This window comes from Morganella sp. Je.2.23, assembly GCF_051129855.1.
Taxonomy (GTDB): Bacteria; Pseudomonadota; Gammaproteobacteria; order Enterobacterales; family Enterobacteriaceae; genus Morganella; species Morganella sibonii.
The window spans coordinates 1-57,671 of record NZ_JBCPSQ010000006.1; the positions used below are offsets into that span (position 1 = coordinate 1).

The following is a 57,671-nucleotide window of genomic DNA, read 5'->3' on the forward strand; positions in this document are numbered from 1 at the left end:
TGGCGGCCGTAGCGCGGTGGTCCCACCTGACCCCATGCCGAACTCAGAAGTGAAACGCCGTAGCGCCGATGGTAGTGTGGGGTCTCCCCATGTGAGAGTAGGGAACCGCCAGGTTATTATTAAGTGAGGATGCAGAGAACTGCGTCAGTCACACAGAGATACGCGGAGCGGTAGTTCAGTTGGTTAGAATACCTGCCTGTCACGCAGGGGGTCGCGGGTTCGAGTCCCGTCCGTTCCGCCAACATTTAGGGGCGTAGTTCAATTGGTAGAGCACCGGTCTCCAAAACCGGGTGTTGGGAGTTCGAGCCTCTCCGCCCCTGCCATTTACTTGATAAGTAATAACTAAAGATCTTTATTTATTAATAGCCCGGTTCGTTATGAACTGGGTTTTTTATTATCTGAATTTTGCCTGTAAACCTCAAATCCTGCCAAATATCCTTCCTTTTAATTATTCCTGTTGTCTGATAATTACCGCATTACTGTCTTTTTAAATCACCAATGACCGGCGTTACACCGGTATTACGATCAATTGCCCGATAAGTCCCTGCTGATCACTGTTTTGCAACCAGACAGCGTACAGAGGCTTTGTAATCAGGTCATTATTCACTGGAGTCAGTTCAGGATATGTTTTCTTCCAGTGTGCGGGTAAATACGCTACTGATGATGTGACTGACAGTAATTGTTTGGCCTGAAAAGCAGACGATGTGCTTAGGATCGGTGACTGGCAGCGTGCAAAAACAGCCTCATCGTGCTGCTGAAAATCCGCACTCCATTCCAGGCGGATTAAGGACGGAGGATCCTCTGTCGTCAGCGGCTGTATATTGAATAACTGAAGTGTGATTTCGCCGATAATTTCACTTTTCAGTTCATCCATTTTGGGTTGTTCAGTCGAGATAAGTAAATCAAGTTCGCGTGCATGCAGTTGTTTTACCAGGGATTGCCGGGATGCGATCCGGGTTTCCAGCCGGAGGTCTGTGTGTAACTGATATGTCCGTCCCAGCCAGGGCGTCAGACAGGATTCCCACAATGATGCTGTTGCCCCGATGGACAGCGGATTGTGTGCAGAGGCCTGATTAATTTCTTGTTTTGCCAGTTGCCAGGTATTGATCAGTGCTTCGGCGTAAGGCACTAACCGCTCACCGGCTGCTGTCAGGCGGATATTATTACGGTGTCGGGTAAAAAGATTTGCCCCGAGATTCGTCTCTAACTGCCTGATTCTGAAGCTTACTGCTGATTGTGTCAGGTATAAGGATTCAGCCGCACGCCCGAAGTGACGGGTTTTACTGACTTCCAGAAAGGTTTTCAGTAACTCTGTATCCACTGGTATCTCCAAAAAAATTTGTCGTTATGATTTAAATATTTTGTTTTACAGAATCCTAATGCTATCTAATACTCCGCGCCATAAAGAGTATGTCAGTAGAGAATTAGGAGTGTGTCAGATGGCAGAAAGCTTTATCACGACTAATCGTTTTTTTGATAATAAACATTATCCTCGTGGTTTTTCACGCCATGGTCATTTCACCATAAAAGAAGCTCAGTTACTTGAGCGCCATGGTTTTGCTTTCAACGAACTGGATATGGGTAAACGCGCCCCCCAGACGGATGAAGAAAAGCAGTTTGTTTCTGTATGCCGTGGTGAGCGTATGCCGGAAACAGCAGAAGAAAAAGTGTGGATTAAGTATCTGGAGCGCATTCGCAAACCAAAACGCTTCCACACGCTGTCCGGTGGTAAACCTCAGATCGATCCGTCGGAAGACTATACCGACACAGATGATTAATATCATCAGAAATAATAAGTTAAAAGGGGCATTCGTGCCCCTTTCGCTTTTCAGGAAACCGCCTGCTGAAGTTTATGGATAAATCTGTCCATTACACGGTAACTGAGTGCCTCCAGTATATCGTTTCGTGATACCGCTCCCTCTTCATTCCGCAGATCGGCTATCGTTCTGCTGACACGCAGTATACGGTGCCATGCACGGACAGACAGATTAAGTTGTGTCAGTGCATCCTCAAGAAAACGGGCGTCCTGTGGTGATAACGCACAGACTTCTTCCGTTTCTTTTCCTGATAACGCTGCATTCAGTTTTTCCTGTTCGTTACGGCGGTACTGCTGCTCACGTGCGGATTGTACCCGCATTTTTACCCGGGCGTGAACCGGCGGATCTTTATCTGTCCGGCTCAGTGTTCCCGGCGGCAGCATAGGGACTTCAATGGATAAATCAAACCGATCCAGAAAAGGCCCTGATATACGGGAAAGATAACGCAGTAATTGCTGAGGACCGCTGCGGTTATGTATCCCCTGATAGTGCCCGGTCGGACTGGGATTCATGGCGGCAATGAGTTGTATCCGTGCGGGAAAGCATACTTTCGCTTTGGCTCTGGAAATGATTATTTCTCCTGATTCGAGCGGCTCACGCAGGGAATCCAGGGTTTTGCGGGAAAATTCGGGTAACTCATCAAGAAACAGAATACCGTGATGTGCCAGCGAGATTTCGCCTGGCCGCGGTATACTGCCGCCGCCGGTAAGTGCAGCAGAAGATGCGGTATGATGTGGTGCTCTGAACGGGCGCTGAGGCCATTTGTTTTGCTCTGATGAGGTTTGGGTCAGGCTCTGTATTATCGCCACGTCAAGAGCCTCCTGCGCGGTCAGCGGCGGGAGTAATGTTCCCAGCCGGCTGGCCAGCATTGTTTTTCCTGTGCCGGGCGGGCCGAGCAGGAGTAAATTATGTCCGCCGGCGGCACTGATCTCCAGAACCCGTTTGGCGTGTTGCTGGCCGGTAATATCATCAATAGTTGCAGTGCCGTTATTTTCTGCTTTTTCTGTCAGATGATTGTTTTCTGCCAGTACCTGCTGATGATGAAAAAAAGCCGCAATCTGTAATAAATTATCTGCCATCAGTGCCGAACCGGAAGGTAAAATACATAATTCAGCATCATGCTGTTTTGAAACCACAGCCTGTCTTCCTGACTGACGGGCGGCCAGTACTGCCGGTAATATTCCGCGGCAAAACCGCAGTTCTCCTGATAAGCCCAATTCCCCCGAAAACTCATAATTTTCTGTCAGTTTTGTATCGATTTGTCCCGATGCCGAGAGTATGGCAACAGCGATAGGAAGATCATAGCGGCCGCCTTCCTTGGGTAAATCTGCCGGTGCCAGATTGATAGTGACGCGCTTTGCAGGAAATTCAAATCCGCCGTTGATCAGGGCACTGCGAACTCTGTCCCTGGACTCTTTGACTGCTGTTTCCGGTAATCCCACCAGCGTTAATCCGGGCAGTCCGGCGCTGATATGAGCTTCGACAGTGACCAGCGGCGCATCTGTTCCGATCATGGCGCGGGTATAAACAATGGCAAATGACATCAGGTCACCCTGCAGTTATGTAAACGAATGATCATGATGCAGGCTTTTGACATCATTTCGCTGCATAATTCTGTTTTTTACGGTCTGAACTGACGAAATTCATGTCTGTTGCAAAAAGTGATGTTAATTTTGCGTGTTGTGCCGGAAAAACGACTGAGAGGGAATTAATTTCCGGATTTCAGAATAAAAAAATGCCACGCTTTTTATCGTGATCCCGGGAAATGATCTTCAGAGGAAAAGTAAATTGTACCGGAGAATGTCCGGTTTTTTTTGCGTTATTCCGGAAGCGGTAATTTTGGCAGAAGAGGATTCCGGTATATTGATAAACGACAGTAAAATATATTGGTGAGACTGGCAATTGACTGAATTATATGGATTTTTATTCTTGCTGTTAAAAAAAAGACAAATAGCCGTTGTCAGGAATTCGATAACATGATAACTCTAAAATAAAGAGATCAACTGAATACGGCAGACAGAAGAATTTATCCATGAATAAGATTGTCCGGGTTATCAGCCTAATTATCGTGAGCGTGGTGGTGATTATTATCCCACCGTGCGGGGCTGCACTCGGATACGAAAATGGCTGATACGAGCCAGGATCTCACGAGAACCCCGCACCGAAAGGCGCGGGGTTTTTTTTAGCCTTAAAATTATGTTTTTTCACTGAAAAAGAAAACGGCGACTAAGGAGTCACACATGAACGGGGCACAGTGGTTAGTGCAGGCACTACGGACACAGGGCGTTGACACTGTGTTCGGCTACCCGGGCGGGGCGATCATGCCGGTCTATGACGCGCTGTATGACGGTGGTGTGGAGCACGTGCTCTGCCGTCATGAACAGGGAGCGGTTATGGCGGCAATCGGCTATGCACGGGCAGGGCAGAAAACGGGAGTATGTATCGCAACATCAGGGCCGGGGGCGACAAATCTTATCACCGGACTGGCGGATGCACTGCTTGATTCAGTACCGGTTGTTGCTATCACCGGACAAGTAGGTTCATCACTGATTGGTACGGATGCCTTTCAGGAGATCGATGTGCTGGGGCTGTCTTTGTCGTGCACAAAACACAGCTTCCTGGTTGAATCAATTACTGATTTGCCGCGAATTATTACCGAGGCTTTTGCGATTGCCGCAGGCGGGCGTCCGGGGCCGGTACTCATTGATATCCCGAAAGACATTCAATTACAGATTGGTGAATTTACCCCGTATTTTCTGCCGGTGAATGATGCGGAGCCTCTGTCACAGACGGCGCTCTCCCGTGCCCGGCAACTGATGCGGGAGAGCCGGAAACCGGTACTGTATGCCGGCGGCGGTGTCGGTATGTCAGGTGCGGTCGCGCAACTGCGGGCATTTCTGAATGAAACCGGTATGCCGGCAGTGAGCACGCTGAAAGGGTTGGGTGCAGTATCTCCGGATTATCCTCAGTACCTCGGGATGCTCGGTATGCACGGCGCAAAAGCAGCAAATCTGGCGGTGCAGGAAGCGGATCTGCTGATTGCGGTCGGTGCCCGTTTTGATGACCGGGTGACCGGGAAGCTGAATGCATTTGCCCCGCATGCAAAGGTGATTCATGTGGATATCGACCCTGCCGAGCTGGATAAATTACGGCAGACACATGTATCGCTTGCCTGTGATGCAAAACAGGCTCTGCCGTTGCTGTCACAACCGCTGTCGTTAGCCGCCTGGCAGCACCATGTCAGGGCTCTGAAAGCGGAACACGCTCCGGATTATTCACATACCGGTGACAGTATTTTTGCTCTGTTGCTGTTATCTCAGGTATCTGCGGCCAAACCGGCGGATTGTGTGGTGACAACGGATGTCGGGCAGCACCAGATGTGGACGGCGCAGCATATGACGTTTGACGGTCCGGAGAATTTCCTGACATCCGGCGGCCTGGGAACAATGGGATTCGGTTTACCGGCAGCGATCGGGGCGCAGATTGCCCGCCCTGACGCGACGGTGCTGTGTGTTTCCGGTGACGGCTCTTTCATGATGAATGTGCAGGAGCTGACCACGGTTAAACGCAAGCGCCTGCCGGTCAAAATCCTGCTGCTGGATAATCAGCGCCTCGGCATGGTGCGCCAGTGGCAGGAACTGTTTTTCGATAAGCGTTACAGCGAGACGGTGCTTGATGACAATCCTGATTTTGTTGCCCTGGCGCGCTCGTTTGATATCCCCGGGCAGATGGTGACGGAGAAATCCGCACTGCCATCCGCAATTGAGACCCTGTTACACCATCAGGGCCCGTATTTATTACATGTCGCCATCCGTGAAGAAGATAACGTCTGGCCATTAGTACCGCCGGGTGCGGGTAACGAACATATGATGGAGAGCTCATTATGATGCAGCATCAGTTAGCAATTCAGGCACGTTCATGCCCGGAAATCCTGGAACGGGTTCTGCGGGTTGTGCGCCACCGCGGATTTAACGTCTGTGCTATGAAAATGGATCTGGCGAAAGGTTCCGAAGGTGATAATGTAAATATTGAGTTAACAGTTTCAAGCCTGCGGCCGCCGGCCCTGCTCTGTACACAGTTAGTTAAGCTGGCGGATGTGGCGGATGTCGAAGTCCTCACAAAAAATACACAAAATTATCAACATATTAGCTGTGCAGTATAAAGGAAAATTACAATGACAAAAAAAGCTGATTTTATTTGGTTCAATGGTGAGATGGTTCCATGGGCAGAGGCAAAGGTTCATGTTATGTGTCATGCCATGCACTACGGAACCTCTGTTTTTGAAGGGATTCGCTGCTATGAGTCTCATAAGGGCCCTGTCGTTTTCCGTCATCGCGAACATATGCAGCGCCTGCATGATTCTGCCAAAATCTATCGTATGCCGATGGAGTATTCCGTTGATGAATTAATGGAAGCCTGTCGTGCCACGCTGCGTAAAAATAACCTCACAAGTGGTTATATCCGCCCGCTGGTCTTTATCGGGGATGTCGGCATGGGAGTTAACCCGCCGCAGGGCTATAAAACCGATGTCATCATAGCGGCATTCCCGTGGGGAGCCTATCTGGGTGAGGAAGCACTGGATGCCGGGATTGATGCGATGGTGTCATCCTGGAACCGTGTGGCGCCGAATACCATCCCGACCGCAGCCAAAGCCGGCGGTAACTACCTGTCCTCGTTACTGGTCGGCAGTGAAGCCCGCCGTCACGGTTATCAGGAAGGGATTGCGCTGGATGTGCACGGTTATATCTCAGAGGGCGCAGGTGAAAACCTGTTTGAAGTGAAAAACAATATTATCTTCACGCCGCCGTTTACCTCTTCCGCGCTGCCGGGCATTACCCGTGATGCGATTCTGACGCTGGCAAAAGAGCTGGGTTATGAAATCCGTGAGCAGACACTATCCCGCGAATCACTTTATCTGGCGGATGAAGTCTTTATGACCGGCACCGCCGCGGAAGTCACACCGGTACGCAGTGTTGACGGCATTCAGGTCGGTATCGGCCGCTGTGGTCCTGTCACCAAAGAAATTCAGCAGGCATTCTTCGGATTGTTCACCGGTAAAACAGAAGACAAATGGGGCTGGTTAGATCCGGTAAATCCATAATAACGAAACAGATTTACAGGCGGGTCGTTCCCCGCCTGATTTTTGCAAACACGGGAGATTACAATGCCTCAGTACCGTTCGGCGACAACCACACATGGCCGTAATATGGCGGGTGCGCGCGCATTATGGCGTGCGACAGGAATGACAGATGCCGATTTCGGCAAACCGATTATCGCGGTTGTTAACTCATTCACACAATTTGTTCCGGGTCATGTTCACCTGCGGGATCTGGGTAAACTGGTGGCAGAGGAAATTGAGGCCGCCGGTGGCGTTGCCAAAGAATTCAACACGATTGCCGTGGATGACGGTATCGCGATGGGGCACGGCGGGATGCTGTATTCTCTGCCGTCGCGCGAGCTTATCGCCGATTCCGTGGAATACATGGTCAATGCGCACTGTGCGGATGCCATGGTGTGTATCTCCAACTGCGACAAAATCACCCCGGGGATGCTGATGGCGTCACTGCGCCTGAATATCCCGGTTATTTTTGTGTCCGGCGGCCCGATGGAAGCCGGTAAAACCAAATTATCTGATCAGATTATCAAACTGGATCTGGTGGATGCCATGATCCAGGGGGCAAATCCCGAGGTTTCCGATGCCGACAGTGAACAAATCGAACGCTCCGCCTGCCCGACCTGCGGCTCCTGTTCCGGTATGTTCACCGCTAACTCGATGAACTGCCTGACCGAAGCCCTGGGGTTATCTCAGCCGGGTAATGGTTCTCTGCTGGCGACGCACGCCGACCGTAAAAATCTGTTCCTCAATGCCGGGCGCCGGATTGTGGAAATCACCAAAAAATATTACGAACAGGATGATATCCGTTTTCTGCCGCGCAATATCGCCACCAAAGCCGCCTTTGAGAACGCGATGATACTGGATATCGCCATGGGCGGTTCAACCAACACAGTTCTGCATCTGCTGGCGGCAGCGCAGGAAGGGGAGGTTGATTTCACAATGGCGGATATTGATCGTCTCTCCCGTGCGGTGCCGCATTTATGCAAAGTCGCGCCGAGCACTCAGAAATACCACATGGAAGATGTGCATCGTGCCGGCGGGGTTATCGGTATTCTGGGTGAACTGGATCGTGCCGGGTTGCTGCACCGTGAAGTCAGCAATGTGCTGGGAATGACCCTGCCGGAATTGCTGGCGGCATATGATATTACACTGACGAAAGATGATGCGGTAAAACAGATGTATTCTGCCGGGCCTGCCGGTATCCGCACAACAAAAGCATTTTCCCAGGATTGCCGCTGGCCGTCTCTGGATGATGACCGTGAAAATGGCTGTATCCGCAGTAAAACGCATGCTTACAGTCAGGATGGCGGGCTGGCGGTACTGTCCGGCAATATTGCCGCAGATGGCTGTATTGTAAAAACAGCCGGGGTGGATGAGGGCAGCTTAACCTTCACCGGTCCGGCAAAAGTCTATGAAAGTCAGGATGATGCGGTAAAAGCGATTCTCGGCGGAGAGGTTGTGGCCGGCGATGTGGTGGTGATCCGCTACGAGGGGCCGAAAGGCGGGCCGGGGATGCAGGAAATGCTGTATCCGACAACCTATCTGAAATCCATGGGGCTGGGAAAAAGCTGTGCGCTTATCACTGACGGACGGTTCTCCGGCGGCACATCCGGGTTATCCATCGGCCACGTTTCGCCGGAAGCGGCTAACGGCGGTCTGATCGGACTGGTTAAAACCGGTGATACTATCGCGATTGATATTCCGTCACGGCAGATTTCCCTGAACGTGGATGAGCAGACACTGGCAGCACGCCGGGCAGCGGAAGAAGCCCGGGGTGAAAAAGCCTGGTCACCGCAGAACCGTGAACGGCAGGTCTCTTTTGCACTGCGTGCATACGCGCTGCTGGCGACCAGTGCGGATAAAGGTGCAGTACGGGATAAAAGTAAACTCGGAGGTTAAGGATGACCGCAAAACAACCATTATCTGCTCAGCCGTCAGCGGCTGAGTATGTGAGAGCGGCTTTCAGCGCCTCCGTTTATGATGTCGCTCAGGTCACGCCGCTGCAACTGATGCCGAAGCTGTCCGCGCGGCTCGGCAATACGATTTCCGTCAAGCGGGAAGACAGACAACCCGTCCACAGTTTTAAGCTGCGCGGTGCGTACGCCATGATTGCGGAACTGACGGAAGAACAAAAACTGCGGGGCGTGGTGACGGCATCAGCCGGAAACCATGCTCAGGGGGTGGCGCTGTCAGCCGGAAAAACCGGGGTGAAAGCCCTGATTGTGATGCCGGTGGCGACTGCTGATATCAAAGTGGATGCGGTTCGCGGGTTCGGCGGTGAAGTGGTTCTCCACGGCGCTAATTTTGATGAAGCAAAAGCGCATGCGCTTGAACTGGCAACCTCTCTCGGCATGACATTTATCCCGCCGTTCGATCATCCTTCGGTGATCGCCGGTCAGGCCACGATAGCCCTTGAACTGCTGCAACAGAATGCCCGTCTCGACAGGGTGTTTGTGCCGGTCGGCGGCGGCGGGCTGGCCGCCGGTGTGGCGGTGTTTATCAAACACCTGATGCCGGATATTAAAGTGATCGGGGTGGAGGCTGAAGAGGCGGCCTGTCTGAAAGCTGCACTGGACGCCGGACACCCGGTTGAATTACCGAAAGTCGGGCTGTTTGCCGAGGGAGTGGCCGTCAAACGGATTGGTGATGAGACGTTCCGTCTGTGTCAGCAGTATCTGGATGATGTGATCACCGTGGACAGTGATGCCATCTGCGCAGCCATGAAAGATCTGTTTGATGACGTACGGGCAGTGGCGGAGCCTTCCGGGGCACTGGCGCTGGCGGGAATGAAGAAATATATTCAGCAGCACAATATTCAGGGGGAAAATCTGGCGCATGTGCTGTCCGGTGCCAACGTGAATTTCCATGTGCTTCGTTATGTATCGGAGCGGTGTGAACTGGGAGAGCAGCGCGAAGGTGTGTTTGCGGTGACGATCCCCGAAGAGAAAGGCAGTTTCCTGCGGTTTTGTCAGGCGTTGGGCCCGCGAGTGGTAACGGAATTTAATTACCGTTACAGCGGTTCAGATGAGGCTTCAGTATTTGTCAGTGTCCGTGCGGATGAAGGCCCCGGTGCACGGAAAACCATTCTGGACGGTCTTACCACCGCCGGTTTCAGTGCGACAGATTTATCCGATGACGAAATGGCAAAACTGCATGTCCGCTACATGGTGGGCGGGCGTCCGTCTGTGCCGTTGCAGGAGCGGCTGTTCAGTTTTGAATTCCCGGAAGCGCCCGGCGCACTACTGAAATTCCTGGAAACACTCGGTACTCACTGGAATATCTCGCTTTTCCATTACCGCAGCCACGGTACGGATTATGGCCGCGTACTGGCGGCATTTGAAATACAGGAAGGGGATGTGCAGTTTGAGCAGCATCTGAATGCTCTCGGCTATGATTTCCGTGATGAAACCGGCAATGCCGCCTTTGCCCGTTTTCTTGCCCCGCAGTTATCCGGGGTGGCGCGGCAGTAGCTGCCAGAATGCTCTGATCAGCGGCTCATGCAGCCGCTTGTTCAGTGTGCAGACGCCGAGCTCAAACGGCGCGACCATCGAAATATTATCCAGTTGCAGAATACGGCTGCGGATAGCCTCAGGACTGTTTTCCACCACCACATTCGGGATCAGTGCGATACCGCAGCCCAGCGCCACCATGGACACAATAGCTTCATGGCCGGAAACCGTGGCATAAATCTGCGGCTCCTGAATCCGGTGTGTTTTGAACCATAAATCAATCCGTTTACGCGACGGGCCGTGCTCCGGAATGATAAACGGAATATTTTCCCAGTCAGGTTCCGGCTGTACTGCCTGCTGTCTGACCGGGCACGGCAGCGCGGGTGCGATCAGTGACAGCGGGATTTCGCCTATCTGATGAAAACGGACATTATCCGGCAGTTTTTCCGGTTTACCGGCGATACCGAGGTCGGCTTCCTGTGACTGTACTTTTTCCACCGCATCGGCGGCATCCCCGGTGGTCAGTTTGATTTCCACCTGCGGATGCTCTGCACGGAACTGATCCAGAATCTGCGGCAGATGGCTGTATGCGGCCGTTACAGAACAGAACAGACGTAATTCACCGGTCAGCGACGGGCTCTGGTGATTCAGGGCATGTTGCAGCTGCTGGTATTGCAGCACCGTTTCCTGTGCAAATTTTTTCAGTTGTTCACCGGCGGCTGTCAGCTGAACAGTGCGGTTATCCCGCAGAAATAACGGGTGCCCGAGAGACTCCTCAAGCCGCTGGATCTGCCGTGAAAGTGTTGACGGGCTGATGTACATGGCAGCAGCGGTTTTGCCGAAATGGCAGCTCTCCGCAAGATGTAAAAACAGTCTGAGTTCCCGGATATCCATCACAACCTCTCAGGGGATTATGTTTTAGTCAGTACGTTGCATAAATTGCATCACTATCTTGTGAATATATCAATTTAAGCAATGAAAATCATGACATATAGTCATTATAAATAAAGGGTGTTTATACCCTTATTCATTCAAACCGCAGGTTCGTTGGCTTCACTCAGCCAGCCGGGTCACATACTGATGTATGCTCCCCGTCTGTCTTCCCTTGCCGCCTGCCTGCACTTTGAATGACGTTGGGTATATCACCCCGGTAAATAACAAAATCAGTGCTGCAAAGACAGCAATCTGAGCAAACACAATACACGGAGTCACCATGGCGAATTATTTTAATACACTGAATTTGCGCCAGCAGCTGGCGCAGTTAGGCAAATGCCGGTTTATGGCGCGCGAAGAATTTGCGGACGAGGCAGGGTATCTCAAAGGTAAAAAAGTGGTGATTGTCGGCTGTGGTGCACAGGGGCTGAACCAGGGGCTGAACATGCGCGATTCCGGTCTGGATATCGCTTATGCACTGCGTCAGGAGGCGATTGATGAGAAACGTACGTCATGGCGCCGTGCCACCGAAAACGGTTTCACCGTCGGTACGTATGAAGAGCTGATCCCGCAGGCTGACCTGGTGGTTAACCTGACGCCGGACAAACAGCACTCTGCGGTGGTGAAAGCAGTTCAGCCACTGATGAAATCCGGTGCGGCACTGGGTTACTCACATGGCTTCAATATTGTCGAAGTCGGCGAAACCATCCGGCCTGATATCACGGTTGTGATGGTGGCACCGAAATGTCCGGGAACAGAAGTACGTGAAGAGTACAAACGCGGCTTTGGTGTACCGACGCTGATTGCGGTGCATCCGGAAAATGATGCCAAAGGCGAAGGCCTGGCGATTGCCAAAGCCTGGGCTGCGGCGACCGGTGGCCATCGTGCCGGTGTTCTGGAATCATCTTTTGTTGCGGAAGTTAAATCTGACCTGATGGGTGAGCAGACTATCCTCTGCGGTATGTTGCAGGCTGGTTCGCTGCTCTGTTATGACAAAATGGTTGCTGACGGTGCAGACCCGGCGTATGCGGGCAAACTGATCCAGTACGGCTGGGAAACCATTACCGAAGCACTGAAACAGGGTGGTATCACGCTGATGATGGACAGATTGTCCAATCCGGCAAAAATCCGTGCTTATCAGCTGTCTGAAACCCTGAAAGTACAGATGAAAACCCTGTTTGAAAAACATATGGATGACATCATTTCCGGTCATTTCTCCTCAGCGATGATGGCTGACTGGGCGAATGATGACAAAAACCTGCTGACATGGCGCGAAGAAACCGGCAAAACAGCGTTTGAAAATTACCCGGATTCTGAGCAGAAAATCAGTGAGCAGGAATACTTTGACCACGGTGTTGTCATGGTGGCAATGGTGAAAGCCGGTGTTGAGCTGGCCTTTGAAACCATGATTGATGCGGGGATCATTGCGGAATCCGCCTATTATGAATCACTGCATGAGTTGCCGCTGATCGCCAACACGATTGCCCGTAAGCGTCTGTATGAAATGAACGTGGTTATCTCGGATACTGCGGAATACGGTAACTACCTGTTCTCGTTTGCGGCAGTGCCGTTACTGAAAGATTTTATGGCATCACTGCAACCGGGTGACCTGGGCAAATCCGGCACGGACCACGGCACGGATAACGCGCAACTGCGTGATATCAATGAAGCGATCCGTCAGCATCCGATTGAAACCGTGGGTAAAACCCTGCGTGGTTATATGACTGATATGAAACGTATCGCAGTCGGCGGCTGATAACAGAATAATGATATTATCTCACGGCACCTTCGGGTGCCGTTTTCTGTTTTAATGAGCGGTGTCCGGTTACACTTCTGCTGTGCCTTTCTGCTACAATTCCCTCCTGTTCCAGTATTAAGTCGAGTTAACTGCGCGTATGAAATTAAATCCCGGTCAGCAGCAGGCGGTTGAGTATGTTCGGGGCCCCTGCCTCGTGCTTGCGGGCGCCGGCTCCGGCAAAACCCGTGTGATCACCAATAAAATTGCTCATCTTATCCGCAATACCGGCTATCAGCCGCGGCAGATTGCGGCGGTGACTTTTACCAATAAAGCCGCGCGGGAAATGAAAGAGCGTGTGGCTCAGACGCTGGGCCGTAAAGAGACCAAAGGGCTTATGATCTCGACATTCCATACGCTGGGGCTGGAAATCATCAAGCGGGAATACAAAGCGCTGGGAATGAAAAGTAATTTCTCTCTGTTCGACGATCAGGATCAGCTCGCACTGCTCAAAGAGCTGACGTTTGATCATCTGGAAGAAGACAAAGATTTGCTGAAACAACTGATCAGTCAGATCTCCAACTGGAAAAATGCCCTGCTGACGCCGGAACAGGCAAAAGGGCTGGCGCGATCAGAGCGCGAACATACATTTGCCGAGTGTTACCGCCGTTATGAGCTGCATCTGAGCAGTTGCAATGTGCTTGATTTCGATGATCTTATTACTAAACCGACGCTGTTGTTTGCCCGTGATGAGCAGGTGTGCGAACGCTGGCAGCAACGGATCCGTTATCTGCTGGTGGATGAGTATCAGGATACTAACACCAGTCAGTATCAGCTGGTGAAGCTGCTGGTCGGCAAACGTGCGAATTTTACTGTCGTGGGTGATGATGATCAGTCAATTTATTCATGGCGCGGCGCACAACCGAAAAACCTGGTGCAGCTGAGCAAAGATTTTCCGGAACTGCGGGTCATCAAGCTGGAGCAGAATTACCGCTCGTCCGGCTGTATTCTGAATGCGGCGAATATCCTGATCGCCAATAACCCGCATGTGTTTGAAAAACAGCTTTTTTCAAACCTCGGTTATGGTGATCCGATGAAGGTGATCACTGCAAATAATGAAGATCATGAAGCGGAGCGGGTGGTCGGAGAGCTGATTGCCCATCACTTTATCAATAAGACCGATTATAAAGATTACGCGATCTTATACCGCGGTAATCATCAGTCGCGGATCTTTGAAAAAATGCTGATGCAAAACCGGATCCCGTACCGGATTTCCGGCGGAACCTCTTTCTTCTCCCGTCCGGAAATCAAGGATCTGCTGGCGTATCTGCGGGTGCTGACCAACCCGAAAGATGACAGTGCTTTTCTGCGCATCGTGAACACACCGCGCCGGGGAATAGGACCGGCCACTATCCAGAAGTTGGGTGAGTGGGCCAATACGCGGGACAAAAGTTTGTATCAGGCCAGTTTTGATCTTGGTCTGGGGCAGACGCTTTCCGGTCAGGGACTGGCGGCACTGACGAATTTTACCGGCTGGCTGGCCGATGTGGAAAAATTGGTTGAGCGCGAGCCACTGATCGCAGTGCGTGATTTATTGCATGGTCTGGATTATCAGAGCTGGCTGTTTGAAACGTCTGCCAGCCCGAAAGCCGCTGAGATGCGGATGAAAAACGTCGATCAGCTGTTCAGCTGGATGGCGGAAATGCTGGAAGGCGATGATCTTAATGAGCCGATGACGCTGGCACAGGTTGTCACCCGCTTTACCCTGCGTGACATGATGGAACGTGGTGAAGAGGCGGAAGAGCTGGATCAGGTTCAGCTGATGACGCTGCATGCCTCAAAGGGGCTGGAATTTCCGTATGTTTTCCTGGTGGGAATGGAAGAGGGAATTCTGCCGCATCAGTCCAGTATCGATGAGGATAATGTGGATGAAGAGCGTCGTCTGGCTTATGTGGGGATTACCCGTGCGCAGAAATCCCTCTTTTTTACTCTGTGCCGTGAGCGCCGCCAGTACGGTGAACTGATCCGCCCGGAACCGAGCCGGTTTCTCTATGAACTGCCGCAGGATGATCTGCACTGGGACGACGGCAAAAAAGTGGTGAAAACCGCCGAGGAGAAACAACAGACCGGGCTGCGCGGTGTGGCCGGGCTGAAGGCGATGCTGGCAAAGAAAAAAGAAGAAAACGGATGAGGGCGTTACTCAGAGTAAAATAGTCACAGTATGTGACGATAATATACTGAGAAAAGATACATAAAATTAAAGCCCTGATAGTATCCGGAAACGGATAATCAGGGCTTATCTGTCAGCCAAGGGTAGATGGCTTCTGTTCTTCCAGCATCAGTGACCACTGCACATAACTCTGCCACTGAATTTCCTGCTGTAATGCTTCTGCGCGCAGCGGATGTGATTGCTGCCAGCCGACCGGCAGTGTGACAATCAGCCCTTCGGCAGATGCCCGGATGCGCAGCGACGGCAGGGTGTCATCACGGCGGCGGCTGGCAAAAATAATCGCCAGACGCAGCAGGCGACACAGGCAGCCGGCTTCACGAGGCGTCAGTGCATTTTGCTGATTGAGAGAATGGATATCTAACGGGCCACTCTGATTGCGCAGCAGCACCGCTAACAGCCGGCGCTGTGCCGGTGTGAAACCGGGTAAATCCAGATTACTGACCAGATAACCGGCATGTTCAGGGCCTTTGCGGAAATCAACACTCAGCCCGATTTCATGGATCAGCGCGGCGCTGCTGAGCAGTTCACGACAACGGATATCCAGTTGCCAGGCGGTTGCCACCTGCTGAAAAAAGTGATCCGCTAACTGACGGACCCGTTTGCCCTGATCCGCATCGATCTGAAAGCGTTTCTGAATATTTTTCAGTGTCCGGGTGCGGATGTCCTGCTCTACCGGCAATTCCAGCATACCGTAGACCAGCCCTTCCCGCAGTGCACCGCCGGCGAGGGTCATACCGTCAATGCCGAGTGTGTCGAAAATCGCGATAAGAATGGCCAGCCCGCTCGGAAACACAAGTGCCCGTTCCAGCGTCAGTCCTTCAATCTCCAGTTCTTCAAGTTTACCGCACTCAATCGCTTTGCGTTTCAGCTGTTGCAGCTTCGGCAGGGTGATTTGTTCATCCATGCCCTGAGCAATCATGATTTCCTGGAGTGCCTGGACGGTGCCGGATGCCCCGACACACACCTGCCAGCCCTGCGCCAGAAGGGCAGGAGCGACCGGTGCGATAATATCGCGGGCAGCCTGTTCGGCACCGGCGAAATTTTCTGTGGTCAGGGAACGATCGGTGAAATAGCGTTCCAGCCAGGTGACGCAGCCCATCTCAAGACTGAACAGTTCCGTGGTTTTGGTGCCGCTGCCGGTCACCAGTTCGGTACTGCCGCCGCCGATATCAACTACCAGACGTTTGTCTGACCCGCCGGTGGTATGAGCCACGCCCTGATAAATCAGGCGGGCTTCTTCCTCGCCCCGGATAACCGTGACCGGATGGCCGAGGATCTCCGCAGCTGTTTCCAGAAATTCACCGGCATTTTTGGCCAGACGCAGGGTCGCGGTTGCCACCACACGGATCTGGGAGTCCGGGATATCCTGCAGATGTTCTGAAAACAGGCGCAGGCACTGCCAGCCGCGGGCCATTGCTGCCGGTGACAGGATATTATCTTTATCCAGCCCGGCCGCGAGACGCACTTTGCGTTTTACCCGCGACAGTACCTGAATACTGCCCGCGATCTCCCGTACCACCAGCATATGAAAGCTGTTGGAACCCAGATCGATGGCAGCATAAAGCGAGGACGATCTCAGCATGTCAGCCTTCAGCGTTTGGTTCGGTTATTGTTATGACGCGGCCCGTTGCTGTTGCGGCGCGGCATATTGCGGCGGTTCTGACCACCTCCGGTGCGCGGCGGACGACGGCGGCGCTTCGGCACCGGCAGCTCAGTCAGCAGTGCATCGCTGTTGTATTTACTGACCGGAATCGGATGTCCGGTATATTCCTCGATTGCAGGCAGGTTCAGTGCGTACTCTTCACAGGCCAGGCTGATGGAGTGACCACTTTCCCCGGCACGTCCGGTACGGCCGATACGGTGAACGTAATCTTCACAGTCATCCGGCAGATCATAGTTAAAGACGTGCGTTACGGACGGGATATGCAGACCACGGGCCGCAACATCCGTTGCCACCAGAATATCCAGATTACCGTGAGTGAAATCTTCAAGAATACGCAGGCGTTTTTTCTGCGCCACATCGCCGGTCAGCAGGCCGACACGGTGACCGTCAGCGGCCAGGTGTGCCCAGATATCTTCACAGCGGTGCTTGGTATTGGCGAAAATAATGCAGCGATCCGGCCACTCTTCTTCCAGCAGTGTCTGGAGGAGGCGCATTTTTTCTTCATTGGACGGATAGAATAACTCTTCTTTGATCCGGTGACCGGTACGCTGTTCCGGTTCAATTTCAATGTATTCCGGGTTGTTCATCTGCTCAAACGCCAGCTCACGGACACGGTAAGAGAGTGTCGCGGAGAACAGCAGATTCATACGCTCGGCACATGGCGGCATATGACGGAACAGCCAGCGGATATCTTTGATAAAGCCGAGATCGTACATACGGTCTGCTTCATCGAGAACCACAACCTGAATGGCGCTCAGGTCAAGACGACCCTGTTTGGCGAAGTCGATTAAGCGCCCTGTGGTGCCGATAATCACATCGACGCCTTCATCCAGCACTTTGATTTGTTTGTCGTAGCCGTCACCGCCGTAAGCCAGGCCGGTTTTCAGCCCGGTAAGTTGTGACAGAGGCTCAGCATCTGAGTGGATCTGTACCGCGAGTTCGCGGGTCGGTGCCATAATCAGCGCACGCGGCTGATTGATTTTACGGCCTTCCGGTGCCGGATGAGTGAGTAGATGATGAAACGTTGACGTCAGAAATGCCAGCGTCTTCCCTGTTCCTGTTTGTGCCTGTCCTGCAACATCCCGGCCGTTGATCGTCAGGGGAAGTGTCAGCGCCTGAATAGGCGTGCAGTTATAAAAGCCCTTAGAATCAAGTGCTTCTACCACTTTAGTATGCAAGGCGAAGTCAGAAAACTTCTTGTCTGTTAAATGTGTTTTGCTCATATTTAGGTAGAATATCAGTTTAATGTTGCGTTACGGAAGTCTATCCGCTGAAATAGGTAAATCCTATCATTAATTAATGTTAGACTAACTGGGTATCGTACAAATTTTGGAGTGGAACAATGAGCGATAAAATTATTCACCTGACTGATTCCGTTTTCGAACAAAGCGTCTTAAAAGCAAACGGCCCTGTGCTCGTTGATTTTTGGGCAGCCTGGTGTGGCCCGTGTAAAATGATTGCCCCTATTCTAGACGAAATCGCCGATGAATATGCAGGTAAAATCACCATCGCAAAACTGAACATTGATGATAACCCGCAGACTGCGCCACAATACGGCATCCGCGGTATCCCGACATTGCTGCTGTTTAAAGACGGTGCGGTGAAGGCAACGCAGGTTGGTGCGGTATCCAAAACCCAGCTGAAAACGTTTATTGATAACAATATCTGATAGCCGGTTTCAGTCTGTATCGCTAAGATGTCCTGCGGGAACGTGAATTAATCCTTGTTCACCCGCTGGACGTCTTCTCTGAAGCATGATAAGTTAGCGCCAGCTGATCAGGTATCGCCCGAACTCTTCTGACAGCATAGCATACTGACAACTCTGTAGTGTCTGAAAGTCTGTTATCTCCGGATACATCAAGGTATCCGATAGTCCGGTCCCTGTGTCCGGTTATCCCTCGGAGATAAATCTAATTTGCGGGAATGTCACCCAATTTGTTCTCCCAAATAGGATGTGCATCACATCTTGCCCTGTGCCGGGTGTTCACAGTCAGCCTTGCAGACGATTACCTGAAAATGCAAAAATATTCGTATTAACAGTGAAAATCGGTTTTGTAAAAAATTAACCTGGTAACGATAACGTTACCGTATTATTCACGTTCATAATTCGAGATACACCCCGAGTCAAAGAACCCACCATTATGAATCTTACCGAATTAAAGAATACGCCGGTATCAGAGCTGATTACTCTTGGCGAAAATATGGGGCTGGAAAACCTGGCCCGCATGAGAAAACAGGACATCATCTTCTCTATCCTTAAGCAGCACGCGAAGAGCGGCGAGGATATTTTCGGTGACGGTGTGCTGGAAATATTGCAGGACGGCTTCGGTTTCCTCCGCTCCGGTGACAGTTCATACCTCGCAGGTCCTGATGATATCTACGTTTCTCCCAGCCAAATCCGCCGCTTTAACCTTCGTACCGGTGATACCATTTCAGGTAAAATCCGGCCGCCGAAAGAAGGCGAACGCTATTTTGCCCTGCTGAAAGTTAATGAAGTCAACTTCGACAAACCTGAAAACGCCCGCAGTAAAATCCTGTTTGAAAACTTAACTCCGCTGCACGCAAACCGTCGTCTGCGTATGGAGCGCGGTAATGGTTCAACAGAAGATTTAACCGCCCGTGTTCTTGATCTCGCCGCACCTATCGGCCGTGGTCAGCGTGGTCTGATTGTGGCACCGCCGAAAGCCGGTAAAACCATGCTGCTGCAGAATATCGCGGCCAATATCGCACATAACTATCCTGACTGTGTGCTGATGGTTCTGCTGATCGACGAACGTCCGGAAGAAGTGACCGAGATGCAGCGTCTGGTTAAAGGTGAAGTTATCGCATCCACCTTTGATGAACCGGCTGCGCGTCACGTTCAGGTCGCGGAAATGGTTATCGAAAAAGCCAAACGTCTGGTTGAGCATAAAAAAGATGTCATCATTCTGCTCGACTCTATTACCCGTCTGGCCCGTGCCTACAACACCGTCGTACCGTCCTCCGGTAAAGTACTGACCGGTGGTGTGGACGCCAACGCCCTGCATCGTCCTAAGCGTTTCTTCGGTGCCGCACGTAACGTGGAAGAGGGCGGAAGCCTGACTATCATCGCAACGGCACTGGTTGATACCGGGTCGAAGATGGATGAAGTGATCTACGAAGAGTTTAAAGGTACAGGTAACATGGAATTACACCTGTCCCGTAAGATCGCAGAAAAACGTGTCTTCCCGGCGATTGATTACAACCGTTCCGGTACACGTAAAGAAGAGCTGCTGACTACTCAGGACGAACTGCAGAAAATGTGGATCCTGCGCAAAATCATCCATCCGATGGGTGAGATTGATGCGATGGAGTTCCTGATTAACAAACTCGCGATGACGAAGACCAACGAAGAGTTCTTCGACTTCATGAAACGCTCGTAGCTGTTTGACGACACTTTATTACTGACGCCGCATATATTGTGGCGTTTTTTTTTACCGGTCATGCATGAAACCCCCGTATTACAGGGTATGGTATGTTTCTTGCATGTATTATTTGCCTGGTTATGGCAGGTTCTGCACGGTGATGTCCGCCGGCAGGGATAATAAAAATATCTGAAAGGGTTGCTGTGAATCTCACTATGTTAACTGAACTCCTAATCATATTTGTGTTCGCCACCGCTACGGTCTTTGTTGCCCGTAAGGCCGGCGTCGCTGTCGGTTTGGTGGATAAACCCAATTTCCGCAAAAAGCATCAGGGGCTGGTTCCGTTAGTCGGCGGAATTTCTATTTTTATCAGCGTCTGTTTTGCTTTTCTCATCAGTGATGAGTTTATTGCGCATAAATTTATTTATCTCGGGTGTGCCGGTGCACTGGTGCTGGTCGGCGCGCTTGATGACCGGTTTGATCTCAGTGTGAAACTGCGTGCCGGTGTTCAGGCGGTGGTCGCCATCATTATGATGGTATTCGCCAACCTGAAACTCGACAGCCTGGGTTATGCATTCGGGCCGTGGGAACTGACACTCGGGCCGTTCAGCTATGTACTGACCCTGTTTGCGGTATGGGGCGCGGTGAATGCGTTCAATATGGTGGATGGTATCGACGGGCTGCTCGGCGGGCTTTCCTGCGTCTCTTTCGGCGCGCTGGGTATTCTGTTTGCCCTGAGCGGCAACAGTGGTCTGGCATTCTGGTGCTTTACGTTTATCGCCGCCATTCTGCCGTATATCTGCTTTAACCTGGGGCTGTTCGGCCGCCGCTTTAAAGTATTTATGGGGGATGCGGGCAGTACATTGATCGGATTCACCATTATCTGGCTGCTGACATCGGCATCACAGGGCGGGGAGCCGCATGCGATCAATGCGGTGACGGCACTGTGGATTATCGCTATTCCGCTGATGGACATGGTGGCCATTATGTACCGCCGTCTGCGCAAAGGAATGAGCCCGTTCTCACCGGATCGCCAGCATATTCATCACCTGATTATGCGTTCCGGGTTTACGTCCCGTGAATCCTTTGTGGTGATAACCCTTGCTGCAGCTGTATTGGCAGCTATCGGTATTACCGGACAGGTCCTCAGTTTTGTCCCTGAATGGGTGATGCTGGTTCTGTTCCTGCTTGCTTTTATTATGTACGGCTACTGCATAAAACGCGCCTGGAAAGTGGCCCGTTTTATCAAACGCCACAGACGCCGCGTGCGTCGTAAGTCGGTCACTCACTAAATTTTTAACCACAGAGGCACATGTTGATATGCGTTCAGAAAATACTCCGGACCCGCAACAAACGCAGTATGACCAGGAATTAGATATCCGCGCGTTATTTATGTCGTTATGGCGCGGAAAATTATGGATAGCCGGAATGGCGGTTGTGTTTGCGCTGGTTGCACTGGGTGCCAGTTATTTTATGCAGCAGAAGTGGAACTCCACGGCGATTACCGACTATCCGACAGTTAATAATTTAGGCGGATATTATTCGCAGCAGCAATTTATGCGCAATCTGGACACGCATCTGAATGCCGCACAGGAATCTTCCGCGCTGCTGCCGATCCCGAATGAGGCTTACCAGGAGTTTATTACCCAGGCGGCCTCCTACGATACCCGCCGGGATTTCTGGTTACAGACGGATTACTACAAGTCCCGTATGGAAAATGATGCCAAAGCGGATGCGGCACTGCTGGACGAAATGATTAATAACATCACGCTGACCCCGCGTGATGACACGAAGAAACTGGTGAATGACACACTGACGCTGACGGCAGAATCCGCGGCCGATTCTGCGAAACTGCTGAATCAGTATGTGGATTTTGCTAATGCGCGTGCGGCTCAGAATCTGAATGATGAGCTGAAAGGCGCATGGGCAACCCGGACGCAGTCACTGAAAGCGCTGGTCAAACGTCAGAATATGGTGGCGGAATCACTGTATCAGCGTGAAACCGGACAGCTGAAAAATGCTATCGCAGCGGCACAGAAACAGGGGATCAGCCGCAGCCGGACAGATGTACCGGCGGAAGAACTGCCGTCATCCCAGCTGTTCCTGTTAGGAACGCCGATGTTACAGGCGCGTCTGGAGACACTGGAAGCGGCCGGACCGGAGTTTGACAAAGACTACGAGCAGAACATTGCCATGCTGTCGACGCTGAATGTCGGTCCGGCGCTGGAAGATAACTTCCGTGCCTACCGCTATCTGCGGACACCGGATGAGCCGGTAAAACGCGACAGCCCGCGCCGCGCCTTCATGATGATTATGTGGGGCTTTATCGGTGCACTGACCGGTGCCGGTGTGGCGCTGGTTCGCCGCCGTCCGTAAACGGCAGCGGCAGAATAACCGGCCGGGGCGCTGTTCCCGGCCTGTTTTAAGGCGGGTAACCGCCACCGGCCGGAAAGCCGGATATCATATAAAATAAAAGAGAATCTCAGTGAAAGTATTGACTGTATTTGGTACCCGTCCGGAAGCCATCAAAATGGCTCCGCTGGTACATGCGCTGGCAGCGGATCAGGCTTTTGAGGCAAAAGTCTGTGTGACCGCGCAGCATCGTGAAATGCTGGATCAGGTATTACACCTTTTTGAGATCACACCGGATTATGATCTCAATATTATGCGCCCGGGACAGGATTTAACAGATATTACCTGTCGTATTCTTGAAGGTTTAAAGCCGGTTCTGGCCGATTTTAAACCGGATGTCGTTCTGGTTCACGGCGATACCGCAACCACCATGGCAACCAGCCTGGCGGCGTTCTACCAGCGTATCCCGGTCGGCCATGTGGAAGCCGGTCTGCGTACCGGAAATTTGTACTCGCCGTGGCCGGAAGAGGCCAACCGCAAAATTGCCGGACATCTGGCGATGTACCATTTCGCGCCGACACAAAACTCGCGCGAAAACCTGCTGCGTGAAGGGATCAGCGACAATCATATTTTCGTCACCGGCAATACGGTGATTGATGCGCTGCTCGCGGTCCGTGACCGTATCATGCAGGATAAAGCCCTGCTGGCACAGCTGGATGCACAATATCCGTTTATCGATAGCAGCAAAAAAATGATTCTGGTTACCGGCCACCGCCGTGAGAGTTTCGGCGGCGGGTTTGAGCGGATTTGCCATGCCCTGGCGGAGATTGCCACGACGCATCCGGAAGTACAGATTGTCTACCCGGTTCACCTCAATCCGAATGTCAGTGAGCCGGTAAAACGGATTCTGCATGATATCAGCAATATTGTGCTGATCAGTCCGCAGGATTACCTTCCTTTTGTCTATCTTATGAACCATGCTTATATGATCCTGACTGATTCCGGCGGAATTCAGGAAGAAGCACCGTCATTAGGTAAACCGGTTCTGGTGATGCGCGATACCACCGAACGTCCGGAGGCGATTGACGCCGGGACTGTTCGTCTGGTCGGCACCGAAACCGGCACTATCGTTCGTGAAGTAACGCGATTGCTGACCGATCCGGCGGCTTATCATGAGATGAGCCGTTCACATAACCCTTACGGGGACGGAAAAGCGTGCCAGCGTATTCTTGAAGCATTGAAAAACAATCAGGTGACATTATGAGTTTTGAAACTATTTCTGTTGTCGGTCTGGGTTATATCGGTTTACCAACAGCGGCAGCTTTCGCTTCCCGTCAGAAGAATGTGGTTGGTGTGGACGTTAACCAGCATGCGGTTGATACCATTAACCGTGGTGAAATTCATATTGTGGAGCCGGACCTGGGCGCGGTTGTGAAAACAGCGGTGGAAGGCGGTTTCCTGAAAGCGTTCACCAAACCACAGCCTGCGGATGCATTCCTGATTGCGGTACCGACACCGTTTAAAGGTGATCACGAGCCGGATCTGGCTTTCGTGCAGTCTGCGGCGGAATCTATCGCCCCGGTACTGAAAAAAGGCGACCTGATTATTCTGGAATCCACCTCTCCGGTCGGTGCGACTGAGCAGATGGCTGAGTGGCTGGCGGCTGCGCGTCCTGATCTGACATTCCCGCAGCAGGCGGGTGAAGAATCGGATATCGATATCGCCTATTGCCCTGAGCGTGTACTGCCGGGTCAGGTGATGGTTGAACTGATTAAAAACGACCGTGTGGTCGGCGGGATGACCCCAAAATCTTCAAAACGCGCCAGTGAACTCTATTACATCTTCCTGGAAGGTGAGTGTGTCATCACTAACGCACGTACCGCTGAGATGTGCAAACTGACCGAAAACAGCTTCCGCGATGTAAACATTGCGTTTGCGAATGAATTATCACTGATTTGTGCTGATCAGGGCATCAATGTCTGGGAACTTATCAGCCTGGCAAACCGCCATCCGCGTGTGAATATTTTACAGCCGGGTCCGGGTGTCGGCGGCCACTGTATCGCGGTTGACCCGTGGTTTATCGTGGCACAAAACCCGAAACAGGCCCGTCTGATCCACACTGCGCGTCTGGTTAACGACGGCAAACCACTGTGGGTAATTGATCAGGTAAAACAAGCGGTTGCTGATTGCCTGACTGAAACCGGCAAACGTGCTAACGAAGTCACCATCGCCTGCTTTGGTCTGGCATTCAAACCAAACATCGACGATCTGCGTGAAAGCCCGGCGGTTCAGGTCACCAAAATGGTCGCTGAGTGGCATGCAGGGAAAACCCTGGCCGTTGAGCCGAACGTGCATGAGCTGCCGAACAAACTGAAAGGTCTGGCAGAGCTGGTCTCTATCGAAAAAGCAATTACTGATGCGGATATCATTCTGCTGCTGGTGGATCATACCCCGTTCAAAGGTATTCCGGGCAGCCAGATCCCGCAGAAATGGATCATCGATACCAAAGGAGTATGGCGTTGAAACGTATTTTAGTGACAGGCGGAGCCGGTTTTATCGGCTCTGCGGTTGTGCGTCATATTATCCGTGACACCGCAGACAGCGTGGTGGTGGTTGATAAACTGACCTATGCCGGTAACCTCGAATCACTGGCACCGGTGGCAGACGATTCCCGCTATGCCTTTGAACAGGTGGATATTTGTGACCGCGCGGCGCTTGACCGTGTGTTTGCACAGTATCAGCCTGATGCGGTGATGCATCTGGCGGCGGAAAGTCATGTGGATCGCTCTATCGACGGCCCTGCTGCGTTTATCGAAACCAACATTGTGGGTACTTACACACTGCTGGAAGCGGCACGCCATTACTGGACTGCTCTGGATGCGGAGAAAAAATCCGCATTCCGTTTCCACCATATTTCCACCGATGAAGTGTACGGTGACCTGGAAGGGCCTGACGGCTTTTTCACCGAAACCACACCGTATGCGCCGAGCAGCCCGTACTCTGCGTCGAAAGCCTCCAGTGACCATCTGGTACGCGCCTGGCAGCGGACTTACGGCTTCCCGTCCGTCATCACTAACTGCTCGAATAACTACGGGCCGTACCATTTTCCGGAAAAACTGATTCCGCTGGTTATCCTCAATGCGATTTCCGGCAAACCGCTGCCGGTCTACGGCAAAGGTGAGCAGATCCGTGACTGGCTGTTTGTGGATGACCATGCCCGCGCCCTGTATACCGTGGTGACACAGGCAGCTATCGGTGAAACCTACAATATCGGCGGTCATAACGAACGCAAAAATATTCAGGTGGTGGAAACTATCTGTGATTTGCTGGAAGAGCTGCATCCGCAGAAACCGGCCGGTGTCGCGCAATACCGTGACCTTATCACCTATGTGACAGACCGTCCGGGGCATGATCTGCGTTATGCGATTGATGCTGACAAGATTGCGCATGATCTTGGCTGGCGTCCGCAGGAAACGTTTGAATCCGGCATCCGCAAAACGGTGGAATGGTATCTGAATAATGAAACCTGGTGGCGCCGGGTGCAGGACGGCTCGTATGCCGGACCGCGTCTGGGACTGGGACAGGATAAGTAAGAGGCTGGTATGAAAGGAATTATTCTGGCGGGCGGCTCCGGAACACGGTTGCACCCGATTACCCGCGGGGTGTCAAAACAGCTGCTGCCGATTTACGACAAACCGATGATCTACTATCCGCTGTCCGTGCTGATGCTGGCCGGTATCCGCGAGGTTCTGATCATCTCCACGCCGGAAGATTTACCGTCATTCCGCCGCCTGCTGGGTAACGGTGATCAGTTCGGTATTTCCCTGAGTTATGCCGAACAGCCGTCACCGGATGGCCTGGCACAGGCCTTTATCATCGGTGAGGAATTTATCGGTGACGACAGTTGCAGTCTGGTGCTGGGGGATAATATTTTCTTCGGTCACGCGTTCAGCCCGAAACTGAAAAGCGTGGCGGCCCGTACGCACGGCGCAACGGTATTCGGTTACCAGGTGATGGACCCGGAACGTTTCGGTGTGGTGGAATTTGATGATGAATTCCGCGCGCTGTCGATTGAGGAAAAACCGGTTCATCCGAAATCCAACTGGGCGGTTACCGGGCTCTATTTCTATGATAATCAGGTCGTTGATATCGCGAAGCAGGTGAAACCGTCTGAGCGCGGTGAACTGGAAATCACCAGCATCAACCAGATATATCTGGAGCGCGGTGAACTGAATGTTGAGCTGCTCGGCCGTGGTTTTGCCTGGCTGGACACCGGCACGCACGACAGCCTGATTGAAGCCAGCACCTTTGTGCAGACCGTTGAAAAACGTCAGGGCTTTAAAATTGCCTGTCTGGAAGAGATTGCCTGGCGCAACGGCTGGCTGAATGACGAACAGGTGGCGGAATCCGCCCGTCAGCTGGCGAAGACCGGTTATGGTCAGTATCTGAAGAACTTACTCCATGTCCGTCCGCGCCAGTATTGAGCATCTCGTCTGGGAAAGTGACTTTTTTGCCCTGAAAACGGCAAAACTGGCATTTTCCCCGGACGCAGCATCCTTGTCTGCGGCTGATTTTGCGCCGTATGACCTGGTGCAGGCCAAAATCAGTGCCGGGGATAACGCGGCACTGGACGGTTTATCGGCACTCGGCTTTTCCCTTGCGGAAAGTGAAGTGGATTTTGCATTGTCACTCAAGAGTGGCACAGAAAATGCAATGTCTGACTGCACACTTTGTTATGCGGATGAAACGGATATCCCGGTCATAAAACAGGCAGCGGCACAGGTTTTCAGTCAGAGCCGTTTCCGTGCGCCGTGGTATCAGCCGGATGACAGTGTCCGGTTTTATGCGGTGTGGGCGGAAAAAGCGGTACGCGGGACATTTGATAAAGACTGTCTGCTGATCCGCAATAAAAATAATGAGATTGCCGGGTTTGTCACTCTCCGTCAGACAGATGAACACAGCGCCCGCATCGGGCTGCTGGCGGTACTGCCGGGCAATCAGGGTCAGGGTATCGGCCTGAAATTAATGTCGGCGGCGCAACAGTGGTGTGCAGAACATCACTGCCGGGTATTACGGGTGGCAACACAGCTCAGTAATCTTGCGGCAATGCGCCTTTATACAAAAAGCGGTGGTGCGGTTGACAGCACTGCCTACTGGTTATACCGAGGATGCAATGATTCCATTTAATAAACCACCTGTAGTCGGCACTGAAGTTGAATATATGCAGCAGGCCATGCAAAGCGGCAAGCTGTGCGGTGACGGTTCGTTCACCAAAAAATGCGAAGAGTGGATGGAAAAACGGTTCGGCAGCGCCAAAGTCCTGCTGACCCCGTCCTGTACCGCCTCGCTGGAAATGGCTGCAATTCTGCTGGATATTCAGCCGGGTGATGAAGTTATCATGCCGAGCTATACCTTCGTTTCCACCTCTAACGCCTTTGTGCTGCGTGGTGCGAAAGTGGTGTTTGTTGATATCCGTCCGGACACCATGAACATCGATGAAACCAAAATCGAAGCGGCTATCACAGATAAAACCAAAGCGATTGTGCCGGTGCATTATGCAGGCGTGGCCTGTGAAATGGACACCATCATGGCGCTGGCGAAGAAATATAACCTCTATGTGGTGGAAGACGCCGCGCAGGGCGTGATGTCAACATACAAAGGCCGCGCGCTGGGCTCTATCGGCCATATCGGCTGCTACAGCTTCCACGAAACCAAAAACTACTCCTCCGGCGGTGAGGGCGGTGCCACGCTGATTAACGATCCGGCGATGATTGGCCGTGCGGAAATTGTCCGCGAGAAAGGCACCAACCGCAGCGAGTTTTTCCGCGGACAGGTCGATAAATACACCTGGCGTGATATCGGTTCCAGCTACCTGATGTCTGATTTGCAGGCCGCGTATCTGTGGGCCCAGCTGGAAGAAGCGGAGAAAATCAACGAGCGCCGTCTGGCATTCTGGCAGATTTACTATGATGCACTGACCCCGCTGGCGCAGGATGGCCTGCTGACCCTGCCGGTGGTGCCGGAAAATCTGGAACAGAATGCGCACATGTTCTACATCAAACTGAAAGATGTGGCTGAGCGCACCGCATTCAGCGAGTACATGAAAGCAAACGACGTGCTGACCGTATTCCATTATGTGCCGCTGCACAGCTGCCCGGCCGGTATGGAATTCGGCCGTTTTGACGGTGAGGATATCTTTACCACCCGTGAAAGCGAGCGCCTGGTACGTCTGCCGATGTTCTACAACATGACAGAAGACGAGCAGCAGCGCGTGATCCATCTGATTAAGGGCTTCTTCGCGTAGTATGTCCTTAGCCAAAGCTTCTGTCTGGACCGCCGGCTCCACCCTGATCAAAATCGGGGCGGGGCTGCTGGTCATTAAATTAATGGCGCTGACATTCGGCCCGACCGGTATCGGTCAGGCGCTGAACTTCCGCCAGCTGATTACGGTGCTGGGGGTATTGTCCGGTGCCGGTATTTTTAACGGCGTAACCAAATATATTGCCGAGCACCGTGATGACGCGGAAAAACGCCGCGCGGTATTAGGCACGTCCTCAACCCTGATTCTGGTGTTCTCGACACTGCTGGCGATTGTGTTCCTGCTGTTCAGCAGACCGATCAGTATGGCGCTGTTTGATGGTAATGACGCCTATCAGGATGTGGTTGCCGCGGTAGCCTTTATCCAGATGGGGATTGCTTATGCCAACTATTTTCTGGCGATTATCAAAGGCTATCGTGATGCATCCGGGAATGCGCTGGCACTGATCGCAGGCAGTCTGATCGGCGTCACGGCGTATTACCTCTGCCAGCACTGGTGGGGCTATGACGGTGCACTGGCTGGGCTTGCACTGGTACCGGCGCTGATTATTATTCCGGCTTTCGCCATGCTGCTGCGCCGCCGCCACTTCCCGCTTTCTGAGCTGAAACCGGCCTGGGACCGGGCAATCGCATCCCATCTGGGGAAATTCACACTGATGGCGCTGATGACCGCAGTTACTCTGCCGGTGGCGTACATCATGATGCGGAACCTGCTGGCCTCCCGCTACAGCTGGGAGGAAGTGGGGATATGGGGCGGTGTGACCAGTATTTCGGATGCGTATCTCCAGTTTATTACCGCGTCGTTCTCTGTGTATCTGCTGCCGACATTATCGCGGTTACAGGAAAAAAGTGATATCCGCCGTGAGATTATTAAATCGCTGAAATTTGTGTTACCGGCGGTGGCTGCGGCCAGTTTTATGGTCTGGCTGCTGCGCGATTTTGCTATCTGGCTGTTGTTCACTGATCAATTTACCGGGATGCGCGACCTGTTTGCCTGGCAGCTGGTTGGTGATGTCCTGAAAGTGGGTGCTTACGTCTTCGGGTATCTGGTGATTGCCAAAGCCGCGCTGCGGTTTTATATCCTCACGGAAGTGACACAGTTTGCGTTACTGACGCTGTCCGCGTACTGGCTGATTCCGGCACACGGTGCCGTCGGTGCGGCGCAGGCGTATATGCTGACATATATTATCTACTTCCTTTTGTGTTGTAGCGTATTTCTGATCTATTGCAGGCGAGCATGACAACTTTAATTCACGTTTTAGGATCTGATATCCCGCATCATAACCAGACCGTGCTGCGCTTCTTCAATGATGTGCTGGCACCGCAACTGCCGCGTGAGGAAATGCCGGAGTTTATGGTTGTTTCCACCGCCGGGCAGCTTCTGGCGCAATATCCCAACCTGGAACTGGATGTCTGGCCGGATAAAAAAAGCCTGGCGAATGCCGTCACTGCCAAAGCAAAAAGTGACCGGCAGTGCCGCTTTTTCTTCCATGGTCAGTTTAATGCCCTGATATGGCTGGCGTTATTATCAGGCAAAATTAAACGTCATCAGTTTTACTGGCATATCTGGGGCGCGGATCTGTATGAGGATTCCCGTCAGCTGAAATTCAGACTGTTTTATCATCTGCGCCGTCTGGCACAAAAGCGGGTCGGCCATGTGTTCGGCACGCGCGGGGATTTAAACTATTTTGCCCAGTTCTGCCCGAAGATACCGGCTGAGCTGCTCTATTTCCCGACACGGATGGACCCGTCACTGACGGTTTTAACGCCGCCTGAGCCTCGTGGTGACGATAATATGATGATCCTGCTGGGTAACTCGGGTGATCGCTCAAACCGCCACAAAGAGGCGCTGACACGCATCCGTGAGCAGTTCGGGGAGAAGGTGAAAATTATCATCCCGATGGGCTATCCGGAAAACAACGGGGACTATATTGCCGAAGTCGATGCTTTCGCGCAGCAGTTGTTCCCCCATCAGCAGGCGGAGATCCTGAAAGACAAAATGGATTTTGATATCTATCTGAACCTGCTGAAACAATGCGATCTCGGCTATTTTATCTTTAACCGCCAGCAGGGGATCGGCACACTCTGTCTGCTGATCCAGTTCGGTATTCCGTTTGTGATAAGCCGTCAGAACCCGTTCTGGCAGGATATGACCGAGCAGCAGGTGCCGGTACTGTTTTACGGTGATGATGTGACACCGGACGTCGTGGCGCAGGCACGGGAACAGCTGTTTGCGCTTGACCGTGAAAAAATCGCCTTCTTCAGTCCTAACTTTGTGCAGGGCTGGGAGCAGGCACTGGCGACCGCGCAGGAGAAACAGGCATGAGTCAGTTTGATTTTATCGGGCTGTTTGCCGTCTGGTTTATCTCGCTGGCCTTCATTCTGCTGCTGACCTACCGCGAATTCCGCCGGGTCCGCTTCAGTTTTAATATCTTTTTCTCGATGCTGTATCTGCTGACGTTCTTTTTCGGCTTTCCGTTTACCTTTGCCCTGGTTTTCCAGTTTGATGTGCAGGTGGTGCCGCCGTCCGCGCTGTTACAGGCGCTGCTGGCGTCAGTCAGTTTCTATGCGATTTATTATGTGGCATATAAAACCCGGCTGCGCAAACCCGATACGGTTTACAGTGGCGCACCGCTGTTTTCCATGAACAAAACCGAAACCCGGCTCACCTGGCTGCTGCTGGCGGCGATTGCTATCGGGACGGCGGGGATTTTCTTTATGGAAAACGGGCTGCTGCTGTTTAAACTGAAAACCTACAGTCAGATTTTCTCGAGTCAGGTCACCGGTGTGGCCTTAAAGCGCTTTTTCTACTTCTTTATCCCCGCGATGCTGGTGGTATTTTTCCTCAAACCGACATTTCAGCGCTGGATTTTCTTCCTGATCGCCACGGTGGCGTTCGGGATTATGACCTACGTGATTGTCGGCGGTACCCGCGCGAATATCATTATTGCGTTTGCGCTGTTCCTGTTTATCGGGATTGTGCGCGGCTGGATTTCGCTGTGGATGTTGGTCAGCGCCGGAGTCTTCGGCGTGGTGGGAATGTTCTGGCTGGCGCTCAAACGCTACAGTCTGGATGTCAGCGGGGCAGAGGCGTTTTATACGTTCCTCTATCTGACCCGCGATACCTTCTCGCCGTGGGAAAACCTCGGCCTGCTGCTGAATAACTACGACAAAATTGAGTTTCAGGGACTGGCGCCGATCATCCGTGATTTTTATGTCTTTATTCCGTCCTGGCTGTGGCCGGACCGGCCGGATACCGTGCTCAATGCGGCGAACTATTTTACCTGGGAAGTGCTGAACAACCATTCCGGGCTGGCGATTTCACCGACGCTGATCGGCTCGCTGGTGGTGATGGGCGGCTTCTGGTTTATCCCGCTCGGTGCGGTGGTGGTCGGGCTGATTATCAAATGGTTCGACTGGCTGTATGAACTGGGCAAACGGGAGACAAACCGTTATAAAGCGGCCATTCTGCATGCATTTTGTTTCGGCGCGATATTTAACATGATTGTACTGGCCCGCGAGGGAATGGATTCATTCGTTTCCCGCGTGGTGTTTTTCTGTCTTATCTTCGGCTTTTGTCTGGTGGCGGCGAAATTACTGTACTGGCTGTTCGAAACGGCCGGACTTATCCGCCATTATGTGATTTCAAAGGGCAAACGCACCCGTCTTTCATCGTAAGGAATTAGCATGGAACCGTTATCTTCTGATGCCGGCAGCGCGGAAAATATCCCGCAGTATTCTATCCGTAACCACCCGATTCAGGGCTTCCGGAATCAGGCGCATTTTCTGGATTATCTGTGTAAGGACGGGCAGGTCAGAACCGGTACGCTGGTGGCGATCAATGCCGAGAAAGTCATGACCGCCGAACAGGATGAGGCACTGCACACACTGCTGAGCAATGCGGAATACCTGTATGCGGACGGGATCAGTATTGTCCGTGCTATCCGCCGCAAGTACCCGCAGGCGGATGTGACGCGGATTGCCGGAGCTGATTTGTGGGAAGGGCTGATGGAACGTGCCGGGCAGGAAAATACCCCGGTCTTTCTTGTCGGCGGCAAGCCGGAAGTGCTGGCGGAAACTGAAGCAAAACTGAAATCGCAATGGAATGTGAATCTGGCAGGCACACAGGACGGCTATTTTACCGCAGAACAGCGTGATGCCCTGTTTGAGCGTATCCGTGACAGCGGCGCGAAAATCGTGACGGTGGCAATGGGCTCACCGAAACAGGAGATCTTTATGCGTGACTGCCGTAAGATCCATCCGGATGCCCTGTATATGGGCGTGGGCGGTACTTACGACGTCTTTACCGGTCATGTGAAGCGTGCGCCGAAGGTGTGGCAGAATATGGGGCTGGAGTGGCTTTACCGCCTGTTATCACAACCGACCCGTTTCCGCCGTCAGCTAAAACTGCTGAAATTTCTGGGTTATTACTACGGTAATAAATTATAATTGCCCCTGTCCGGGCGGCTTTTTGCGGGAAAATGCTCTCTTTATCAGCAAAGCGGGTAAAGACTGAGCAAACAATACATTTGTGAAAAAAAGCACTGGACAGACGCATGAGAAATCCGTACTATCCTCTCCCGCAACGGCGCAAAGCGCCCGTAGCTCAGCTGGATAGAGCGCTGCCCTCCGGAGGCAGAGGTCTCAGGTTCGAATCCTGTCGGGCGCGCCATTATGCGTGTAAGAGTTACGGTATAGTATTTCGTTGTTGTAAGTAGTAAAATGTTGCGATGTTATGGTGGCTATAGCTCAGTTGGTAGAGCCCTGGATTGTGATTCCAGTCGTCGTGGGTTCGAGTCCCATTAGCCACCCCATTTAATAACATGTAACATGACTGTAGTGATGAACCTGCGAGGGTGGCGGAATTGGTAGACGCGCTAGCTTCAGGTGTTAGTGTTCTTACGGACGTGGGGGTTCAAGTCCCCCCCTTCGCACCATCATCATGAAAAGTCAGCCTTTCGGCGAGTAGCGCAGCTTGGTAGCGCAACTGGTTTGGGACCAGTGGGTCGTAGGTTCGAATCCTATCTCGCCGACCATATTCAGAGAAAGCCACGCTTACAGCGGGGCTTTTTCGTTTCTGCGGTTTCCGTTTTTCCTGTCCTGTTTTTTCCTGCCGTTTTTCTCTGTTACTGTTCCGCAGCTGATTTTTATCTCTTCTGTGCTGATGCTATTGTGGTGTTCAGGAAGACAACATTACATACGCTGCCGTAAAACAACCGGTTCCGGTGGTATCTGATAATTTACATGTAAATCATATGGTTATATTGTTTGTATAGATTAGGCGACAATAGCTATAGTGCTTGTCGTCAAAATGAGACATATAATTCATTGATATGTAATGATTTAAATATTGATGTCAGAAAACGTCGCAAAACAGAGACACTGCGGACAGAATTGCATCAATGATTAACAACAGGGAAGCAGGGAAGAAAAAATAAACCCACGGGAACCGTGGGAAATCGAGAAGGCGTAAAAGTTGGCACGTGTTGTGCATTACATCAGGTGTAGATGCTCATCTCATTTCTTATGTTTGCGTAAGCTTCATAAACCCGGAGATGATGCAGAGCTAAATTCGGTGCCTATTGTCCGGGTTATCGATGTAAAAGATCCCGAAATCTTTACATCAGCAACAGGACGTAACGTTGAGTGAGGCACCATCCGTCTGTAGACCTGATTGTATTTTATACACCTATCGCTGTGCGATAGGTGTTTTTTTATGTCTCATTCTTGCCATCAATTATCTGTTCCGTCAATCTCTTTCATAATGTTCCGGTATAAAAAAAGCCAATCCGGCAGGATTGGCTCAGGCCGTTGACAAACCCGCAGGGGTTGGCGACGACCGACAGAGGTTGTAAAAATAAACCAGGAAAATCAGTTTATTGATTTTCGGCTGATAACACAAAGCAGGAAAAACCACGTTTTATCCTGCTTTGTCAGCAATCTCAGCCAATCCGGCAGGATTGGCTCTGTATCATAGAAATAAACTGTCTGTGTTTATTCACCGGTTGTTTTTTCATCCGGCAGTGTCAGTGTATTCAGCAGGGCGTTACGGCGGATCATGGCTGATTCCTCATACTTTTTCTGCTTATCCAGCACATCAGCCAGCCAGGCGGCATCATGTGCATCCTGACGGACGCTCAGGGCTGATTTAAAGTATTTTTCCGCATCTTCCCAGCGAGTTTCCTGCATGGCCAGCTGGCCGAGGGTGCTGTTGAGCAGCGGCTGCTCAGCATTTTCTTTCTGCATCTGGTTCAGCACTTTGCGGATAGCTTTCGGGTTGTCTGTCCGGATCTGCGGCAGCAGCATCAGCAGACGCTGATCTTTCTGACGTTTCAGTCCGTCGAGCACCACCGCTTCCGCATCCGCCATATCGTTCCCGGCGATAAAGTGCTGCGCGGCAGCCACGGCCATATCCGGGTTGTGGCGCAGATGGCGGCTGAGATTCTTCCACCAGTGACGCAGTGCATCGCTGCCGTCCTGATCCGCAACCTGCTGCATTACTCCGAGCCAGGCGCGGGTTTCCGTTTGTTCTGTCTGCTCATCGGTAAACTCACCGGATTTTTTCATCTGCGGCAGAATGGCGATCAGGGATTTCCAGGCACCGGAACGTGCATACACCTGTTCTGCCAGACGCAATACTTCCGGATGGCGCGGGGCAATTTCAAGCAGATTGTCGATCGCAGTTCTCGCACCCGCAATTTCATTGCGGCTCAGCAGAATACGGGCGCGGGTGATATCAACCGGTAACTGATGACGCCCGGCCAGCTCAGAAGCCCGCTCCAGGTACTGATTAGCACGGAGATTATCTCCCCGCTGCTGTGCGGCTTCCGCGGCCAGCAGATAGTTAACCAGCGGTTGTTCTGCATTATCTGCACTGCGGCTCAGTAATTTTTCCACCTGACGGAAATCCCCTTCCGCCAGTTTGAGCAGAGCGTCGTTGGTCAGCGCACGGGCACGGTTACGTTTATGACCGCCAAACCAGCCGAGCGTACGGGAGCTGCCGCTTTTCAGGCGGCGCCAGCCCCAGCCCAGCAGCATCAGAACGGCCTGTAGTCCGAGAAAGCAGATCACCAGGCCGGTAACACTGGTTTCAATATCAAAATCATCGGTCTGGATCAGAACATAGCCCTGATGCCCGGCCACCAGCGGGCCGATAATAATTCCGGCGATCAGGATAAGGAACAGAATAAAGACTTTAAACATCTGTTATCCCTCCTGCTGTGGTGCTGCTTCCGGCTGTGCAGGTGCAGCCGCAGGGGTTTCCTGCGGTGTTTCTGCCGGTGCCGGCGGCGGTGTTTCATCATTGAGCAGACGGCGGATACGGGTCTGTACCAGTTTATCCAGCAGCGGCTGGCTGGTCAGGCTGTCCGGGGCACTCATTGAGATCGGTTGTGCTGCCAGGGCATCCACTTCGGCCAGGAAAGCAGTGTTAGTCGGATCGTTATCAGAGAAATATGCACGGACCCAGGTGGAAACGGCATCCAGTGACTGTTTGTAGCTCTCTTCCTGGTGACGCGGTACCGCCTGTGCGGCGATCAGCAGCTGGGCGCGGATATTTTCACGCACATAAATATCCTGATTCGGTGCCAGAAGCGGTGCGGACGTGCTGTCGCGGCGGCGGATAGTGATGAAATCACTCATAAACCCTTTCCAGCTTTTGGTCAGGTTGGTACGCCAGTCCGCCACGGAGGAGGTCAGCCCCTCGCTGTCGCTGCTGTCCATCGGCGCGCCGTCACGGCTGCCGTCATCCAGACGCAGATTATCCACCTGACCGGCAAGCTGGTTCAGGCGCAGAATTGTGCCGTCAAAATCGATCTGACTGACGGCAGACAGTGCGGTGATATCATTGCGCAGCGCGGTACGCACATCCAGCAGGCCCGGATCATTCATTTCAGCCAGACTGGCATCGGCATTTTTCAGCAGCACCATGGCGGTGACCACATCCTGGTCATTCCACAGTTTGCGCTCTGCCATTTTGACCAGAAAATCAGCCTGAGCCAGCAGCCAGCTTTTCACATCAGCACTGGACAGCGCGGTGACACGGCTGCGCAGTAAATCCATTTCGTGTTTCAGTGCTGCTTCCTGCTGCTGATGCTGTGTGCTGAGAGCAGATTGCTGTGCGATAAATTCCTGCATCTGTTTTTGTGTCTGCTGCTGTTCCTGCTGCAATTGCGCCATCTGAGACTTCAGCTGTGCATTTTCCGCTTCCAGGTTTTTCGACAGCGTCTGGGTACCTGCCTGTGAGGCATACCAGACTCCGCCGCCGATCAGCAGGATAACCGCGAGTGCGATTGCGCCGCGCAGAAAACCGGATGCCTGTTTCTGCTCTGCCGCAGGTGCTGTTTTCGGTGACTGCGGAGCTTCAGCTGCGGATTTCGGCGCAGTATCTGCCGGTTTTTTCTCAGGAGCCGCTTTGTCAGTGACATTTTTGGCGGTCGCTTTTTTCCCGGCTGCGGCGTCTTTTTTCTCTGCCTGCGGATCGGTGCTGATTACGGTATCCTGTGTTTCAGGTGTCTCCGGTGTCTCAGCTGACCCGGGTTTTTTTTCGTGTTCCGTCATTCGTGGCGTCCCATGTCTGTTCATTGAAGAGCCTGAAGTAAGGCTTCATTATCTGCACCGGCGGCGATATCAATAGTGCGCCAGCCCAGTGATTGTGCGATAGCTGCCAGTCTGTCACTGACAACAATAATCCGGCATTGTAACAGCCAGCCAAGGTGTGCGGCCGGAATCATCTGCCGCAGCAGGTGCAGCATTTCCCCGCTGGTTACCACCAGCGTCTGAACCTGTTGCTGCTGCCACAACAGGGCGCATTTCCCGCCGTCGTACTTCACGGGTTCGCGGCGGTAGCATTCGCAATAATCCACAACCGCCCCCCGTTCGCGCAGTGTTTGTGCCAGATGCTCTCTGCCGCCGTTACCGCGCAGCAGAAGTACACGGCGACCGGTCATATCCTGCAAATCCGGCAGGGTCAGCAAATGCTCGCTGGTTTCCCCGCCGGGCATAAAAGCCGCGGGTAATCCGGTCAGTTGCTCAAAGCAACGGGCGGTTGACTGACCGATCCCATAATAGCAAAGCTTATCAGACCACAGGTAATTCTGTTGAATAAGCTGTTCATTTGCGTGATAAACCGCATTCTTTGACAGCAGAAAAAGGGCATCTCCGGGGGAAAGTGCGGCTGTTTTGGCAACCAGCAGCGGCAGCTCATGTCCCGGAGAAATGCGGATGAGCGGAGCAGAAAGGGCATTCTGTCCGCGTGAGCGCAGAGCGCTGACCAGGGCTTCACCGGCCGGTAAGGGACGGGTAACCAGGATGGTCATGCAGGAATGTGCCCCTGATAGACGTCCGTCAGGATAGCCCGGGCGCCGTTATCCAGCAGCTCCTCCGCAAGAGAAACCCCTGCGGCGGCGGCATCCTGCGGATCACACAGGCGCTCACCGCGGACAATCTCACTGCCGTCCGGTGCGCCGACAAGTGCCCGCAGCCAGATTTTATCTCCCTGCCAGATAGCATAACTGCCGATGGGCACCTGACACCCGCCTTCCAGCCGGGTATTCATGGCGCGCTCAGCCCGGACACAGATATCGGTTTGTGCGTGATTGAGGGCGCTGAGCAGCGAACGGGTGCGTTCATCATCCAGACGGCATTCAATCCCGACCGCACCCTGGCCGACAGCGGGCAGCGATTCTTCCGGCGGCAGGGCACAGCGGATGCGTTCATCCAGCTTCAGGCGTTTCAGTCCGGCAACCGCCAGGATAATCGCGTCATAGTCGCCGTTATCCAGTTTACCCAGCCGGGTACCCACATTGCCGCGCAAATCGCGGATCACCAGATCCGGACGGCGTTCACGCAGCTGACACTGACGGCGCAGGCTGGAGGTGCCGACGATACTTCCGGGCGGCAGAGCATCCACACTGTCATAATGATTGGAAACAAAGGCGTCACGGGGATCTTCCCGCTCACAGATAGTGACTAATCCCAGCCCGTCCGGGAAATCAACAGGGACATCTTTCATGGAATGTACGGCGATATCTGCCCGGTTCTCCAGTAATGCCAGTTCCAGTTCTTTGACGAACAGCCCTTTACCACCGACTTTCGCCAGCGGGGTATCGAGAATAATGTCACCTTTGGTGACCATCGGGACGAGTTCAACGCGCAGCCCGGGATGAATCTGCTCCAGCTCATGTTTAACAAATTCAGCCTGCCACAGAGCAAGCGGGCTTTGGCGGGTGGCAATACGCAGAGATTGAGTGGTCATGATAATTATCAGGGATCCTTGTTTTTTTATCCGGTGTTTTTTTCAGATGAAACATGCCGGAAAAATAGGAAAAACTGCCTTTGTTTTATCATTTTGCTGATTATTTTTCCAGTTACGCGACGAGACCTGCCCGGCAGATAAGAACAAAAAAGGATGATCAGAGAATAAATAGCGTCAGGGTTGGCGGCTGGTACTTACCGGTAAATAATTAAAACATATTTTAAATAATAAAAATATTTAGTAATTATAAAAAAGTATTAATCAAATCGATTTAATTTAAATAACTATTTCATAGCATTATTAAAATAAATAAATACGCCCTGTATGTGTAAGCCGCATTGTTTTTTTTGCTCAAAAAATGAGCGAAAACAGGGGGGCACATAATTTCCCGCATATTTCCTTAGATTTTTTGTGTGTATCCTGGTGATTTTCAACGAAAATATATAATTTACAATTAGTTATCGGACTAATAACAACTTTGAGTAATCGTGCCTTTTTTAGTGCGAAGCTTTACCCTTTGCCCCGAAGGTGTTAGATTGATCACGTTTCCGGCAATTTAACTTTGGCTCCGATTCTTATCATTTTCAGCATCACATTATCAGTCTGTATTCATATTACGTATAAAGCCGGGCATCAGGTCGTTTCCAGTTACATGAAATAAAATCAGGCGAATCCTTTGTATCTTTATATTGAAACACTCAAGCAGCGTTTGGATGCAATAAATCAGCTCAGATCAGAGCGCGCGACCATCGGGATGAGTCGTGCGTTTAAAGACGTGTACAGTCTGTTGCCGGTACTGTTGCACCATCACCATCCGGATATGCCGGGCTATGTGCCGGGTAATGTGCCGCACGGTGTCTGTTTCTGGGCGTCCGATGATGAACAGTCACACTGGCTGGCGGAGTTTTCCCGTCAGCACGGAGAGTGTCTGCCGTGCAATGCCGGCGGTGAATTACCGATTACCGGTATCTATTCTATGGGCAGCACATCGTCTGTCGGCCAGAGCCACTCTTCTGATCTCGATATCTGGGTCTGTCATCAGTCCTGGCTTGACCACGATGAAAAACAGAATCTGCGCCGCAAATGCACACTGATTGAAGAGTGGGCGGCGGCAAAAGGTATTGATGTCACGTTCTTCCTGATTGATGAAAACCGGTTTCGCCACAATGCCAGCGGCAGCCTCAACGGTGAGGACTGCGGCTCGACCCAGCATATTTTACTGCTCGATGAATTTTACCGGACCGCTGTGCGGATGGCCGGTAAGCGTCTGCTGTGGACCATGGTGCCGGCAGAGGAAGAACATCACTATGATGAATATGTTCTTTCCCTTTATGCGCAGGGTGTATTAACCCCGAATGAGTGGCTGGATCTGGGCGGGCTGGGTGAGTTGTCCGCGGAAGAGTACTTCGGTGCCAGCCTGTGGCAGCTCTATAAGAGTGTGGATTCCCCTTATAAAGCCGTGATCAAAAGTTTACTGCTGGAAGCGTATTCGTGGGATTACCCGAACGGACAGCTTCTGGCAACCGAGTTTAAAAAGCATCTGCATGCCGGTGAGATTGTCCATCACGGGCTTGATTCTTACGCCATGATGCTTGACCGTGTTACCCGCTATCTGAAAGCCATCAATGATGAAACCCGTCTTGATCTGATCCGCCGCTGCTTCTACCTGAAAGTGTGTGAAAAGCCGCCTGCGGATGTCAGTGAACGTGCGTCCTGCGGTTGCTGCGGCTGGCGTTGTCAGGTGTTATCCGAGATGGTGAAAGGCTGGGGCTGGTCCCCGGAGCGGTTGTCTGTGCTGGATCGCCGGAATTCGTGGAAAATTGAGCAGGTGCGGGATGCACATAATGAGCTGCTCGACACCATGATGCAGAGCTACCGTAACCTTATCCGCTTTGCGCGCCGTAATAATCTGAGTGTCAGCGCCAGTCCGCAGGATATCGGTGTGCTGACACGAAAACTGTATGCTGCCTTTGAGGCGCTGCCGGGGAAAGTCACCCTGGTGAATCCGCAGATTTCGCCGGATCTGTCAGAAGAGAATCTGACCTTTATTTATGTCCCGCCGGGCCGGGCCAACCGCAGCGGCTGGTATCTGTATAATCAGGCGCCGACTATCCACACGATCATCGGCCATCAGCCGCTGGAATATAACCGTTATCTGAATAAGCTGGTGTCCTGGACTTACTTCAACGGCCTGCTGACAGACAGAACGCGCGTCTATATTCACAACGGTGAGTCACACTGTGACGAACAGAAACTGCACGAGCTGGTGCATGATGTGTCTCAGAATTTCCCTATCCGTCTGCCTGCCCCGACACCGCGTGCGCTGTACAGCCCGTGTGAAATTCGTCATCTGGCAATTATTGTCAACCTGGAGCAGGACCCGACCGCCGGTTTCGCCGAGCAGGTTGTGCATTTTGATATGAGCAAGCTGGATGTGTTCAGCTTCGGGCAGGAGCAGAGATGCCTGGTCGGCAGTATTGATCTGCTGTACCGCAACTCCTGGAATGAAGTGCGCACACTGCATTTCAGCGGTGAACAGTCTGTGCTGGAAGCCCTGAAAACGATTCTCGGCAAGATGCACCAGGATGCCGCACCGCCGTCCGGTGTCGAAGTCTTCTGTTACAGCCGCCATCTGCGCGGGCTGATCAGTACCCGTATCCGCCAGCTGGTTTCTGAATGCATTGAACTGCGGCTGACCACCAACCGCCAGGATCCGGGCCGCTTTAAGGCACTGCGTCTGGCCGGTCAGACCTGGGGGCTGTTCTTTGAGCGTCTCAACGTCTCTGTACAGAAACTGGAAAATGCCGTTGAATTCTACGGCGCTATCTCCAACAACAAACTGCGCGGGTTTCCGGTAAAAATCAGTACGGAAACCGGTCATCTTCCGGATGTGGTGGATGGTTATGCCAGTGAGGGGATTATTCAGTTTTTCTTTGAAAACCGTGATGATAACGGCTTCAATATTTATGTGCTGGATGAATCAAACCGGGTGGAAATCTATTCCGGCTGTGAAGGCAGTAAAGAAGACCTGATCCGGGATGTCAGCCGGTTCTATTCCTCTTCCCATGACCGCTTCACGTACGGCTCCAGCTTTATCAACTTTAATCTGCCGCAGTTCTATCAGATCCTGAAAACGGACGGTAAAACACAGGTTACGCCGTTCCACAGCACGATGTTCTCCCCGTCAGTGACGGAAGAGGCGCGTGATGCCGTGCATGCTGATTTCCGTTCGGATGTCAGACCGTTACAGTATCAGGCTGCCGGGCACCGCGGCTGATATGCGACGGCACAGTTTCTGTGCCGTCAGTCTGACAACTCAGAAGCTGAACGGTTCGCCGCTCTGTTCACTGACAGCCTGTGCCAGCATGGCAAACAACTCGCCGCCGCTGCGGTCGCAAATCCATTTATCTGATTTCAGATCAAAATGATAGCCGCCGTTACGCGCAGCCAGCCAGATCTGGTGAAACGCTTCCTGCTTATTGATGATAATTTTTGAGCCGTTTTCAAAGCTCAGTGTCATCACACCGCCGTTGGTTTCGCAGTCAATATCCGCATCACCGTCGTAATCATCTAATTTTGCTTCAATATCCTGCAACAGCGCATCCGCCGTCTGGTGAAATTCTGTATCGTTCATCGTCATTTCCTATTTGCTTTTCGACATCTAACTGCGATTATAGAGGGTATTGACCGATGATTAACAGGCATGACTGTAAATGAAGAAAAAAATGATCTGCGCGGTATCCGCCGTGATGCTGCTGACCCTGTCCGGCTGCGGACTGAAAGGCCCTCTCTACTTCCCGCCGGAAGAGCCGGCCGCCGGAAAAAGTGCTCCTGCGGATAAGCCTGCAACGGAACAGTCTGCTGTACAGACAGACAACGCTGAGAACGGCAAAACGCAAAAATGACCGCCGGATAACCCCGGTTACTGAGGCGTAAACAGGATCTGAACATGCAGTTCACCAAAATGCACGGCCTGGGTAATGATTTTATGGTGGTGGACGCCGTCACCCAGAATATCTATTTTTCACCGGAGCTTATCTGCCGTCTGGCAGACCGGCACACCGGCGTCGGCTTTGATCAGCTGCTGGTGGTGGAAGCGCCTTATGATCCGGAACTGGATTTTCACTACCGCATCTTTAACGCGGACGGCAGCGAAGTGGCACAGTGCGGCAACGGTGCACGCTGTTTTGCCCGCTTTGTCCGCCTCAAAGGGCTGACTAATAAACGGGATATCCGTGTCAGTACACAATCCGGGCGTATGGTGCTCAGTATCGCGGATAATGATAATGTCCGCGTGAACATGGGCGTGCCGGAGTTTGAACCGGCGCTGGTGCCGTTCCGCGCGGTAAAAGAAGAGAAAACGTATATTATCCGCGCCGCGGAACGCACTGTCCTGTGCGGTGTGGTGTCGATGGGTAATCCGCATTGTGTTATCCAGGTGGAAAGCACGGAAACGGCGGAAGTTGAGGTTATCGGTCCGGTTCTGGAGAGCCACGAACGTTTTCCTGAACGGGCAAATATCGGCTTTATGCAGATCCTGTCACGTGATCACATCCGTCTGCGGGTGTATGAGCGCGGCGTCGGTGAAACACAGGCCTGCGGCAGCGGTGCCTGCGCGGCGGTCTCTGTCGGGATACGCCAGGGTCTGCTGGCAGAAAATGTGCAGGTGGATTTACCCGGTGGTACTTTGTTTATCAGCTGGGAGGGTGAGGGTAAACCGCTGTTTATGACCGGCCCGGCCACGCATGTATATGATGGTGTTATCCATCTTTAATCATCATAAAGAGGATAAATAGCAATGGACAGTCAACAGGATACCGCCGTATTCGCCCCGTCCGGAGAACCGGATGAAGCGGCGGTGCTGGCGTATCTGAAAGCGCATCCGGATTTTTTCATCCGTAATGCCGCGCAGATCACCGATATGACCATCCCGCATCCGGTAAAGGGTGCGGTGTCTCTCGTTGAGTGGCAGCTCGGACGCCAGCGTGAGCGGATTGGCACGCTGACGGATGATCTGATGCAGCTGATGATACAGGCCCGCGAAAACGAATATTTGTTCTCGCGCCTGCTGAAACTGCTGGCGTCGCTGTCTTCTGCCACCTCTCTGGATGATTTTTCCGAACGTCTCAATCAGTGGGCGAAAGGGCTGAAGCTCAGCCATGCCAAAATCCGTCTGTTTACCGACAGCTGGCGGCTGGGTGCGCCGTTCCGTCATCAGGAACTGGCCTTATCCCGTGCTCACTTTGAAGCCATCCGCCTGTCCCGTTTCGGGGACCGCAATCACTATCTCGGGCAACTGACTGCACCGGAAATACAGCTGTTACTGCCGGACAGTGCCTTTGTCGGCTCGGCATCGGTGTCGCTGCTGGGCGGGCAGCATGATCTCGGTGTGGTGATTTTTGTCAGCCGCGATAAACAGCATTATCAGAAAGATATGGGCACCGCGATGCTGGAGCAGGTTGCGTATTTCCTGCCGCAGTTGCTGCAACGCTGGGTGGAGCTGGCATGACGGATAGTGCGGCAGACGACCTGCTGGTCACGGCAGAGCAGTTTCTGCAGTATCTGCGGGTGGAGCGCCGGTTAAGTCCGGTGACTATTACCAATTACCGCCGTCAGCTCACTACGCTGGCAGAGATGATGGTCAGCAGCAAAATCCGCAGCTGGGCACAACTGGAACCGGCAACGGTGCGGATGCTGGCCGCGAAAAGCCGCCGTAACGGTTTGCAGCCCGCAAGCCTGGCGCTGCGTCTTTCCGCCCTGCGCTCCTTTCTCGACTGGCAGGTCAGTAACGGGCTGATCCCCGCCAATCCGGCCAAAGCCGTCAGCGCCCCGAAACAGGGACGGCACCTGCCGAAAAATATGGATGTGGATGACATTGCCCGGCTGATGGATATCAGCGGTAATGACCCGCTGGCAGTGCGTGATCGCACCATGCTGGAAGTCATGTACGGCGCGGGGCTGCGTTTATCGGAACTGGTCGGGCTGAATACCGGGGATTTTGACCTGGTTACCGGCGAGGTGCGGGTTCTCGGGAAGGGCAGCAAAGAGCGTAAAGTGCCGCTCGGCAAAACAGCCGTGGCTTGCCTGGAACGCTGGCTTCCGTTGCGTGAACTGTATGATCCTGAGGATAAAGCTGTTTTTATCTCCACCAAAAGCGGTAAGCGGATCTCGGCGCGCAATGTGCAGAAACGGTTTGAATACCGGGGCCTGCATCAGGGGCTGAACAGCCATCTGAATCCGCATAAGTTGCGTCACTCCTTTGCGACACACATTCTGGAATCCAGCGGCGACCTGCGTGCGGTGCAGGAATTGCTGGGGCATGCTAATCTGTCCACCACGCAAATCTATACCCATCTGGATTTTCAGCATCTTGCCAATGTGTATGATGTTGCACATCCGCGGGCCAAACGAGGAAAATCGTAATGCGTTTCTACCGCCCCCTTTCGCCTGTCCGCGCCATGACATTCGATCTTGACGACACGCTGTATGACAATCGTCCGGTGATGGATAAAACCGAGGAGGAGGTGATTGCGTTTATCCGTCAGTATGATCCGCGTTTCCGTGACTTACCGGCTGATTACATTAATGTATTCCGTGATCGTATCCGCCGTCAGCAGCCGGAGATTTTTCATGACGTCAGCCGCTGGCGTCTGCTCTCCTGGCGCACCTTTTTCCTGCATTACGGCTATACCGCTGCCCGTGCACAGACCGGGGCGGATGCGGTTATGGCGCATTTCGCACAGTGGCGCAGCCGTATCGACGTGCCGCAGTCCACGCATGATACCCTGGCCGCGCTGGCGGCAAATATTCCGCTGGTGGCTATCACCAACGGTAATATGGAGCCGGAAAAATGCGGGCTGGCGGATTATTTTGCCTTTATCCTCAAAGCCGGTCCGGACGGACGTGCAAAACCGTTCTGCGATATGTACCGCACGGCGGCGCAGCGGCTGGCCATCCCGGCAGAAAATATCCTGCATGTCGGTGATAACCTGAATACGGATGTGGAAGGTGCGCTGTGCAGCGGTATGCAGGCCTGCTGGATAAACCTTGACGGACGCGATGTTTATCACGACCCGGAAACCCGCCTGCTGCCGCATATTGAAATTACACAGTTGGATTCTTTAACCGGACTGTTATAATTTTATCTGTATAAAAAACCAGTTCTTCCGGAACCGGCTGTCCGGAAGTCGCTTTTTCTTTCGCGGCGCTGCCGCACAACCACTGATGGAAATTATGGACGTCTCTTATCTGCTTGAAAGCCTTAATGATAAACAGCGCGAAGCGGTGGCGGCTCCCCGCTCAAACATGCTGGTGCTGGCGGGTGCCGGTTCCGGAAAAACCCGGGTGCTGGTGCACCGTATCGCCTGGCTGCTGGCAGTGGAGAACGCCTCTCCGTTTTCGGTGATGTCAGTGACCTTTACCAATAAGGCGGCGGCGGAAATGCGCCACCGTATTGAAGAACTGGTCGGCACCAGTGAGGGCGGGATGTGGATCGGGACATTCCACGGCCTGGCACACCGTCTGCTGCGCGCGCATCACCTCGATGCCGGGCTGCCGCAGGATTTCCAGATCCTCGACAGCGAAGATCAGATCCGCCTGATCCGCCGTCTGATCAAAGCCATGAATCTCGATGAAAAACAGTGGCCGGCCAAACAGGGCTGCTGGTATATCAACGGCAAAAAAGATGAGGGGCTGCGGCCTCAGCACGTTGAGAGTTACGGCAACCCGGTGGAAGCCACCTGGCTGCGGATCTACCAGGCCTATCAGGAAGCCTGTGACCGCGCGGGACTGGTGGATTTTGCCGAACTGCTGCTGCGGGCACATGAGCTGTGGCTGAACAAACCGGCGATTTTACAGCACTATCGTGATCGTTTTACCAATATCCTCGTGGACGAATTCCAGGACACCAACAGCATCCAGTATGCCTGGGTACGTATGCTGGCGGGCGATACCGGTAAAGTGATGATTGTCGGTGATGATGATCAGTCTATCTACGGCTGGCGCGGCGCGCAGGTGGAAAATATCCAGCGTTTCCTGAAAGATTTCCCCGGCGCGACCACCATCCGTCTCGAACAAAACTACCGTTCCACCAATAATATCCTGAAAGCGGCGAACGCCCTGATCTCCCATAACAGCGACCGGCTGGGGAAAAACCTCTGGACGGACGGCGAGGACGGCGAACCTATCTCCCTGTACTGTGCCTTTAATGATCTGGATGAAGCACGCTATGTGGTCGGACGCATTAAACAGTGGCACGAGAACGGCGGTGCACTGGCGGACTGCGCGATTCTCTACCGCAGCAACGCCCAGTCACGTTTACAGGAAGAGGCACTGTTGCAGGCCGCGCTGCCGTACCGCATTTACGGCGGTCAGCGCTTCTTCGAGCGCCAGGAAATCAAAGATGCTCTTGCGTATCTGCGGCTGATTTCAAACCGTCATGATGACGCGGCATTTGAGCGTGTGGTAAACACCCCGACCCGCGGGATCGGTGACCGTACCCTGGACGTGGTGCGTCAGACTGCCCGTGAGCGGGAGCTGACCCTCTGGGAAAGCTGCGGTGTACTGCTGGAAGAAAAAGCACTCGCGGGGCGCGCTGCTTCTGCGCTGGGGCGTTTCCTCGAGCTGATCAATCTGCTGGCACAGGAAACGGACGGCATGCCGTTGCACGTGCAGACTGACCGCGTGATCCGCGATTCCGGCCTGCGGGCACACTATGAGCAGGAAAAAGGGGAAAAAGCCCAGGCGCGGATTGAAAACTTAGAAGAACTGGTCACCGCAACCAATCAGTTCAGTTATCAGGATGCTGACGAAGGGCTGACGCCGTTACAGGCATTTCTGTCCCATGCCGCGCTGGAATCCGGCGAAGGCCAGGCGGACAGATATCAGGATGCGGTTCAGCTGATGACGCTGCACTCCGCCAAAGGACTGGAGTTCCCGCAGGTCTTTATCGTCGGGGTGGAAGAGGGCATGTTCCCGGGCATGATGTCGATGGAGGAGAGCGGGCGCCTGGAAGAAGAGCGGCGTCTGGCCTATGTCGGCGTGACCCGTGCCATGCAGAAACTGACACTGACTTATGCCGAAACCCGTCGTCTGTACGGCAAAGAGGTGTATCACCGGCCGTCCCGTTTCATCGGTGAACTGCCGCCGGAGTGTGTGGAAGAGGTGCGTCTGCGCGCCACGGTATCACGGCCGGTCAACCACCAGCGGCTCGGTACGCCGATCACCGCCAATGACAGTGGATATACCCTCGGACAGCGTGTCCGTCACCCGAAATTCGGTGAAGGCACCATTATCAATATGGAAGGCAACGGCGAACATACCCGCTTACAGATAGCGTTTCAGGGGGAAGGGATCAAATGGCTGGTGGCCTCCTACGCCAAACTGGAAAAACCCTGATCTTCCGCAGAGTAAGGTGTTAACCGGAGAATAACCGGTTGACACCCTTTTTCATCTGCGCATAACATGCGCACACTTTTTCTTTTCCTTTCGTTTCCGGAGGCCGCACACTATGCTGAGCGCATTTAAAGTTGACAATAAGCGTTTGCAACGTCTTGATTTAGAAGAGGGCGACGCCCTGACAGATGCGCTGTGGGTGGATATTTCGGAGCCGGAAGAGCATGAACGGCAGCTGATTCAGACGCAGTTTAACCAGGAACTGGCAACCAGTCCGGAACTGGACGATATCGAAGCCTCCGCACGCTTCTTTGAGGACGATGACGGTCTGCACGTCCACTCCTTTTTCTATTACGAAGATGCGGACGACCACGCCGGGAACTCCACCGTCGCATTTACTCTGCGTGACGGGCGTTTATATACGCTGCGTGAGCGGGAACTGCCCGCTTTCCGGCTGTACCGCATGCGTGCCCGCAAACAGACCATGCAGGACGGCAACGGCTATGAAATTCTGCTGGATCTGTTTGAAACCAAAATTGAGCAGCTGGCGGATGAAATCGAAAACATCTACAGCCATCTGGAAACACTCAGCCGGGCGATTATGAAAGGCAAACAGGATGATGAGTTCGATAAAGCCCTGTCGGCTCTGGCCGAACAGGAGGATATCGGCTGGAAAGTCCGTCTGTGTCTGATGGATACGCAGCGTGCGCTGAATTTCCTCGTCCGCCGCACCCGTCTGCCGGCCAATCAGCTGGAGCAGGCGCGCGAAATACTGCGCGATATTGAATCCCTGCTGCCGCACAATGAATCCCTGTTCCAGAAAGTGAACTTCCTGATGCAGGCGGCGATGGGCTTTATCAATATCGAACAGAGCCGCATTATCAAAATCTTCTCAGTGGTATCCGTGGTGTTCCTGCCGCCGACGCTGGTGGCATCCAGTTACGGGATGAACTTCAAATTTATGCCGGAACTTGACTGGTCGCTGGGCTATCCTGCCGCGATCGGGGTGATGGTTGCTGCTGCACTCGCGCCGTATCTCTACTTCAAACGCAAGAACTGGCTGTAACATCCTTCCTCAGAAAAATGTGAATTCAATGCCCTTTGCAATCAGCATGTAAAGGGCTGTCCAGACCCCGGCAGAGAGCAGACAGGTTACCAGCACGCGGGTTTGTGTGAAACGCAGTAATCCGGCGGCCATCGGGATCAGATACCGCAGCACCGCAATAAACCGTGAGGTAAACAGGATCAGCAATCCGCTGGTCTGAAGCCGTGCCTGGGCCTTGCCGAGGGCGGTTTTGTATTTCGCCATCAGCCCCGGAAAATAATTGCGGGTGACAATCAGACGCCCGAGATAATACGAAATCATTGAGCCACAGGCCGCGCCCAGCGTAATCACCAGCCAGATAATCACGACCGGCACAACCGGAAATGCCAGAGTCACCACGGTCATCAGCATGACGGAGGCAGGCGGCAGGACAGATGAGAGAATAATCGTGGATTTGCTCAGGGCGATACAAAACAGAATGGCCAGCAGCCAGAGCGGATGGTTGTGCAATATTGCCAGATGATGCGTGATCCAATCCATGTTTATCCTCCCGGAGACAGCACCGGCAGACCCGGCGCTGTCTTACAGAGTATCACGCTTTTTTGTAACGGTGGCGCTGGGTGTAAAGTGCATCCAGTGTAAAGACAATCAGTCCCGCCCAGATAAAGGCAAACGTGATCAGCCGTTCGGCGGAAATGGCCTCGCCATACGCGGTGGTTGCCAGCACAAACATCAGGGTCGGGCCGATATACTGGAAGAAGCCGAGCGTGGAGAGACGCAGATGATTAGCGGCCTCAGTAAACAGCAGCAGCGGTACGGTGGTGATAATCCCGGCCGCAATCAGCAGCAGATTCAGCGTCAGACTGTTCATGGTCATATTGCTGGTGGCGCTGTTGGCGAAGAAAAGCAGATAAATACCGGCAACCGGCAGCAGCCACAGGGTTTCCACCAGCATACCCGCCTGGGCATCCACCCCCAGCTTTTTACGCAGCAGACCATACAGACCGAATGTCATGGCCAGACTCAGCCCGATCACCGGCACGGTGCCGAACTGCCAGAGCTGGATCAATACGCCGGTAAAGGCGAGACACACCGCAAACCATTGCAGGCGGCGGAAACGTTCACCGAGAAAGAGCATCCCGAACAGAACGTTGACCAGCGGGTTAATAAAATACCCGAGACTCGCTTCCAGCATATGGTTGTGGTTCACCGCCCAGATATAGATCAGCCAGTTTGAGGCGATAATACAGGCGGTCAGCGCGAGGATCATGATTTTCTTCGGCTGGCGGATAATCTGACGGATACGCGGCCACTGGCGTGATACGCTGATCAGCAGGATCATAAAAAAGAATGACCAGATAATCCGGTGGGTCAGGATCTCATCCGCCGGTACCTGTTGGATCATTTTGAAGTATACCGGGGCAATACCCCAGATAAAGTAAGCGCCGAGAGCACAAAGGACGCCTTTTACGGTCTGTTGCTGGCTCATGATAGTCCAAGTCTGAAAGAAAAAAGGAAAGAAGATACCTGCCGGTGCGATCACTTTCACATTGAAATCACATCGCCTTGAAATTATATAGTTACAACGTGATTAATCACGTCATTAATTAATTATTCGTAAAATGTGATCGCCTGCGATACGCCGGATAGCAGTAAAGACGTTAAAAAGATGTGAAAGTCTAACGTGCATCACAAAATTACACCAGCAGGTGTGCGTAAAAAAACTCAGCACCGATCGAATATTATCACCGTCCGTGCGGATAGTCTGTTATCTGATGGCAAACTGAGCTAGCATAGAAGCATCTTTTCACCGGCAGAATGCACTGCCCGGATTTCTGTTTCACCTGAGGAGCTGCGTGTCTACCGCTGAAGTCATCAATACCCTGCCCGACGCTGACGCTATCCTGCGCCAGGTCTTTGGTTATCAGCAATTCCGTGCCGGACAATCCGATATTATCGATACCGTGACCGGCGGACGCGATTGTCTGGTGGTCATGCCGACGGGTGGCGGGAAATCACTGTGTTACCAGATTCCGGCACTGATGCTGCCGGGGCTGACAGTGGTGGTGTCACCGCTGATTTCCCTGATGAAAGATCAGGTCGATCAGTTGCGCCTGCTGGGCGTGGATGCCGGTTATCTGAACTCGGCGCAGACCCCGCAGGAACAGCAGAAGGTACTGGAAGGGTGTCACAGCAACCGCATCAAACTGTTGTATGTGGCGCCGGAACGCCTGCTGATGAGCAGCTTTATCCGCCAGTTACAGCAGTGGCAGCCGTCGCTGCTGGCAGTGGATGAAGCGCACTGTATCTCACAATGGGGTCATGATTTCCGTCCGGAATACTGCGCGATAGGTGAATTACGCCAGCATCTGCCGGGTGTGCCGGTGATTGCCCTGACAGCGACTGCTGATAACACCACGCGCTCTGATATCTGCTCGCGGCTGCGTTTAAGCGACCCGCTGATCCACATCAGCAGCTTTGACCGCCCGAATATCCGTTACACGCTGGTGGAAAAATATAAAGCGTTTGATCAGCTCTGGATGTTTGTCCGCGGTCAGAAAGGCCAGTGCGGCATTATTTACTGTAACAGCCGTAATAAAGTGGAAGATGTCGCCGCCCGCCTGCAAAAACGCGGACTGAGTGTTGCGGCGTATCATGCCGGCCTGGATAATTCACAGCGTGAATGGGTTCAGGATGCCTTCCTCAAGGACAACTTGCAGGTTGTGGTGGCCACGGTGGCGTTTGGTATGGGGATTAACAAATCCAACGTCCGGTTTGTCGCGCACTTTGATATCCCGCGTAATATTGAATCCTATTACCAGGAAACCGGCCGTGCCGGACGTGACGGCGTCAGTGCGGAAGCGGTTCTGTTTTATGATCCGGCGGATATGGCGTGGCTGCGCCGCTGTCTGGATGAAAAACCGGCCGGACCGCAGAAAGATATCGAACAGCACAAACTGAATGCGATGGGCGCTTTTGCCCAGGCTCAGACCTGCCGTCGTCTGGTATTACTGAATTATTTCGGCGAGAACCGCCAGACGCCGTGCGGTAACTGCGATATCTGTCTCGATCCGCCGAAACAGTATGACGGGCTGCTTGAGGCTCAGCAGGCGTTATCCTGTATCTACCGCGCCGGACAGCGCTTTGGTCTGGGCTATATTGTGGATGTGCTGCGCGGCTCGAATAACCAGCGGATCCGCGAATACGGGCACGATAAACTCGCGGTTTACGGTATCGGTAAAGACAAAAGCCAGGAGCACTGGGTCAGTGTGCTGCGTCAGCTGATCCACTTAGGGCTGATAACGCAAAACATTGCCAATTATTCTGCGTTACAATTAACCGAATCCGCCCGCCCGGTGCTGCGGGGTGAAGTTCCGCTGCAACTTGCGGTACCACGGATACAGAATATCAAACCACGCCAGACCGCCCGCAGTTACGGTGGTAATTACGACAAAAAACTGTTCGCGAAACTGCGCAAGCTGCGCAAATCCATCGCTGACGAAGAAAATATCCCGCCGTTTGTGGTCTTTAACGATGCCACACTGATTGAAATGGCGGAGCAGTGCCCGGTCAGGGCAAATGATTTACTCTTGATAAATGGCGTCGGAGAGCGGAAACTGGAACGATTCGGCGATGCATTTATGGCCCTTATCCGCGAGCATCTTACCGGATTCGATGACTAGAGGAGCACCCTATGCTGCCACCGGACACCCTGAAAGCAAGCTGGCTGGAACGAGAAGCGGAGTATTCGGCTTTCGTTAACGGCCCGTTACTTGATTTCTGGAACCGGCGGGATGAGCGGACATTTCAGGGCGCGGATGATGTTACTATCCGTTATGTGCAGTTTACTGATCCTGCGCATGACAAAGTGCTGGTCATCAGTTCCGGGCGCAGCGAAAGCTACGTCAAATATCCGGAAGTGCTGTACGATTTTTTCCACCTCGGTTTTGATGTCTTTATTATGGATCACCGGGGGCAGGGGCTTTCCGGCCGGATGCTGGATGATCCGCAAAAAGGCCATGTCGAACGTTTCGACGACTATATTGATGATTTTTCTCAGTTCACGAAAATCGCGCTGGCGGAGAAAGATTATGCGTACCGCTATGCACTGGCACACTCGATGGGCAGTGCGATACTCGGCGGTTATCTGTTACGCGAGCCGGATACTTTCCGTGCCGCGGTGTTATGTGCCCCGATGTTCGGCATTAATTTACCGATGCCGATGTGGCTGGCCAATATGATTGTGAACCGCGCCGATAAACGGCCGTCGGAACGCAATGAGTATGCGGTATCAACCGGGAAGTGGCAGCCGTTGCCGTTTTTAATCAACATGCTGACCCACAGCTACCCGCGGTACCGGCGTTACCTGCGCTGTTATGCTGACTATCCTGCTTTACGTCTCGGCGGACCCACGTATCACTGGTTACGCGAAAGCATTGATATCGGACAGAAGATAATTGCGCGGGCGGGAGAGATAAACACCCCGCTGATGGTGCTGATGGCATCAGAAGATAAGGTGGTGGACAATCGGGAGTTGCTGGCTTTCTGCGAAAACCGCCGTAAAGCCCGGACAGGACAAGAAGAAGAACATATGCCTCTGACGTTTGAGGGAGCTTATCACGAGATCCTGTTCGAAGAAGACGCGTTGCGCGCTGTCGCGCTCAATGCGATTTGTCATTTTTTCGGACTCCACTAATCAATTTTCAGGAATTTGCATATGTATCATGTGGTTGCTTCAGATTTAGACGGAACATTATTATCACCTGCCCACAGTTTAACCCCCTACACCAAGGAAACTCTCCGCCTGCTGACCATCAATAAAGGCGTGCATTTTGTTTTTGCCACCGGCCGCCATCATGTGGATGTGGCGCAGATCCGTGATGCGCTGGGAATTGATGCGTTTATGATCACCTCCAATGGCGCGCGGGTACACAACACCAAAGGTGAGCTGGTATTCAGCCATGATGTGGACCCGGATGTGGTCCGCGAGCTGTGCCTGATGGAGTTTGATAATCCGGATATCCTCACCAACTATTACCGCGGTGACGGCTGGATGATCAACCGGGAAAGCCCTGAACAGAAAGAGTTTTTCCAGGAATCTGTTTTTATGTATGAACTGTTCGATCGCAATGATTTTCCGGTGGATCAGGTCTGCAAAGTCTACTTCACCTGTGATGACCACGAGAAACTTGTCGCGCTGGAAGCAAAAATCCGTGTGCGTTTCGGTAACAGAGTGAATGTCAGTTTCTCGCTGCGCAGCTGCCTGGAAGTGATGGCCGGCGGTGTCTCAAAAGGTGAGGCACTGCAGCAGGTCGCAGAATCACTGGGTTACCGTCTGAATGACTGCATCGCTTTCGGTGATGGTATGAATGACCGCGAAATGCTGGAAATGGCAGGAAAAGGCTGCATTATGGCGGGAGCGCATCAGCGCCTGAAAGATATTCTGCCGGAGATGGAAGTGATCGGTTCTAATGCGGATGACGCCGTCGCCCATTACCTGCGCCGGTTATATCAGCAGTAAATCGTATATTCAGATACACAGAAAACCGCCGGATGTTATTCTTCCGGCGGTTTTTTTCTTTCAGATTGCAATAATCGGTAGTATTAATAATCTGCATCTTTACCATTAAATAAATTAGCCATAGCCATTGCTGTTTCGGGTGAAGTCAGAATGTCCTTTAAAACTTGCTTTAAAATTCCAGTGGTATTGCAGGAAAACTCTTCATTTTTATATCTTATGACTACTGGGAAACCGGTTGATTTATTTAATGAATATGAGCAAAGAAAATAGCATGCTTTATTGTTGTTATTACTATTAAGAGTTATTATTTTGTCATAGTTTAATAATCGTTTGTAAAAGAATTGTGAGTTTTTAAATGATTCAGATGATTCTATTTCAGCATATACGACATCATCGGTTGATTTTTTGATTAAACCAATTATATTAGTTATCTCATTCTCAATATCTCTCTTTATCGCTACAATATCTAATGCGCTCTGGAATGAGCTTTTAATTGAATTCAGGATATCGTCGTTATCACTCATAATGTAATCCGCAAAAAATAGGTAAATGGTCAAAGTTATCTAAATACACCACGTCAGAGACTGCATTGTCAATGTCACCGATCACCTTATGGCAATCTGTACTATTGATAATAAGCTTAAGATTATCGTCGTTTTGTGTCACAAAAGAGGATGAAAAAATCATCTGATCAAATACATACCACCGGTTAGAGGAAGGTGCATTATAGTAATAAGTACCGATATTATTGTACAAACCATCAGACAGAATTTTCCAGAACGGGTTAAAGAGTAATTTTTTTCTTTTTTCTATCAGGTGAAAATCCCGGGTGGCAAAGAGTTTTTTACGTAATGCATAGGAGTAAGGTTGTGCATTATAATCACCCATGCAAATTATTTTAGCATCTATATTTTCATCGAGAATATTATTAATATCACTTCTTATGTAAGTAGCAATACTTTCGCGGACAGATTCATTATTTCTGAGTTTTGACGGCCAGTGTGATAAGTAAAAAACGATCTCATCATTATTTCTCAGTTCATTAAATATAACTTTTACACCTGCCCGTAATGACTTTCCATCAGGCTGTTTTTCTGTCAGATGAGTGTGTTCTACGTAGGATAATTTCTCAGGATTATAAATAACAGAGATATCGATAATAACACGTCCGACACGGCTGGTCAGATCAATAAATGTAAGATTTTCTTTTTTTGCAAGACCGTTAAGAAAGAAGGATTCATCTTCAGATACTTCACACAGTGCGAAAAAATCAAGATCCCGCTGCTGAATGAACTGCGTTATATAATTACCCGCTAAAGTAATAGCGTCAGTTTTTTTCATCTTATTGGATCGTATTGGTGGCGATATACCAATATTCCACCATCCTAAATTTAACTTACTTGTATTCATTTTATTTAAAATGGTTGCCAGATAATCTATTTAAGATGAAGAATTACTGTCAGCAGTATATCTTAAATTTTATTATCTGGCTTTACCGGTTATCACAACCCGCCTGATTTCCGCATCGGGTTACGGCCCGACAGGTTTTTGGTGCCGCTGCGCAGGATATTACCCACCATATCCACCCGCGCTTCAAACGGCGGGAACGGCAGAATGATGTTGTTTTCCGCGAAGCTGCGCAGGATATTCTGATGAATTTCATGACGTGCCGGCAGGCGGTGTCCCATTTCAGCTGCGTAAGCACGCAGTTCGAAGATCTGAATACCCTGTTGCAAATCAACCAGGTAGGCTTCCGGGTTTGGTGTATCCAGAATCATCGCGGAGTCCTGTGCTGCCATCAGCAGCAGAATAGTGACCTGTTCCGGATTGGCTTCCGCCGGTACCGGGATCGTCAGGACGATACGGGTGACGGTATCCGAGAGCGACCAGTTAATAAACTGTTCGGTGATAAAGGCTTTGTTCGGGACGATAATCTCTTTGCGGTCCCAGTCTGTCAGCGTGGTGGCACGGGTGTTGATACGTGTGATGCTGCCGGTCAGGTCACGGATAGTCACGGTATCGCCGATACGGATTGGTTTTTCAAACAGGATCATCAGACCGGAAACGATGTTGGCGAAAATTTCCTGCAAACCAAAGCCCAGCCCGACACCCATCGCTGTTACAAACCACTGCATTTTCGACCATTCAATACCGATCAGCGAGAATCCGACAATCCCCCCGACCAGCGTTATCGCGTACTTGGTCAGGGTGGTGATGGCGTACCCGGTACCCGGTGTCAGATCCAGGTGCTGTAACAGCGCCAGTTCCAGCAGGGCGGGGAGGTTTCGTACCAGTTGCGTGGTGATGATAATCACCAGAATGGCGACAAAGACAGAGCCGAGTGTGATGGGCTGGAGAGTATCCACGCCGTTAATACTGCTGCTGACATCCCACAGCCGGATATTTTCCAGGAAGGAGAACGCGGTATGCAGTTCTGACCAGAGCAAAATACAGGACACCA

At 52.3% G+C, this 57,671-nt stretch carries 49 protein-coding genes, 6 tRNA genes and 1 rRNA gene (1 of these 56 running past the window's edge); 41 read left to right on the forward strand and 15 right to left on the reverse strand.

Translation table 11 applies throughout. The features are described from left to right. From rrf to AAZR23_RS16475, 3 genes are all read left to right on the forward strand, one after another. Nucleotides 1–114, forward strand: a 5S ribosomal RNA gene (gene rrf, locus AAZR23_RS16465); the annotation flags it as partial. Between the two features lie 50 nt (nucleotides 115–164). Further along, nucleotides 165–241 (forward strand) — tRNA-Asp (locus AAZR23_RS16470). A gap of 6 nt (nucleotides 242–247) precedes the next feature. Then, nucleotides 248–323 (forward strand) — tRNA-Trp (locus AAZR23_RS16475). A gap of 185 nt (nucleotides 324–508) precedes the next feature. Here the strand turns inward: AAZR23_RS16475 and hdfR are convergent. Then, entirely contained in the window at nucleotides 509–1,321 is an 813-nt protein-coding gene (gene hdfR, locus AAZR23_RS16480; RefSeq protein WP_166708813.1) for an HTH-type transcriptional regulator HdfR, read from the reverse strand. Between the two features lie 118 nt (nucleotides 1,322–1,439). Between hdfR and AAZR23_RS16485 the strand changes: the two genes are divergently transcribed. Beyond that, on the forward strand, nucleotides 1,440–1,778 hold the full coding sequence (locus tag AAZR23_RS16485; RefSeq protein WP_004234373.1) for a DUF413 domain-containing protein: 339 nt from the start codon (nucleotides 1,440–1,442) through the stop codon (nucleotides 1,776–1,778). Between the two features lie 50 nt (nucleotides 1,779–1,828). Here AAZR23_RS16485 and AAZR23_RS16490 read toward each other — a convergent pair whose 3' ends face one another. Further along, a complete protein-coding gene (locus AAZR23_RS16490; protein ID WP_434693823.1) occupies nucleotides 1,829–3,361 on the reverse strand; it encodes a YifB family Mg chelatase-like AAA ATPase in 1,533 nt (510 codons plus the stop codon). Between the two features lie 488 nt (nucleotides 3,362–3,849). Between AAZR23_RS16490 and ilvL the strand changes: the two genes are divergently transcribed. The 6 genes from ilvL to ilvA all read left to right on the forward strand — a co-directional run bounded on the left by ilvL (nucleotide 3,850) and on the right by ilvA (nucleotide 10,403). Further along, nucleotides 3,850–3,948 (forward strand): ilv operon leader peptide, encoded by a 99-nt coding sequence (gene ilvL, locus AAZR23_RS16495; protein ID WP_079549161.1) that lies wholly within the window; start codon nucleotides 3,850–3,852, stop codon nucleotides 3,946–3,948. 109 nt (nucleotides 3,949–4,057) lie between these two features. Further along, complete coding sequence (gene ilvG / locus AAZR23_RS16500) at nucleotides 4,058–5,704, forward strand: acetolactate synthase 2 catalytic subunit (protein ID WP_434693826.1); 1,647 nt, start codon at nucleotides 4,058–4,060, stop codon at nucleotides 5,702–5,704. Continuing rightward, nucleotides 5,701–5,979 carry an acetolactate synthase 2 small subunit gene (ilvM, locus tag AAZR23_RS16505; protein WP_004234381.1) on the forward strand — a complete coding sequence of 93 codons (279 nt, stop codon included), beginning with the start codon at nucleotides 5,701–5,703 and terminating at the stop codon, nucleotides 5,977–5,979. The genes ilvG and ilvM overlap by 4 nt, the downstream gene beginning before the upstream one ends. Nucleotides 5,980–5,991: 12 nt before the next feature. Beyond that, nucleotides 5,992–6,918 (forward strand): branched-chain-amino-acid transaminase, encoded by a 927-nt coding sequence (gene ilvE / locus AAZR23_RS16510; protein ID WP_046894200.1) that lies wholly within the window; start codon nucleotides 5,992–5,994, stop codon nucleotides 6,916–6,918. A 63-nt stretch (nucleotides 6,919–6,981) separates the two neighbouring features. After that, nucleotides 6,982–8,832 (forward strand): dihydroxy-acid dehydratase, encoded by a 1,851-nt coding sequence (gene ilvD / locus AAZR23_RS16515; RefSeq protein WP_434693831.1) that lies wholly within the window; start codon nucleotides 6,982–6,984, stop codon nucleotides 8,830–8,832. Between the two features lie 2 nt (nucleotides 8,833–8,834). Continuing rightward, complete coding sequence (gene ilvA / locus AAZR23_RS16520) at nucleotides 8,835–10,403, forward strand: threonine ammonia-lyase, biosynthetic (RefSeq protein WP_218426985.1); 1,569 nt, start codon at nucleotides 8,835–8,837, stop codon at nucleotides 10,401–10,403. On the opposite strand, the gene ilvY is transcribed toward ilvA, so the two are convergent. Further along, complete coding sequence (ilvY, locus tag AAZR23_RS16525) at nucleotides 10,380–11,276, reverse strand: HTH-type transcriptional activator IlvY (RefSeq protein WP_054424112.1); 897 nt, start codon at nucleotides 11,274–11,276, stop codon at nucleotides 10,380–10,382. The two genes, ilvA and ilvY, sit on opposite strands and share 24 nt — an antisense overlap. A gap of 319 nt (nucleotides 11,277–11,595) precedes the next feature. On the opposite strand from ilvY, the gene ilvC reads away from it, so the two are divergent. Beyond that, entirely contained in the window at nucleotides 11,596–13,071 is a 1,476-nt protein-coding gene (gene ilvC / locus AAZR23_RS16530) for a ketol-acid reductoisomerase (protein WP_434693834.1), read from the forward strand. Between the two features lie 139 nt (nucleotides 13,072–13,210). Further along, a complete protein-coding gene (gene rep / locus AAZR23_RS16535) occupies nucleotides 13,211–15,241 on the forward strand; it encodes a DNA helicase Rep (protein WP_434693837.1) in 2,031 nt (676 codons plus the stop codon). 112 nt (nucleotides 15,242–15,353) lie between these two features. Here the strand turns inward: rep and gppA are convergent, their stop codons facing one another. Both gppA and rhlB read right to left on the reverse strand, forming a co-directional pair. Further along, nucleotides 15,354–16,862, reverse strand: coding sequence for a guanosine-5'-triphosphate,3'-diphosphate diphosphatase (gppA, locus tag AAZR23_RS16540; protein ID WP_166708807.1), 1,509 nt, complete (start codon nucleotides 16,860–16,862; stop codon nucleotides 15,354–15,356). Nucleotides 16,863–16,870: 8 nt separating this feature from the next. Then, the gene (gene rhlB / locus AAZR23_RS16545; RefSeq protein ID WP_046894208.1) at nucleotides 16,871–18,166 is read right to left on the reverse strand and encodes an ATP-dependent RNA helicase RhlB; all 1,296 of its coding nucleotides are present in this window, start codon (nucleotides 18,164–18,166) and stop codon (nucleotides 16,871–16,873) included. Between the two features lie 119 nt (nucleotides 18,167–18,285). Here rhlB and trxA point away from each other — a divergent pair, with 119 nt between their 5' ends. The 18 genes from trxA (at nucleotide 18,286) to AAZR23_RS16635 (ending at nucleotide 34,032) form a co-directional block, all read left to right on the forward strand. Then, the gene (trxA, locus tag AAZR23_RS16550) at nucleotides 18,286–18,612 is read left to right on the forward strand and encodes a thioredoxin TrxA (RefSeq protein WP_046894209.1); all 327 of its coding nucleotides are present in this window, start codon (nucleotides 18,286–18,288) and stop codon (nucleotides 18,610–18,612) included. Between the two features lie 472 nt (nucleotides 18,613–19,084). Next, the gene (gene rho / locus AAZR23_RS16555; protein WP_046894210.1) at nucleotides 19,085–20,344 is read left to right on the forward strand and encodes a transcription termination factor Rho; all 1,260 of its coding nucleotides are present in this window, start codon (nucleotides 19,085–19,087) and stop codon (nucleotides 20,342–20,344) included. 197 nt (nucleotides 20,345–20,541) lie between these two features. Further along, on the forward strand, nucleotides 20,542–21,618 hold the full coding sequence (wecA, locus tag AAZR23_RS16560) for a UDP-N-acetylglucosamine--undecaprenyl-phosphate N-acetylglucosaminephosphotransferase (protein WP_107680510.1): 1,077 nt from the start codon (nucleotides 20,542–20,544) through the stop codon (nucleotides 21,616–21,618). A gap of 28 nt (nucleotides 21,619–21,646) precedes the next feature. Continuing rightward, entirely contained in the window at nucleotides 21,647–22,702 is a 1,056-nt protein-coding gene (wzzE, locus tag AAZR23_RS16565) for an ECA polysaccharide chain length modulation protein (RefSeq protein ID WP_046894212.1), read from the forward strand. A 109-nt stretch (nucleotides 22,703–22,811) separates the two neighbouring features. Continuing rightward, nucleotides 22,812–23,942 (forward strand): non-hydrolyzing UDP-N-acetylglucosamine 2-epimerase, encoded by a 1,131-nt coding sequence (wecB, locus tag AAZR23_RS16570; protein ID WP_052926753.1) that lies wholly within the window; start codon nucleotides 22,812–22,814, stop codon nucleotides 23,940–23,942. Beyond that, the gene (gene wecC / locus AAZR23_RS16575; RefSeq protein ID WP_054425268.1) at nucleotides 23,939–25,201 is read left to right on the forward strand and encodes a UDP-N-acetyl-D-mannosamine dehydrogenase; all 1,263 of its coding nucleotides are present in this window, start codon (nucleotides 23,939–23,941) and stop codon (nucleotides 25,199–25,201) included. The genes wecB and wecC overlap by 4 nt, the downstream gene beginning before the upstream one ends. Beyond that, entirely contained in the window at nucleotides 25,192–26,271 is a 1,080-nt protein-coding gene (gene rffG, locus AAZR23_RS16580; RefSeq protein WP_434693848.1) for a dTDP-glucose 4,6-dehydratase, read from the forward strand. Before wecC ends, rffG begins: the two co-directional genes overlap by 10 nt. A 9-nt stretch (nucleotides 26,272–26,280) precedes the next feature. Next, the gene (gene rfbA, locus AAZR23_RS16585) at nucleotides 26,281–27,162 is read left to right on the forward strand and encodes a glucose-1-phosphate thymidylyltransferase RfbA (protein WP_405469508.1); all 882 of its coding nucleotides are present in this window, start codon (nucleotides 26,281–26,283) and stop codon (nucleotides 27,160–27,162) included. Then, entirely contained in the window at nucleotides 27,140–27,865 is a 726-nt protein-coding gene (rffC, locus tag AAZR23_RS16590) for a dTDP-4-amino-4,6-dideoxy-D-galactose acyltransferase (protein WP_434693852.1), read from the forward strand. The genes rfbA and rffC overlap by 23 nt, the downstream gene beginning before the upstream one ends. After that, entirely contained in the window at nucleotides 27,852–28,982 is a 1,131-nt protein-coding gene (gene rffA / locus AAZR23_RS16595; protein WP_046894217.1) for a dTDP-4-amino-4,6-dideoxygalactose transaminase, read from the forward strand. Before rffC ends, rffA begins: the two co-directional genes overlap by 14 nt. Before the next feature lies 1 nt (nucleotide 28,983). Continuing rightward, complete coding sequence (wzxE, locus tag AAZR23_RS16600; protein WP_434693855.1) at nucleotides 28,984–30,237, forward strand: lipid III flippase WzxE; 1,254 nt, start codon at nucleotides 28,984–28,986, stop codon at nucleotides 30,235–30,237. Beyond that, nucleotides 30,234–31,322 carry a TDP-N-acetylfucosamine:lipid II N-acetylfucosaminyltransferase gene (locus AAZR23_RS16605; protein ID WP_052926756.1) on the forward strand — a complete coding sequence of 363 codons (1,089 nt, stop codon included), beginning with the start codon at nucleotides 30,234–30,236 and terminating at the stop codon, nucleotides 31,320–31,322. The genes wzxE and AAZR23_RS16605 overlap by 4 nt, the downstream gene beginning before the upstream one ends. Then, nucleotides 31,319–32,674, forward strand: coding sequence for an ECA oligosaccharide polymerase (gene wzyE / locus AAZR23_RS16610; RefSeq protein WP_046894220.1), 1,356 nt, complete (start codon nucleotides 31,319–31,321; stop codon nucleotides 32,672–32,674). Before AAZR23_RS16605 ends, wzyE begins: the two co-directional genes overlap by 4 nt. Nucleotides 32,675–32,683: 9 nt before the next feature. After that, on the forward strand, nucleotides 32,684–33,445 hold the full coding sequence (wecG, locus tag AAZR23_RS16615) for a lipopolysaccharide N-acetylmannosaminouronosyltransferase (RefSeq protein WP_046894221.1): 762 nt from the start codon (nucleotides 32,684–32,686) through the stop codon (nucleotides 33,443–33,445). A gap of 146 nt (nucleotides 33,446–33,591) precedes the next feature. Beyond that, nucleotides 33,592–33,668: transfer RNA gene (locus AAZR23_RS16620), tRNA-Arg, on the forward strand. 66 nt (nucleotides 33,669–33,734) lie between these two features. Further along, nucleotides 33,735–33,810 (forward strand) — tRNA-His (locus AAZR23_RS16625). A 36-nt stretch (nucleotides 33,811–33,846) separates the two neighbouring features. Then, nucleotides 33,847–33,933, forward strand: a tRNA-Leu gene (locus AAZR23_RS16630). 22 nt (nucleotides 33,934–33,955) lie between these two features. After that, a tRNA-Pro gene (locus AAZR23_RS16635) sits at nucleotides 33,956–34,032 on the forward strand. Between the two features lie 958 nt (nucleotides 34,033–34,990). On the opposite strand, the gene AAZR23_RS16640 is transcribed toward AAZR23_RS16635, so the two are convergent. Genes AAZR23_RS16640 through hemC form a run of 4 tightly spaced genes read right to left on the reverse strand, consistent with a single transcriptional unit; the run spans nucleotide 34,991 to nucleotide 39,251 of the window. Continuing rightward, a complete protein-coding gene (locus tag AAZR23_RS16640) occupies nucleotides 34,991–36,199 on the reverse strand; it encodes a heme biosynthesis HemY N-terminal domain-containing protein (RefSeq protein ID WP_046894223.1) in 1,209 nt (402 codons plus the stop codon). A gap of 3 nt (nucleotides 36,200–36,202) precedes the next feature. Further along, nucleotides 36,203–37,555, reverse strand: coding sequence for a uroporphyrinogen-III C-methyltransferase (hemX, locus tag AAZR23_RS16645; RefSeq protein WP_434693862.1), 1,353 nt, complete (start codon nucleotides 37,553–37,555; stop codon nucleotides 36,203–36,205). 20 nt (nucleotides 37,556–37,575) lie between these two features. Continuing rightward, entirely contained in the window at nucleotides 37,576–38,313 is a 738-nt protein-coding gene (locus tag AAZR23_RS16650) for a uroporphyrinogen-III synthase (protein ID WP_434693865.1), read from the reverse strand. Beyond that, complete coding sequence (gene hemC / locus AAZR23_RS16655; protein WP_166708799.1) at nucleotides 38,310–39,251, reverse strand: hydroxymethylbilane synthase; 942 nt, start codon at nucleotides 39,249–39,251, stop codon at nucleotides 38,310–38,312. Before hemC ends, AAZR23_RS16650 begins: the two co-directional genes overlap by 4 nt. Before the next feature lie 676 nt (nucleotides 39,252–39,927). Between hemC and AAZR23_RS16660 the strand changes: the two genes are divergently transcribed. Next, nucleotides 39,928–42,528: a class I adenylate cyclase gene (locus tag AAZR23_RS16660; protein WP_434693868.1), complete on the forward strand. Its 2,601-nt coding sequence runs from the start codon at nucleotides 39,928–39,930 to the stop codon at nucleotides 42,526–42,528. A 39-nt stretch (nucleotides 42,529–42,567) separates the two neighbouring features. Here AAZR23_RS16660 and cyaY read toward each other — a convergent pair whose 3' ends face one another. Continuing rightward, nucleotides 42,568–42,885 carry an iron donor protein CyaY gene (cyaY, locus tag AAZR23_RS16665; protein ID WP_046894227.1) on the reverse strand — a complete coding sequence of 106 codons (318 nt, stop codon included), beginning with the start codon at nucleotides 42,883–42,885 and terminating at the stop codon, nucleotides 42,568–42,570. A 79-nt stretch (nucleotides 42,886–42,964) separates the two neighbouring features. Here cyaY and lptM point away from each other — a divergent pair, with 79 nt between their 5' ends. The 7 genes from lptM (at nucleotide 42,965) to corA (ending at nucleotide 49,710) form a co-directional block, all read left to right on the forward strand. Then, nucleotides 42,965–43,156, forward strand: coding sequence for an LPS translocon maturation chaperone LptM (lptM, locus tag AAZR23_RS16670; RefSeq protein WP_046894228.1), 192 nt, complete (start codon nucleotides 42,965–42,967; stop codon nucleotides 43,154–43,156). A 44-nt stretch (nucleotides 43,157–43,200) separates the two neighbouring features. Continuing rightward, the gene (gene dapF, locus AAZR23_RS16675; protein WP_107680519.1) at nucleotides 43,201–44,025 is read left to right on the forward strand and encodes a diaminopimelate epimerase; all 825 of its coding nucleotides are present in this window, start codon (nucleotides 43,201–43,203) and stop codon (nucleotides 44,023–44,025) included. 24 nt (nucleotides 44,026–44,049) lie between these two features. Then, nucleotides 44,050–44,760, forward strand: coding sequence for a DUF484 family protein (locus AAZR23_RS16680; RefSeq protein WP_166708797.1), 711 nt, complete (start codon nucleotides 44,050–44,052; stop codon nucleotides 44,758–44,760). After that, complete coding sequence (gene xerC, locus AAZR23_RS16685) at nucleotides 44,757–45,674, forward strand: tyrosine recombinase XerC (RefSeq protein WP_166708796.1); 918 nt, start codon at nucleotides 44,757–44,759, stop codon at nucleotides 45,672–45,674. The genes AAZR23_RS16680 and xerC overlap by 4 nt, the downstream gene beginning before the upstream one ends. Further along, a complete protein-coding gene (yigB, locus tag AAZR23_RS16690) occupies nucleotides 45,674–46,390 on the forward strand; it encodes a 5-amino-6-(5-phospho-D-ribitylamino)uracil phosphatase YigB (protein ID WP_046894232.1) in 717 nt (238 codons plus the stop codon). The genes xerC and yigB overlap by 1 nt, the downstream gene beginning before the upstream one ends. Nucleotides 46,391–46,475: 85 nt before the next feature. After that, on the forward strand, nucleotides 46,476–48,647 hold the full coding sequence (gene uvrD, locus AAZR23_RS16695; RefSeq protein ID WP_052926761.1) for a DNA helicase II: 2,172 nt from the start codon (nucleotides 46,476–46,478) through the stop codon (nucleotides 48,645–48,647). A gap of 112 nt (nucleotides 48,648–48,759) precedes the next feature. After that, on the forward strand, nucleotides 48,760–49,710 hold the full coding sequence (corA, locus tag AAZR23_RS16700) for a magnesium/cobalt transporter CorA (RefSeq protein WP_025154632.1): 951 nt from the start codon (nucleotides 48,760–48,762) through the stop codon (nucleotides 49,708–49,710). 9 nt (nucleotides 49,711–49,719) lie between these two features. Here the strand turns inward: corA and AAZR23_RS16705 are convergent, their stop codons facing one another. Both AAZR23_RS16705 and rarD read right to left on the reverse strand, forming a co-directional pair. Continuing rightward, nucleotides 49,720–50,229: a DedA family protein gene (locus AAZR23_RS16705; protein ID WP_046894234.1), complete on the reverse strand. Its 510-nt coding sequence runs from the start codon at nucleotides 50,227–50,229 to the stop codon at nucleotides 49,720–49,722. 52 nt (nucleotides 50,230–50,281) lie between these two features. Continuing rightward, nucleotides 50,282–51,178 carry an EamA family transporter RarD gene (gene rarD / locus AAZR23_RS16710; protein WP_218426965.1) on the reverse strand — a complete coding sequence of 299 codons (897 nt, stop codon included), beginning with the start codon at nucleotides 51,176–51,178 and terminating at the stop codon, nucleotides 50,282–50,284. A gap of 367 nt (nucleotides 51,179–51,545) precedes the next feature. On the opposite strand from rarD, the gene recQ reads away from it, so the two are divergent. From recQ to yigL, 3 genes are read left to right on the forward strand one after another with little or no spacing between them, the layout of a single operon-like run. Further along, nucleotides 51,546–53,372: an ATP-dependent DNA helicase RecQ gene (gene recQ / locus AAZR23_RS16715; protein ID WP_371005411.1), complete on the forward strand. Its 1,827-nt coding sequence runs from the start codon at nucleotides 51,546–51,548 to the stop codon at nucleotides 53,370–53,372. 11 nt (nucleotides 53,373–53,383) lie between these two features. Beyond that, the gene (gene pldB / locus AAZR23_RS16720) at nucleotides 53,384–54,385 is read left to right on the forward strand and encodes a lysophospholipase L2 (RefSeq protein ID WP_107680524.1); all 1,002 of its coding nucleotides are present in this window, start codon (nucleotides 53,384–53,386) and stop codon (nucleotides 54,383–54,385) included. A gap of 21 nt (nucleotides 54,386–54,406) precedes the next feature. Further along, nucleotides 54,407–55,210, forward strand: coding sequence for a sugar/pyridoxal phosphate phosphatase YigL (gene yigL, locus AAZR23_RS16725; RefSeq protein WP_025154637.1), 804 nt, complete (start codon nucleotides 54,407–54,409; stop codon nucleotides 55,208–55,210). Nucleotides 55,211–55,293: 83 nt separating this feature from the next. Here yigL and AAZR23_RS16730 read toward each other — a convergent pair whose 3' ends face one another. The 3 genes from AAZR23_RS16730 to mscM all read right to left on the reverse strand — a co-directional run. Next, nucleotides 55,294–55,734 (reverse strand): hypothetical protein, encoded by a 441-nt coding sequence (locus AAZR23_RS16730; protein WP_166708793.1) that lies wholly within the window; start codon nucleotides 55,732–55,734, stop codon nucleotides 55,294–55,296. Continuing rightward, complete coding sequence (locus AAZR23_RS16735; protein ID WP_434693879.1) at nucleotides 55,727–56,551, reverse strand: endonuclease/exonuclease/phosphatase family protein; 825 nt, start codon at nucleotides 56,549–56,551, stop codon at nucleotides 55,727–55,729. Before AAZR23_RS16735 ends, AAZR23_RS16730 begins: the two co-directional genes overlap by 8 nt. Before the next feature lie 161 nt (nucleotides 56,552–56,712). Then, on the reverse strand, nucleotides 56,713–57,671 hold the 3' portion of the coding sequence (gene mscM / locus AAZR23_RS16740; protein WP_434693882.1) for a miniconductance mechanosensitive channel MscM. Its footprint extends 2,404 nt past the window's final position; the window shows 959 of its 3,363 coding nt (coding positions 2,405–3,363); its start codon lies off the right edge, out of view; its stop codon occupies nucleotides 56,713–56,715.

Excerpts from the sequence above, each read along its gene's own strand:
- AAZR23_RS16485 (WP_004234373.1), top strand. The coding sequence starts at position 1,440 with ATGGCAGAAAGCTTTATCACGACTAATCGTTTTTTTGATAATAAACAT.
- AAZR23_RS16490 (WP_434693823.1), bottom strand. The coding sequence starts at position 3,361 with ATGTCATTTGCCATTGTTTATACCCGCGCCATGATCGGAACAGATGCG.
- ilvL (WP_079549161.1), top strand. The coding sequence starts at position 3,850 with ATGAATAAGATTGTCCGGGTTATCAGCCTAATTATCGTGAGCGTGGTG.
- ilvG (WP_434693826.1), top strand. The coding sequence starts at position 4,058 with ATGAACGGGGCACAGTGGTTAGTGCAGGCACTACGGACACAGGGCGTT.
- ilvM (WP_004234381.1), top strand. The coding sequence starts at position 5,701 with ATGATGCAGCATCAGTTAGCAATTCAGGCACGTTCATGCCCGGAAATC.
- ilvE (WP_046894200.1), top strand. The coding sequence starts at position 5,992 with ATGACAAAAAAAGCTGATTTTATTTGGTTCAATGGTGAGATGGTTCCA.
- ilvD (WP_434693831.1), top strand. The coding sequence starts at position 6,982 with ATGCCTCAGTACCGTTCGGCGACAACCACACATGGCCGTAATATGGCG.
- ilvA (WP_218426985.1), top strand. The coding sequence starts at position 8,835 with ATGACCGCAAAACAACCATTATCTGCTCAGCCGTCAGCGGCTGAGTAT.
- ilvY (WP_054424112.1), bottom strand. The coding sequence starts at position 11,276 with ATGGATATCCGGGAACTCAGACTGTTTTTACATCTTGCGGAGAGCTGC.
- ilvC (WP_434693834.1), top strand. The coding sequence starts at position 11,596 with ATGGCGAATTATTTTAATACACTGAATTTGCGCCAGCAGCTGGCGCAG.
- rep (WP_434693837.1), top strand. The coding sequence starts at position 13,211 with ATGAAATTAAATCCCGGTCAGCAGCAGGCGGTTGAGTATGTTCGGGGC.
- gppA (WP_166708807.1), bottom strand. The coding sequence starts at position 16,862 with ATGCTGAGATCGTCCTCGCTTTATGCTGCCATCGATCTGGGTTCCAAC.
- rhlB (WP_046894208.1), bottom strand. The coding sequence starts at position 18,166 with ATGAGCAAAACACATTTAACAGACAAGAAGTTTTCTGACTTCGCCTTG.
- trxA (WP_046894209.1), top strand. The coding sequence starts at position 18,286 with ATGAGCGATAAAATTATTCACCTGACTGATTCCGTTTTCGAACAAAGC.
- rho (WP_046894210.1), top strand. The coding sequence starts at position 19,085 with ATGAATCTTACCGAATTAAAGAATACGCCGGTATCAGAGCTGATTACT.
- wecA (WP_107680510.1), top strand. The coding sequence starts at position 20,542 with ATGTTAACTGAACTCCTAATCATATTTGTGTTCGCCACCGCTACGGTC.
- wzzE (WP_046894212.1), top strand. The coding sequence starts at position 21,647 with ATGCGTTCAGAAAATACTCCGGACCCGCAACAAACGCAGTATGACCAG.
- wecC (WP_054425268.1), top strand. The coding sequence starts at position 23,939 with ATGAGTTTTGAAACTATTTCTGTTGTCGGTCTGGGTTATATCGGTTTA.
- rffG (WP_434693848.1), top strand. The coding sequence starts at position 25,192 with ATGGCGTTGAAACGTATTTTAGTGACAGGCGGAGCCGGTTTTATCGGC.
- rfbA (WP_405469508.1), top strand. The coding sequence starts at position 26,281 with ATGAAAGGAATTATTCTGGCGGGCGGCTCCGGAACACGGTTGCACCCG.
- rffC (WP_434693852.1), top strand. The coding sequence starts at position 27,140 with ATGTCCGTCCGCGCCAGTATTGAGCATCTCGTCTGGGAAAGTGACTTT.
- rffA (WP_046894217.1), top strand. The coding sequence starts at position 27,852 with ATGATTCCATTTAATAAACCACCTGTAGTCGGCACTGAAGTTGAATAT.
- wzxE (WP_434693855.1), top strand. The coding sequence starts at position 28,984 with ATGTCCTTAGCCAAAGCTTCTGTCTGGACCGCCGGCTCCACCCTGATC.
- AAZR23_RS16605 (WP_052926756.1), top strand. The coding sequence starts at position 30,234 with ATGACAACTTTAATTCACGTTTTAGGATCTGATATCCCGCATCATAAC.
- wzyE (WP_046894220.1), top strand. The coding sequence starts at position 31,319 with ATGAGTCAGTTTGATTTTATCGGGCTGTTTGCCGTCTGGTTTATCTCG.
- wecG (WP_046894221.1), top strand. The coding sequence starts at position 32,684 with ATGGAACCGTTATCTTCTGATGCCGGCAGCGCGGAAAATATCCCGCAG.
- AAZR23_RS16640 (WP_046894223.1), bottom strand. The coding sequence starts at position 36,199 with ATGTTTAAAGTCTTTATTCTGTTCCTTATCCTGATCGCCGGAATTATT.
- hemX (WP_434693862.1), bottom strand. The coding sequence starts at position 37,555 with ATGACGGAACACGAAAAAAAACCCGGGTCAGCTGAGACACCGGAGACA.
- AAZR23_RS16650 (WP_434693865.1), bottom strand. The coding sequence starts at position 38,313 with ATGACCATCCTGGTTACCCGTCCCTTACCGGCCGGTGAAGCCCTGGTC.
- hemC (WP_166708799.1), bottom strand. The coding sequence starts at position 39,251 with ATGACCACTCAATCTCTGCGTATTGCCACCCGCCAAAGCCCGCTTGCT.
- cyaY (WP_046894227.1), bottom strand. The coding sequence starts at position 42,885 with ATGAACGATACAGAATTTCACCAGACGGCGGATGCGCTGTTGCAGGAT.
- lptM (WP_046894228.1), top strand. The coding sequence starts at position 42,965 with ATGAAGAAAAAAATGATCTGCGCGGTATCCGCCGTGATGCTGCTGACC.
- dapF (WP_107680519.1), top strand. The coding sequence starts at position 43,201 with ATGCAGTTCACCAAAATGCACGGCCTGGGTAATGATTTTATGGTGGTG.
- AAZR23_RS16680 (WP_166708797.1), top strand. The coding sequence starts at position 44,050 with ATGGACAGTCAACAGGATACCGCCGTATTCGCCCCGTCCGGAGAACCG.
- xerC (WP_166708796.1), top strand. The coding sequence starts at position 44,757 with ATGACGGATAGTGCGGCAGACGACCTGCTGGTCACGGCAGAGCAGTTT.
- yigB (WP_046894232.1), top strand. The coding sequence starts at position 45,674 with ATGCGTTTCTACCGCCCCCTTTCGCCTGTCCGCGCCATGACATTCGAT.
- uvrD (WP_052926761.1), top strand. The coding sequence starts at position 46,476 with ATGGAAATTATGGACGTCTCTTATCTGCTTGAAAGCCTTAATGATAAA.
- corA (WP_025154632.1), top strand. The coding sequence starts at position 48,760 with ATGCTGAGCGCATTTAAAGTTGACAATAAGCGTTTGCAACGTCTTGAT.
- AAZR23_RS16705 (WP_046894234.1), bottom strand. The coding sequence starts at position 50,229 with ATGGATTGGATCACGCATCATCTGGCAATATTGCACAACCATCCGCTC.
- rarD (WP_218426965.1), bottom strand. The coding sequence starts at position 51,178 with ATGAGCCAGCAACAGACCGTAAAAGGCGTCCTTTGTGCTCTCGGCGCT.
- pldB (WP_107680524.1), top strand. The coding sequence starts at position 53,384 with ATGCTGCCACCGGACACCCTGAAAGCAAGCTGGCTGGAACGAGAAGCG.
- yigL (WP_025154637.1), top strand. The coding sequence starts at position 54,407 with ATGTATCATGTGGTTGCTTCAGATTTAGACGGAACATTATTATCACCT.
- AAZR23_RS16730 (WP_166708793.1), bottom strand. The coding sequence starts at position 55,734 with ATGAGTGATAACGACGATATCCTGAATTCAATTAAAAGCTCATTCCAG.
- AAZR23_RS16735 (WP_434693879.1), bottom strand. The coding sequence starts at position 56,551 with ATGAAAAAAACTGACGCTATTACTTTAGCGGGTAATTATATAACGCAG.